Annotated in this window: 57 protein-coding genes (2 of these 57 cut by a window edge); 29 read left to right on the top strand and 28 right to left on the bottom strand. The window is 43.0% G+C overall.

The window, feature by feature from the left end; genetic code table 11:
• From EOD41_RS11755 to EOD41_RS11745, 3 genes are all read right to left on the bottom strand, one after another.
• Nucleotides 1-438 carry the start of an MBOAT family protein gene (locus EOD41_RS11755; RefSeq protein WP_127705056.1) on the bottom strand. 516 nt of this gene lie to the left of the window's left edge, so 438 of the gene's 954 nt are visible here — the first part of the coding sequence; the start codon lies at nucleotides 436-438; the stop codon falls past the left edge of the window.
• A complete protein-coding gene (locus tag EOD41_RS11750) occupies nucleotides 435-869 on the bottom strand; it encodes a hypothetical protein (protein WP_127705054.1) in 435 nt (144 codons plus the stop codon). Before EOD41_RS11750 ends, EOD41_RS11755 begins: the two co-directional genes overlap by 4 nt.
• A gap of 420 nt (nucleotides 870-1289) precedes the next feature.
• On the bottom strand, nucleotides 1290-2648 hold the full coding sequence (locus EOD41_RS11745) for a sigma-54-dependent transcriptional regulator (protein ID WP_240663363.1): 1359 nt from the start codon (nucleotides 2646-2648) through the stop codon (nucleotides 1290-1292).
• Nucleotides 2649-2801: 153 nt separating this feature from the next.
• Here EOD41_RS11745 and EOD41_RS11740 point away from each other — a divergent pair, with 153 nt between their 5' ends.
• The gene (locus EOD41_RS11740; protein WP_127705052.1) at nucleotides 2802-3791 is read left to right on the top strand and encodes an NHL repeat-containing protein; all 990 of its coding nucleotides are present in this window, start codon (nucleotides 2802-2804) and stop codon (nucleotides 3789-3791) included.
• Nucleotides 3792-3858: 67 nt separating this feature from the next.
• Here EOD41_RS11740 and EOD41_RS11735 read toward each other — a convergent pair whose 3' ends face one another.
• Nucleotides 3859-4743, bottom strand: a complete 885-nt coding sequence (locus EOD41_RS11735; protein ID WP_127705050.1) for an ATP-grasp fold amidoligase family protein — start codon at nucleotides 4741-4743, stop codon at nucleotides 3859-3861.
• Nucleotides 4744-4948: 205 nt separating this feature from the next.
• Between EOD41_RS11735 and epsC the strand changes: the two genes are divergently transcribed.
• From epsC to EOD41_RS11720, 3 genes are all read left to right on the top strand, one after another.
• Complete coding sequence (gene epsC / locus EOD41_RS11730; protein ID WP_127705048.1) at nucleotides 4949-5758, top strand: serine O-acetyltransferase EpsC; 810 nt, start codon at nucleotides 4949-4951, stop codon at nucleotides 5756-5758.
• 9 nt (nucleotides 5759-5767) lie between these two features.
• Nucleotides 5768-6643 (top strand): cysteine synthase CysM, encoded by an 876-nt coding sequence (gene cysM, locus EOD41_RS11725; RefSeq protein ID WP_127705046.1) that lies wholly within the window; start codon nucleotides 5768-5770, stop codon nucleotides 6641-6643.
• A 130-nt stretch (nucleotides 6644-6773) separates the two neighbouring features.
• Complete coding sequence (locus EOD41_RS11720; RefSeq protein WP_127705044.1) at nucleotides 6774-7823, top strand: glycoside hydrolase family 53 protein; 1050 nt, start codon at nucleotides 6774-6776, stop codon at nucleotides 7821-7823.
• 1 nt (nucleotide 7824) lies between these two features.
• Here EOD41_RS11720 and EOD41_RS11715 read toward each other — a convergent pair whose 3' ends face one another.
• Nucleotides 7825-8529, bottom strand: coding sequence for a hypothetical protein (locus EOD41_RS11715; RefSeq protein ID WP_127705042.1), 705 nt, complete (start codon nucleotides 8527-8529; stop codon nucleotides 7825-7827).
• Between the two features lie 38 nt (nucleotides 8530-8567).
• Nucleotides 8568-9224, bottom strand: coding sequence for a hypothetical protein (locus EOD41_RS11710; protein WP_127705040.1), 657 nt, complete (start codon nucleotides 9222-9224; stop codon nucleotides 8568-8570).
• Nucleotides 9225-9270: 46 nt separating this feature from the next.
• Here EOD41_RS11710 and EOD41_RS11705 point away from each other — a divergent pair, with 46 nt between their 5' ends.
• Nucleotides 9271-10290, top strand: a complete 1020-nt coding sequence (locus EOD41_RS11705; protein WP_127705038.1) for a threonine aldolase family protein — start codon at nucleotides 9271-9273, stop codon at nucleotides 10288-10290.
• Between the two features lie 94 nt (nucleotides 10291-10384).
• Here the strand turns inward: EOD41_RS11705 and EOD41_RS11700 are convergent, their stop codons facing one another.
• Complete coding sequence (locus EOD41_RS11700) at nucleotides 10385-11401, bottom strand: aldo/keto reductase (RefSeq protein ID WP_127705036.1); 1017 nt, start codon at nucleotides 11399-11401, stop codon at nucleotides 10385-10387.
• A gap of 116 nt (nucleotides 11402-11517) precedes the next feature.
• Between EOD41_RS11700 and EOD41_RS11695 the strand changes: the two genes are divergently transcribed.
• From EOD41_RS11695 to moeB, 11 genes are all read left to right on the top strand, one after another.
• Nucleotides 11518-12603: a DNA topoisomerase IB gene (locus EOD41_RS11695; protein ID WP_127705034.1), complete on the top strand. Its 1086-nt coding sequence runs from the start codon at nucleotides 11518-11520 to the stop codon at nucleotides 12601-12603.
• A 113-nt stretch (nucleotides 12604-12716) separates the two neighbouring features.
• Nucleotides 12717-13565 carry an SDR family oxidoreductase gene (locus EOD41_RS11690; RefSeq protein WP_127705025.1) on the top strand — a complete coding sequence of 283 codons (849 nt, stop codon included), beginning with the start codon at nucleotides 12717-12719 and terminating at the stop codon, nucleotides 13563-13565.
• Nucleotides 13566-13631: 66 nt separating this feature from the next.
• The gene (locus tag EOD41_RS11685) at nucleotides 13632-14069 is read left to right on the top strand and encodes a c-type cytochrome (RefSeq protein ID WP_127705023.1); all 438 of its coding nucleotides are present in this window, start codon (nucleotides 13632-13634) and stop codon (nucleotides 14067-14069) included.
• A gap of 93 nt (nucleotides 14070-14162) precedes the next feature.
• Nucleotides 14163-15200 carry a hypothetical protein gene (locus EOD41_RS11680; protein WP_127705021.1) on the top strand — a complete coding sequence of 346 codons (1038 nt, stop codon included), beginning with the start codon at nucleotides 14163-14165 and terminating at the stop codon, nucleotides 15198-15200.
• A 5-nt stretch (nucleotides 15201-15205) separates the two neighbouring features.
• On the top strand, nucleotides 15206-16075 hold the full coding sequence (locus tag EOD41_RS11675; RefSeq protein WP_127705018.1) for a TIGR01459 family HAD-type hydrolase: 870 nt from the start codon (nucleotides 15206-15208) through the stop codon (nucleotides 16073-16075).
• Between the two features lie 128 nt (nucleotides 16076-16203).
• Nucleotides 16204-17382 (top strand): aldose epimerase family protein, encoded by a 1179-nt coding sequence (locus tag EOD41_RS11670; protein WP_127705016.1) that lies wholly within the window; start codon nucleotides 16204-16206, stop codon nucleotides 17380-17382.
• Between the two features lie 49 nt (nucleotides 17383-17431).
• Complete coding sequence (gene moaA, locus EOD41_RS11665) at nucleotides 17432-18451, top strand: GTP 3',8-cyclase MoaA (protein ID WP_205780546.1); 1020 nt, start codon at nucleotides 17432-17434, stop codon at nucleotides 18449-18451.
• A 6-nt stretch (nucleotides 18452-18457) separates the two neighbouring features.
• On the top strand, nucleotides 18458-19672 hold the full coding sequence (locus EOD41_RS11660) for a molybdopterin molybdotransferase MoeA (RefSeq protein WP_127705014.1): 1215 nt from the start codon (nucleotides 18458-18460) through the stop codon (nucleotides 19670-19672).
• 100 nt (nucleotides 19673-19772) lie between these two features.
• Complete coding sequence (gene moaC, locus EOD41_RS11655) at nucleotides 19773-20243, top strand: cyclic pyranopterin monophosphate synthase MoaC (RefSeq protein WP_127705012.1); 471 nt, start codon at nucleotides 19773-19775, stop codon at nucleotides 20241-20243.
• Entirely contained in the window at nucleotides 20224-21393 is a 1170-nt protein-coding gene (locus EOD41_RS11650) for an NTP transferase domain-containing protein (RefSeq protein WP_127705010.1), read from the top strand. The genes moaC and EOD41_RS11650 overlap by 20 nt, the downstream gene beginning before the upstream one ends.
• A complete protein-coding gene (moeB, locus tag EOD41_RS11645; protein ID WP_127705008.1) occupies nucleotides 21390-22436 on the top strand; it encodes a HesA/MoeB/ThiF family protein in 1047 nt (348 codons plus the stop codon). Before EOD41_RS11650 ends, moeB begins: the two co-directional genes overlap by 4 nt.
• A 122-nt stretch (nucleotides 22437-22558) precedes the next feature.
• On the opposite strand, the gene EOD41_RS11640 is transcribed toward moeB, so the two are convergent.
• Both EOD41_RS11640 and EOD41_RS11635 read right to left on the bottom strand, forming a co-directional pair.
• Nucleotides 22559-22978 (bottom strand): molybdenum cofactor biosynthesis protein MoaE, encoded by a 420-nt coding sequence (locus EOD41_RS11640; RefSeq protein WP_127705006.1) that lies wholly within the window; start codon nucleotides 22976-22978, stop codon nucleotides 22559-22561.
• Between the two features lie 3 nt (nucleotides 22979-22981).
• Nucleotides 22982-23224 (bottom strand): MoaD/ThiS family protein, encoded by a 243-nt coding sequence (locus EOD41_RS11635; RefSeq protein WP_127705004.1) that lies wholly within the window; start codon nucleotides 23222-23224, stop codon nucleotides 22982-22984.
• A gap of 117 nt (nucleotides 23225-23341) precedes the next feature.
• Between EOD41_RS11635 and fdhD the strand changes: the two genes are divergently transcribed.
• The 6 genes from fdhD to EOD41_RS11605 all read left to right on the top strand — a co-directional run bounded on the left by fdhD (nucleotide 23342) and on the right by EOD41_RS11605 (nucleotide 29545).
• On the top strand, nucleotides 23342-24205 hold the full coding sequence (gene fdhD / locus EOD41_RS11630; protein WP_127705002.1) for a formate dehydrogenase accessory sulfurtransferase FdhD: 864 nt from the start codon (nucleotides 23342-23344) through the stop codon (nucleotides 24203-24205).
• Nucleotides 24189-24539 (top strand): DUF7009 family protein, encoded by a 351-nt coding sequence (locus EOD41_RS11625; RefSeq protein WP_127705001.1) that lies wholly within the window; start codon nucleotides 24189-24191, stop codon nucleotides 24537-24539. The genes fdhD and EOD41_RS11625 overlap by 17 nt, the downstream gene beginning before the upstream one ends.
• Before the next feature lies 1 nt (nucleotide 24540).
• Nucleotides 24541-26853, top strand: a complete 2313-nt coding sequence (locus EOD41_RS11620) for an FdhF/YdeP family oxidoreductase (RefSeq protein ID WP_127704999.1) — start codon at nucleotides 24541-24543, stop codon at nucleotides 26851-26853.
• A gap of 47 nt (nucleotides 26854-26900) precedes the next feature.
• Complete coding sequence (locus EOD41_RS11615) at nucleotides 26901-28349, top strand: phytoene desaturase family protein (RefSeq protein WP_127704997.1); 1449 nt, start codon at nucleotides 26901-26903, stop codon at nucleotides 28347-28349.
• A gap of 152 nt (nucleotides 28350-28501) precedes the next feature.
• Nucleotides 28502-28918 (top strand): hypothetical protein, encoded by a 417-nt coding sequence (locus tag EOD41_RS11610; RefSeq protein ID WP_240663362.1) that lies wholly within the window; start codon nucleotides 28502-28504, stop codon nucleotides 28916-28918.
• 96 nt (nucleotides 28919-29014) lie between these two features.
• Entirely contained in the window at nucleotides 29015-29545 is a 531-nt protein-coding gene (locus EOD41_RS11605) for a ferritin (protein ID WP_127704995.1), read from the top strand.
• 17 nt (nucleotides 29546-29562) lie between these two features.
• Here the strand turns inward: EOD41_RS11605 and EOD41_RS11600 are convergent, their stop codons facing one another.
• Nucleotides 29563-29829, bottom strand: coding sequence for a (2Fe-2S) ferredoxin domain-containing protein (locus EOD41_RS11600; protein ID WP_127704994.1), 267 nt, complete (start codon nucleotides 29827-29829; stop codon nucleotides 29563-29565).
• A 328-nt stretch (nucleotides 29830-30157) separates the two neighbouring features.
• On the opposite strand from EOD41_RS11600, the gene EOD41_RS11595 reads away from it, so the two are divergent.
• Nucleotides 30158-31369, top strand: a complete 1212-nt coding sequence (locus tag EOD41_RS11595) for a sterol desaturase family protein (protein WP_127704992.1) — start codon at nucleotides 30158-30160, stop codon at nucleotides 31367-31369.
• Nucleotides 31370-31442: 73 nt separating this feature from the next.
• On the opposite strand, the gene EOD41_RS11590 is transcribed toward EOD41_RS11595, so the two are convergent.
• Nucleotides 31443-31805, bottom strand: coding sequence for a chorismate mutase (locus EOD41_RS11590; RefSeq protein WP_127704990.1), 363 nt, complete (start codon nucleotides 31803-31805; stop codon nucleotides 31443-31445).
• Nucleotides 31806-31815: 10 nt separating this feature from the next.
• The gene (locus tag EOD41_RS11585) at nucleotides 31816-32238 is read right to left on the bottom strand and encodes a secondary thiamine-phosphate synthase enzyme YjbQ (protein ID WP_127704988.1); all 423 of its coding nucleotides are present in this window, start codon (nucleotides 32236-32238) and stop codon (nucleotides 31816-31818) included.
• 115 nt (nucleotides 32239-32353) lie between these two features.
• Here EOD41_RS11585 and EOD41_RS11580 point away from each other — a divergent pair, with 115 nt between their 5' ends.
• Complete coding sequence (locus EOD41_RS11580) at nucleotides 32354-33157, top strand: alpha/beta fold hydrolase (RefSeq protein ID WP_127704986.1); 804 nt, start codon at nucleotides 32354-32356, stop codon at nucleotides 33155-33157.
• Nucleotides 33158-33178: 21 nt separating this feature from the next.
• Here the strand turns inward: EOD41_RS11580 and EOD41_RS11575 are convergent, their stop codons facing one another.
• Nucleotides 33179-34294 (bottom strand): ABC transporter substrate-binding protein, encoded by a 1116-nt coding sequence (locus EOD41_RS11575; protein WP_262707668.1) that lies wholly within the window; start codon nucleotides 34292-34294, stop codon nucleotides 33179-33181.
• A gap of 250 nt (nucleotides 34295-34544) precedes the next feature.
• Complete coding sequence (locus EOD41_RS11570) at nucleotides 34545-34931, bottom strand: response regulator (protein ID WP_127704982.1); 387 nt, start codon at nucleotides 34929-34931, stop codon at nucleotides 34545-34547.
• A gap of 233 nt (nucleotides 34932-35164) precedes the next feature.
• Between EOD41_RS11570 and EOD41_RS11565 the strand changes: the two genes are divergently transcribed.
• On the top strand, nucleotides 35165-35884 hold the full coding sequence (locus EOD41_RS11565; RefSeq protein WP_127704980.1) for an RluA family pseudouridine synthase: 720 nt from the start codon (nucleotides 35165-35167) through the stop codon (nucleotides 35882-35884).
• Between the two features lie 16 nt (nucleotides 35885-35900).
• Here EOD41_RS11565 and EOD41_RS11560 read toward each other — a convergent pair whose 3' ends face one another.
• Nucleotides 35901-36986 (bottom strand): acyltransferase family protein, encoded by a 1086-nt coding sequence (locus EOD41_RS11560; protein ID WP_127704978.1) that lies wholly within the window; start codon nucleotides 36984-36986, stop codon nucleotides 35901-35903.
• Nucleotides 36987-37064: 78 nt separating this feature from the next.
• The gene (locus EOD41_RS11555; protein ID WP_127704976.1) at nucleotides 37065-38459 is read right to left on the bottom strand and encodes an arginine decarboxylase; all 1395 of its coding nucleotides are present in this window, start codon (nucleotides 38457-38459) and stop codon (nucleotides 37065-37067) included.
• 275 nt (nucleotides 38460-38734) lie between these two features.
• Here EOD41_RS11555 and EOD41_RS11550 point away from each other — a divergent pair, with 275 nt between their 5' ends.
• Nucleotides 38735-39154 (top strand): hypothetical protein, encoded by a 420-nt coding sequence (locus EOD41_RS11550; protein ID WP_127704974.1) that lies wholly within the window; start codon nucleotides 38735-38737, stop codon nucleotides 39152-39154.
• 64 nt (nucleotides 39155-39218) lie between these two features.
• On the opposite strand, the gene ctlX is transcribed toward EOD41_RS11550, so the two are convergent.
• Nucleotides 39219-40142 carry a citrulline utilization hydrolase CtlX gene (gene ctlX / locus EOD41_RS11545; protein ID WP_127704972.1) on the bottom strand — a complete coding sequence of 308 codons (924 nt, stop codon included), beginning with the start codon at nucleotides 40140-40142 and terminating at the stop codon, nucleotides 39219-39221.
• 84 nt (nucleotides 40143-40226) lie between these two features.
• On the bottom strand, nucleotides 40227-41660 hold the full coding sequence (locus EOD41_RS11540; RefSeq protein WP_127704970.1) for an arginine deiminase family protein: 1434 nt from the start codon (nucleotides 41658-41660) through the stop codon (nucleotides 40227-40229).
• 131 nt (nucleotides 41661-41791) lie between these two features.
• Here EOD41_RS11540 and argS point away from each other — a divergent pair, with 131 nt between their 5' ends.
• Nucleotides 41792-43558, top strand: coding sequence for an arginine--tRNA ligase (argS, locus tag EOD41_RS11535; protein ID WP_127704969.1), 1767 nt, complete (start codon nucleotides 41792-41794; stop codon nucleotides 43556-43558).
• Nucleotides 43559-43702: 144 nt separating this feature from the next.
• On the opposite strand, the gene EOD41_RS11530 is transcribed toward argS, so the two are convergent.
• From EOD41_RS11530 to EOD41_RS11510, 5 genes are all read right to left on the bottom strand, one after another.
• Nucleotides 43703-44602, bottom strand: a complete 900-nt coding sequence (locus EOD41_RS11530; RefSeq protein WP_127704968.1) for a 3-hydroxybutyryl-CoA dehydrogenase — start codon at nucleotides 44600-44602, stop codon at nucleotides 43703-43705.
• Between the two features lie 53 nt (nucleotides 44603-44655).
• The gene (gene bioD / locus EOD41_RS11525; protein ID WP_127704967.1) at nucleotides 44656-45270 is read right to left on the bottom strand and encodes a dethiobiotin synthase; all 615 of its coding nucleotides are present in this window, start codon (nucleotides 45268-45270) and stop codon (nucleotides 44656-44658) included.
• Between the two features lie 6 nt (nucleotides 45271-45276).
• Nucleotides 45277-46410 (bottom strand): aminotransferase class I/II-fold pyridoxal phosphate-dependent enzyme, encoded by a 1134-nt coding sequence (locus tag EOD41_RS11520; protein ID WP_127704966.1) that lies wholly within the window; start codon nucleotides 46408-46410, stop codon nucleotides 45277-45279.
• Nucleotides 46411-46467: 57 nt separating this feature from the next.
• On the bottom strand, nucleotides 46468-46842 hold the full coding sequence (locus EOD41_RS11515) for a Spy/CpxP family protein refolding chaperone (RefSeq protein WP_127704965.1): 375 nt from the start codon (nucleotides 46840-46842) through the stop codon (nucleotides 46468-46470).
• 67 nt (nucleotides 46843-46909) lie between these two features.
• Complete coding sequence (locus EOD41_RS11510; RefSeq protein ID WP_127704964.1) at nucleotides 46910-47686, bottom strand: XRE family transcriptional regulator; 777 nt, start codon at nucleotides 47684-47686, stop codon at nucleotides 46910-46912.
• Between the two features lie 83 nt (nucleotides 47687-47769).
• On the opposite strand from EOD41_RS11510, the gene EOD41_RS11505 reads away from it, so the two are divergent.
• A complete protein-coding gene (locus tag EOD41_RS11505) occupies nucleotides 47770-48126 on the top strand; it encodes a GIY-YIG nuclease family protein (RefSeq protein ID WP_127704963.1) in 357 nt (118 codons plus the stop codon).
• Nucleotides 48127-48288: 162 nt separating this feature from the next.
• Here the strand turns inward: EOD41_RS11505 and msrB are convergent, their stop codons facing one another.
• The 4 genes from msrB to EOD41_RS11485 are packed head-to-tail and all read right to left on the bottom strand — an operon-like array spanning nucleotide 48289 to nucleotide 55008.
• Nucleotides 48289-48777, bottom strand: coding sequence for a peptide-methionine (R)-S-oxide reductase MsrB (gene msrB, locus EOD41_RS11500; protein ID WP_127704962.1), 489 nt, complete (start codon nucleotides 48775-48777; stop codon nucleotides 48289-48291).
• A 52-nt stretch (nucleotides 48778-48829) separates the two neighbouring features.
• Nucleotides 48830-49390 carry a fasciclin domain-containing protein gene (locus EOD41_RS11495; protein WP_127704961.1) on the bottom strand — a complete coding sequence of 187 codons (561 nt, stop codon included), beginning with the start codon at nucleotides 49388-49390 and terminating at the stop codon, nucleotides 48830-48832.
• A 23-nt stretch (nucleotides 49391-49413) separates the two neighbouring features.
• Nucleotides 49414-52623: a DPP IV N-terminal domain-containing protein gene (locus EOD41_RS11490; RefSeq protein WP_127704960.1), complete on the bottom strand. Its 3210-nt coding sequence runs from the start codon at nucleotides 52621-52623 to the stop codon at nucleotides 49414-49416.
• Nucleotides 52624-52680: 57 nt separating this feature from the next.
• Nucleotides 52681-55008: a penicillin-binding protein 1A gene (locus tag EOD41_RS11485; protein WP_127704959.1), complete on the bottom strand. Its 2328-nt coding sequence runs from the start codon at nucleotides 55006-55008 to the stop codon at nucleotides 52681-52683.
• A gap of 305 nt (nucleotides 55009-55313) precedes the next feature.
• Between EOD41_RS11485 and EOD41_RS11480 the strand changes: the two genes are divergently transcribed.
• Nucleotides 55314-57329, top strand: coding sequence for a hypothetical protein (locus tag EOD41_RS11480; protein WP_127704958.1), 2016 nt, complete (start codon nucleotides 55314-55316; stop codon nucleotides 57327-57329).
• A gap of 60 nt (nucleotides 57330-57389) precedes the next feature.
• On the opposite strand, the gene EOD41_RS11475 is transcribed toward EOD41_RS11480, so the two are convergent.
• Nucleotides 57390-57671, bottom strand: the final stretch of a protein-coding gene (locus EOD41_RS11475) for a glycoside hydrolase domain-containing protein (RefSeq protein ID WP_127704957.1). It continues 2169 nt past the right edge of the window; 282 of the gene's 2451 nt are visible here — the last part of the coding sequence; the start codon falls outside the window, past its right edge — the gene reads right to left on this strand; its stop codon occupies nucleotides 57390-57392.

Genomic DNA, 57671 nt, shown 5'->3' with positions numbered 1-57671 from the left:
TTGTGTGAGCGGATAATTTTTAACCACAAAATGTGCGAATGCTAAAAGAATTCCGCCTGCTGCAATTCTGCTTAGCCCAAAACGTATCAGGTGCCAGGCATCCGTTAAAGGTGCTGAACCAAGTTTTTCAAAAGGTTGCGCACGCATGCCAGGCCAACCGGTAGCAAAAACAAACCATTGTTTAAATGTAAGTGCAACCGGCTTATTTTTGTATTCGGCTGTTGCAGCAATAACTTTCATGGCCGTAAAGGTGGTAGCAATAATGGCCAGCATGCGCATTACGGGATAGCTATCTGTACACAAAAAACTTACAGTGGCAATGCTTACTATCAGCATCACCCAGCTTAACCTGAATAATTGCTTTTTAAGTATAATATATCCTGAAGCAAGTACAACCAGGTTGATTAATGAAAAGCTGATAAATTGTACTGCTGTCATAATTGCAAAAGTTGATAGTTGAAGTAAAAAGCCCTGGCATATACAATACTCAAAAATACAAACAGGGTAACCAGCACAGCCTCGCCCAGTTTATGCCATTTCCCGGTAGGGAAGTGTAACCTGTTAAAATAAAAAAACTGTATGCCTACCCTTGATATCCAGTAAACAGCAATAAAACCGCAAACCATTGTTGCCAGTCGCGAACCATCAAGCATATCAGCAAAAGCAAAAATTGATAGCAGCGCGAAACACAAGTTTATAACCAATATGTATGCCGCATAGGTCCAAAACATTTGTTTTATTAACGGCTGCACTTTTATAAGTTCCAAATGCCACTTCAGGATTTTTGGAATTGCCAGGCTACCCAAAACCAGGGCCAGCTGTGCCAGGCCAGCCATCCATATCCAAAATTGAATATCTAAATAATACATAACAACAATCCAATAAACAAATGTAATATATTATTTGAATTTTCAAAAATTATTGAAAATATAATTTATTATTAAACGCTTGCTGCGACCTGCAAGTTAATACTACATTGAAGTGCCATCAGCCGGGGCATGTAGTATGTCAGTTAAGAAGCAGTTGCAGTGCTTATAGGTAATGATAGTCCCGTTTTTCACTCATACGCCCGCAGGCATTAGGCACAGGGCCAGTACCCGCTGCAACCGGGTTTAGGTGGGTGGTTGTCTGAACTGGAATTTTTGAGAATTTCGGAATTGCAGAATGTCTGTCTGCATTTACTGTCATTTCGAACGAAGTACGAGAGAGAAATCTTCTCTAAGAGATACGTGGCGTCAACTGCTTTAAGAAGCTTTCTCCCTTTCGGTCGAAATGACATGATGGATAGATTAAGTGTTTAAACCGTACTCTTCCAACTTCCTGTAAAGCGTGGTAAGGCCAATTCCCAGCAAGCGGGCTGTTTCAGTTTTGTTGCCGCTGGTGTGGTGTAACACTTTTTGTATATGGTGTTTTTCAACGGCTTCCAGGCTAAAACTATTATTGTCAGTTTGGGTATGGAACTCAAAGGGCAGAAGTGACGAAGTGATTATTTCGCTGTCGGCAAGTATGGCAACGCGTTCCATAATATTTTTTAGCTCACGGATATTGCCTTTCCAGCGATGCTTTTTAAGCAGATCTAAGAATTGATTATCTATTTTAAAAGACTGCTTGTTTACCTTCTTCGCAAACTGATCAAGATAATATTCTGCCAGTAGCGGTATATCCTCTTTTCGTTCAGCGAGTGACGGCAGGGTAATTGAAAATACTGACAGGCGGTAATACAGATCAAGCCGGAACTTACCTTCATCGGCCTGCTTTTGCAAGTCGCGGTTGGTGGCGGCAATAATGCGTACGTTTACTTTGCTGGTGCTGGTGTCGCCCACTTTTATAAATGTCTGATTTTCGAGTACACGGAGCAGCTTGGCTTGAAGGTCGAGGTTCATTTCACCTATCTCATCCAGGAATAAGGTACCACCACTGGCTTCCTCCAGTAACCCCTTTTTATCTTTATTTGCACCTGTAAAAGCGCCCGCACGATAACCGAACAATTCACTTTCAAGTAACTCGGCGGTAAAGCCGCTGCAATTAAGCGCTACAAAAGGGTTAGCCTTTCGCGGACTTTCGTAGTGAATGGCTTGTGCGAACACTTCCTTACCTGTACCGGTTTCTCCCAACAGCAACACAGTGGTATCAGTAACTGCAACGCGGCGGGCAAGGGCAATGGTGTCTTTTATGGCTTTTGATATACCAAGTATCGAATCAAAACTATACTGACCTGAGATCTTTTTCTCTAACTCGTAAACGCGGCGTTGTAGTTTTGCTTTGTCGGCAGCTTTGCTAAGCAAGGGGATTATTTTATCATTATCGTCGCCTTTCACCAGATAATCAAAGGCGCCGTTCTTAATAGCTGTTACGCCATCGGCAATATTGCCAAATGCTGTAAGATTTATAACCTCAGCATATGGTCTTACTTCTTTTACCTTTTTTACCAGCTCAATGCCATTTACATCAGGTAGTTTAACATCGCTGATAACAACTTCAATATCTTCGTTTAATAGTAGTTTCAACGCTTCTTTGCCTGTATAGGCCTGTAAAACAGTATAACCTTCCAAACCAATTATACGGGACAGCAAACCGTTAAGCTGCTTTTCGTCATCAATAATCAATACCGTTTGATTGGCCACTGTTTGAAAAAGGATTTGGGTCAAAGATAAATTAATTATCAAAGCACAGAAACATCAGCGTGAATGTGAAGCTCTCAATAACCTTTAGTTATCGTTATACATATTGTTATACATACAGTTCACCGGCAATATTAAATTGTTTAATAATAAGTTATTTAGATAGTAATTATGAAACCTATGAGAACACAATTTTATCTGACAATCATCATCATTTTCACTCTGTCGGCGTGTAAAAAGGAGCTATCAAAGCAGCCAATTTCTGCTGAAAAGGAAACAGAAGAAACCGAACTGCTCACTGCTGATGTACCCGCAGCGCCTTATACAGTGCGAACCATCGCAGGAATTTTTGAAAAAACAAGTTCAGAGCCCCACGTAGTGAACGGCCCCGGTCCGAAAGCTAAGTTCTATAAACCACACGGTATATCTGTTGACGGTGACGGCAGCCTTTACATTGCCGATTTTTTTAACGGACTTATCCGCAAGATCAGCATCTACAACAAAGTGAGTACAGTGGAGTTGCCGCCTGAATATTATCAAGGCGGTTTACTGCCCGAAGCCGCTGTTAAAGATCCGGGTGGAACTATCTACATTGTGTCAACAGGTTATGGTGTGCGCATATACAATAAAGCGCGCGGTATAAATATTGTAAGCAGGATAGGCAATGCCGACTCAAACCTCGACATTGAAAAGGACAGCCACAGTGTGATGTGGTTTGTAAACGATAACAGCCTGTGTAAAATTGTTAAAAGAGAAATATTCAGGAATGTTGTTAATTTTTCAGACTACTTAGATCCTAACGAAACCCTGCGTGGAATAGGTGTAGGACCAAAGGGTGTTAAATATGTTAGTACCGCGTCAAAGTTGTTCAAGGTAACATCTGATGGCAAAATCACACGCTTATTCCCGTCATATCGCTTTATATTCATCAGCGGGATTGCCGTTACCAAGGATGGCTCGACACTATACATAGCCGATGGTAATGCTATCAAAAAGATTTATCAAAACAACATAACTACCATTACCGGCCCGTTAGGCGCAGCCGACGGCCGCGATGGCGTGGGTATAAATGCCGACGTTGTGGCAGCCAACCTGGCCTTATCAAACAGCGAAAAGGCACTTTTTGTAACCGATACCCGCAATATTATCCGAAAAATTACCTTACCCTGATTTCAGGTACATCACAAACAAAAACGCCCCGGTTAACCGGGGCGTTTTTGTTTGTGAATATTTTAGCTTATATCATACCCTCGCAATACTCATCCCAATAAAATGTAAACAGGCGGTCGGCTTTATTGGTAAAGCCTATGCCAATACCCGGCGTAGGGGTAAACTCGCCGAATACAGCACCTTTGGCTGTAGCATAGAAGTCTATCCGTACATATATCTGGTAAGCTTTGCTTAGTGTTTTGGCCTGATTTATTATTTGGGGAAGGCATTTCGGCGGAGCTAAATCATCTCCGTTAACATATTTTTTGCCAATATTTTCTTTGGGTTCCCAATTGGTATCGAAAACATTTACAGTTCCTTTTCCGGGTCCGGTACGGTAAATTACCTCTATACGTGCTATTTCACCGTTAAAAGTATGTACCTTATAATCAGTTGGAATACGGTACTCTCCGCTTTCAGATGTAAGAAATTCCTGTATCAAAATTTCATTCAACGGATTACTTTCCATTATCTGCTTCATGTTTTCAGTCAGTTCATAATAGGTATAACGTTTTTTGTCCATGTGGTTATAACCATTGTCCATCAAAAAAACATTATTGCATGAGTGGCCGATGGTAGGCTTTATAACAAATTGAGGTGGCAGGGCACTAAAATTTATGCTCTCAACATTACGGCCCCGCCAATATATAAGCGGCGTTTTACAGCCATGCATAGCTGCAAAGTGCATGGCATTCGCTTTATTACTAAGCACGCGTTGCCAGTTTGGTTGTTGTTTAAGATTAGCCAGCGATCCGAATTTTTGTAAGGGGGTGTTCCTGAATTCTTCAGCATCCGGTGAGGTCCAGAATGTTTTATGCCGGCGTTTAATCCGCTTTGTAAATGGTGCGTTCTTGTAGTCGAGCCAGGGAAACAACTGGCTTGTATGGCTCATTTTGAGGTTGAAAGGCAGCATCGGCTTATTGGTTGGGTTATGCAGCAATATTATAAAACATTGTTTTTTTTAACCATCTTTCCCTATGCACATAAAGCGTACAAATGGTTGTGTAATAATGAGTAACACTGTTTATTTACCTTGTCATGAAGAAAAAGGTTAGCTGATAAAAAGCAAAAAGGTATTTTTGCCTTGCTGCTATAATTTAAGCGCACCGCGAATAAACATGAACGACGAGTTTTTCAATAAGATACTGTCAAGGCCAAGGCCGGCGCACGTTATACCACCTAACAAGGAAATTGCTGATTGGGCCTGGAAGGTGATCAGGGTGATGTTTCCGGAATGTGCCGATGGCATACCTTGCTCGGCAGCGGTACTTCGTGGGAAACTTGAACAACTCCAGGAAAAACTCGCGGGCATGGTAGGTGCCGATGACCGCTGCAGTAAGGATGAAAGTCATCAAACCGCGCAGGCATTTTTTAATGGCTTGCCCGCATTATATGAGTTATTGTGCACAGATATTCAAGCCATTTACGACGGCGACCCTGCCGCGCGTACCGAGTTTGAAGTGGTTCGTACATACCCGGGTTTTTACGCTATCAGCTTTTACCGTATAGCGCACCTGCTTACCGGTCTTGGCATCCCGCTTATTCCACGCATACTTACTGAGCATGCGCATTCGGTAACGGGTATTGATATTCATCCTGCGGCCGAGATAGGAGAGTATTTTCACATTGATCATGGTACCGGCATCGTTATCGGCGAAACATGTATCATAGGTAACCGTGTTAAACTTTATCAGGGTGTTACTCTGGGTGCGTTAAGCGTGCGTAAAGACCTTGCCGGGGTTAAGCGTCATCCAACTGTTGAGGATGGCGTGATTATTTATTCGGGGGCTACTATACTTGGCGGCGATACGGTAATCGGCCACGACAGCACAATCGGCGGTAACGTATGGCTTACAAAGAGCGTTGCGCCATACTCAACGGTGTACCATACACCAACCATTCATATTCAAAAAACAAACGGTAAATAAATTCAGGTTATGTCGGGTATTATTGATCTTATTGGCAACACGCCGCTTGTCGAGCTTAAAAAGCTGAACACAAACCCAAATGTGAAAGTATTTGCGAAGCTTGAAGGAAATAATCCGGGCGGTAGCGTAAAAGACCGCGCGGCGCTTAACATGATAAAAAGCGCAATTGACCGGGGAGAAATTAAACCTGGTACGCGACTTGTTGAAGCAACCAGCGGTAATACAGGGATTGCACTTGCCATGATAGCCCGTTTGTTTGATCTGGAAATAGAGCTGGTTATGCCATCAAACTCCACCCGCGAGCGTACACTCACCATGGAAGCTTTTGGCGCTAAAGTTACCCTGCTTGAAAGCATTGAGGCCTGCCGTGATTATGCCGAAGATAAAGGAGCCAATGGCGGTTATTTTTTGCTTAACCAGTTTGCCAACCCTGATAATTACGGGGGACATATTAAAACTACAGGCCCTGAAATATGGCGCGATACCAACGGCGGCATTACCCATTTTGTAAGCGCTATGGGTACTACAGGCACTATTATGGGTTGTTCAATGTATTTGAAAGAAAAAAATGCTGATATACAAATAGTAGGATGCCAACCTACCGAAGAATCTTCGATTCCCGGTATACGCCGCTGGCCTGAAGCATATCTACCTAAGATTTTTGACCCAAAACGTGTTGACAGGATAATGGATGTAAGCGAAACCGACGCTATCGCGATGACAAGGAAGCTTGCACAAGTTGAAGGCGTATTTGCTGGTATGAGCACCGGCGGCGCCTGCCACGCCGCGCTGCAACTGGCTGCCGCATTAACCCAAGGCGTTATTGTTTTTATTGCCTGTGACAGGGGCGACCGTTACTTAAGCAGCGGTTTGTTCGGCGAATAAGGCTGATCATCGGTTGTTATTTATCTACAAAAAAATAAAATTACCTATCATTTAAATTGTCATTTGGTGTATATTTAACACTTAGGGCATTAGCTCTCCGCATGCCTGTTACTACAACCAATTTTAAGATATGAGAAGGATAGGGATTTTTATTTGCGTTTTTTTTGCCTGTTTGGAGGTAAGCTGTTCAAAAGATAATTCAAAGGTTACACCTGATCCGCCTGAAGAGGAGATCAAGCAATTGAATACCGGTTTTGCAAAGGGCGCCGACGTAAGTTGGATAACCGAGATGGAAGCAAAAGGTGTAAAGTTTTATAACAATGTCGGTACCCAGCAGGATTTACTACAGATATTAAAAGATAAAGGCATTAACTCTATACGACTGCGGGTATGGGTGAATCCTACTGACGGCTGGAATAACACTGCGGATGTGGTTGCCAAGGCAACGCGCGCAAAAAACCTTGGTTTCCGTATCATGATAGACTTTCACTACAGCGATTTTTGGGCAGATCCGGGTAAACAAACTAAGCCGGCGGCATGGGCTTCACTGGATATGAATGGATTAAAGGATGCCGTATATGATCATACAGTAAGTGTACTTACCGCGCTTAAAAATGCCGGCATTACGCCTGAATGGGTGCAGGTTGGTAACGAAATTAATGATGGTATGCTTTGGGAAGATGGTCGTGCTTCAAAAAACATGAAGAACTATGCCGAACTGTTTAAGTCGGGATATGAGGCTGTAAAATTGGTAAGTGCAAGCAGTAAGGTAATTGTACATCTTTCAAACGGTTACGATAATAACTTGTACCGCTGGAACCTTGATGGACTTAAAGCCAATGGCGCGCAATGGGATATCATTGGCATGTCGTTATATCCGGAAGTGGCAAACTGGGCGGCGTTGAATGAACAATGCCTGGCCAACATGAAGGATATGGCTACCCGCTACGGCTCGGAAGTGATGGTAGTTGAAGTGGGTATGCCGGCTACAGCCGCCGCTGAGTCCAAAAAGTTCATCAGCGATATCATTTTAAAGAATAATAGTTTGCCCAACAAAAAAGGTTTAGGTGTATTTTATTGGGAGCCCGAAGCTTACAACAGCTGGCAGGGTTACAAACTGGGTGCCTTTGACGACAACGGCAAGCCTACTGCAGCAATGGATGCTTTCCTGATAGAGTAAATTACTGTTGAGTATTTTGGGCGGCGTTAGCCGCCTTTACTTTTTTAAAGAAATCAATCAGCGATTCAATGTTATGCAGGTTGAATTTGTTCTTGCGTATCTCGTTGGCAACAGCGGGTTCATCGCCCATAATATCCAGCATTATGTCGTTGAAATTTACAGCGCTCACTTCCATCATTTCGGCAGTATTGGCGCCAAAAAAGTAACCAACGTTAGCCTTTTCGCCATTCCTGTTACCGTTGCCACCCATTGAAACACCTAAACCGCCGCCTACGCCACCATAACCTCCGCTGCCCAGGCCAACTCCACCTGAAAAGCCGGGACGTATTTTAAAACCGCCACCGCCGCCGGCGCCTTTACCCTGATATAGCTTTATCTCTTCGTTGATAACAACCTTTACAAAGTCAAGTTCCTTACCATTCCAGCTGCCATTGCCCGGCGGGTGTGCCACCACAAAGCTATCCTTACCGGCAATAAATGAGCGCAGTTCACCCGCACTTAGCTTGATCGGGTTCATCTTCTCGTCGGTTTTAAACTCAATAAAAGCCTCATGCTTATTTGGCCCTTTGCCTGAAGGGTAAGGGTTTATAAAACCGGTTTCGCGGTTACCTTTAACATCATTAATGCTGCCGGGTAGCCATTTTTGAGCATAGGCGGCAGTGGCTGCCAACAAAAAAAATAATATGAAAGATAATGTTCGTAGCATTAACTTGATTTTATACAATTAACGGTAAAACATTTTTTTTATTCTGATGAACCGGCAGAAGATGTTTTATCTTCCTCGTTCCATTTGCCCGTTAAATAAAATCGGATAAGGTTTTCACGGTCGCTCCAGCCGTAAGTTTTATCCGTAATTTTAGCAACTATATCAGGCTTATCTGCAAAAAACTGACTTGCGGCTTCAACAAAATTCTTTTTGGTAAGCTTAGTTACATCATCAGGACCTGTGCCCCAGTAATAAGTTTCTCCAGACCAGCTTATACCTACACTAAAACCTGCACCTACGCCTCCAGGGGAAGCCGTATTCCATACTGAGGAGTACAATTTAACCGGGTTGTTGTTAATCTTTACAAGTAGAAATGGCGCATCAGATAATTTATTTGTAGTTGCCACAATAAAACTGTCTCGTAAGGTTGGTTGCTTTTTATCGGGTTTTACCACAAATGCTCTTACGTCTTTAGCTTTAATTTTTTTTGAGTCTTCGTCTTTATATTTGAACCTAAAGCTCGAACCGTACGCACCCGCTATACCTTTAGAAGCCACATAATCAGCTATAAATCCCAGATGCTTTCTGCCTCTTAAATCAATGTAATAGCCTTCTTTCCAATTGTAACCAAACAGTTGTGCGTTTGCAGAAAACGTACTGCCAATAAGCAGCAATAGAAGTAAGATTTTACGCATAAGATTTAGATATTTGAATTTTTAAAAATACTACTTCAATTACAATATGCAAACTACTGTTGATTTTCGCAGCGATACGATAACTAAACCTACACCGGGTATGCTTGAGGCCATGATGAGTGCAAAAGTGGGTGATGATGTTTTTGGCGAAGATGAAACAGTAAACGCCCTTGAAGAAAAAGCCGCGGCCATGTTTGGCATGGAGGCGGGCATCTTCTGCCCGTCGGGTACTATGACCAACCAGATAGCCATTAAATGCTTTACCCAGCCAATGGATGAATTGATTGCCGACCAAACAGCACACGTTTACCGCTACGAAGGTGGGGGCATAGCGTTCAATTCGGCAGTATCAACACGATTACTGAATGGCTATCGTGGTATAATTACCGCCGAAATGATAGAGCCTGAAATAAATGCCGAAAATATCCATTTTCCACGCACCAGTTTGGTAGTGCTTGAAAACACGGTTAACAAAGGCGGCGGCGCCTGTTATACGCTCGAGCAGATTAAACCCATAGCCGAACTTTGCCATCAGCATAATCTAAAGCTGCATCTTGACGGCGCACGCATCTTCAACGCGCTTACACATACAGGTGATGATGCAAAGGATTATGGGAAATACTTCAATGGAATATCAGTATGCTTATCAAAAGGATTGGGTGCACCCGTTGGCTCGGTTTTACTGGCTGATAAAGAAACTATAAAACAAGCACGAAGGATACGTAAAGTACTTGGCGGTGGTATGCGCCAGGCGGGTTTTCTGGCAGCGGCGGGCATTTATGCGCTCGATCATCATGTTGAAAGGCTTAAAATCGATCATGCCCACGCCCGCATACTGGCCGACGAGTTGGCTAAATGTAGTTGGGTAAGCGCGGTGCTTCCCGTCGAAACCAATATTGTTTTATTTGATACCGTTGAACCGGCCGATAAAGTGGTTGCCGATCTGGCTGCACAGGGCATTATCTGCATGAGCACAGCCAAAAACCGAATACGCTTTGTAACCCATCTGGATATTCATCCGGAAGGAGTGGAGTATGCGGTGAAGGTGTTTAAAAGCTTGTTTTAGTCGAATAGTCCGAAAGACGGAAAGTCCGGAAGTCGGAACGTCTGAAAAAAACAGACTTTTTCTTTCGGACTTTCCGTCTTTTGGACTAAAAAACTTAAACCGTCCTATCTGCCGATTGTCTTTCAACCATCCAGCCCGGATATTCGCGTGGTAGTGCACTTACCTCATTGATCTTTTGCAGATCATCGGCTGTAAGTTGTATTTCTGTCGATTTGATGTTGTCTTTCAGCTGATCGATATTTTTTGCGCCAATAATGGTACTGGTAACACCTTTTTGCTGGCGAACCCATGCCAGGGCAACCTGCGCTGCCGAAACGTTATGCTGCTTACCAATTTCGGCAATCACGTCAACAATATCATAACCGCGGTCTTTATTAACCGGAGGGAAATCAAACGCGTCGCGGCGTGCTCCGGCTTTTTCGCCGTCACGTGTATATTTTCCCGACAGGAAACCACCTGCCAGCGGGCTCCACGGCATAACAGCCAGGTTTTGGTCGGCAGCCAGCGGTAATATCTCACGCTCAATATCGCGGCCAACTAATGAAAAGTAGTATTGCAAACCAATAACCTTGCTCCAGCTATTTTTCTCGCTGATGCCAAGCGCTTTCATAACCATCCAGGCAGGCCAGTTGCAAATAGCAACATAACGCACCTTACCGGTAAGCACAATGTCGTTTAATGATCGCATAATCTCTTCAACAGGAGTAAGCAAATCAACACCATGAACATAAAGGATGTCGATATGATCCAGCTGCAGGCGTTTCAAACTTTCGTCAACCGATTGAAAAATATGGTAGCGCGATAGGCCTACATTGTTTTTGCCTTCGCTCATGCGGCCGCGCACTTTGGTAGCTATTATCAGTTCATTGCGGTTCAAACCAAGGTCGATAATCGACTGGCCCAAGAGTGTTTCCGACTGGCCGAACGAGTACACATTAGCCGTATCAATAAAGTTGATGCCGCTGTCAACCACCTCTTTCATCAACTGATTAACTTCATCCTGTTGTATTTTGCCTATGTTTTCCCAAAAGCCGCTTCCGCCGAAGGTCATGGTGCCGAAGCAAAGCTCGGATACAATAAGCCCTGTGTTTCCTAAAATGTTGTATTTCATAAGTAGTGAATATTTAGTTGCACTAAGGTAGGCAGACGAAAAACATAATGTTAGTAACCACGGTCAGCATAAAGTAAGATTAAAACTTAAACCTTTACTGCTTGTTATCTCCACAAATGAACCGCCTTGTAAAAAAACTTGAAAAAATAGGCCGCGACCCTAAGGTCACTGCCAAAGCCGTAGGCTTGCGCTACGTGTCTGACACAATGCCCGGCTTTACCCGCAAAAAGGCCGGCAAGGGATGGAGTTATTACGATGCCGAAGGTAACCTGGTGAAGGATAAAGATTTGATAATCCGTTTCAACAAACTGGTTATTCCGCCGGCATATACCAATGTTTGGATATCCCCACATGAGAACGGGCACCTACAGTTTACCGGGATAGATGCTGCAGGACGCAAGCAGTATCGCTATCATGCTGAATGGAACCAGATCCGCAATCAATCAAAATACTACCGCCTGCAAACTTTCGCTGCTCATATTCCGGCCATAAGGCAGCAGGTGGATACCGACCTTGCCCGCCGTAACCTTGATTACCGTAAGGTAGTCGCCTTGGTTGTAAGGCTAATGGAACTAACCAGCATCAGGGTAGGGAATGAGTCGTATAAAAAGCTGTATGGTTCGTTTGGGCTTACTACCTTACAGGATAAGCACGTAAAAATAGAAGGATCGAAATTGCGCTTTGCCTTTAAAGGCAAAAAAGGCGTTTACCAGGATATATCCCTTCAAAGCAAAAAACTGGCAAGGCTGGTAAAGCAATGCCGCGACATACCCGGTAAGGAGCTTTTTCAGTTTTATAATGACGATGGCGAACGTTGCACCATTGGTTCGGGTGACGTAAACGGTTATCTTAAAGAAATAACAGGAGAAGACTTCACCGCGAAAGATTTTCGTACCTGGGCAGGCAGCGTAAGCGCGCTGTTTGCCTTTAAACAAGCCGGCGGCTTCGAAAACGTTACCGAATGTAAAAAGAAGATTGTAAGCGTACTTGATGAAGTAGCGCTAAACCTGGGTAATACCCGTACGGTTTGCAAAAAGTATTATGTACATCCGGCAGTGATAAAAAATTATGAAGAAGGCACGTTGTTCAAGTACCTTGAAGGATTGGATGAGGATGCCGACATTAAAGCGTCAGAACTTACACTTGCCGAAAAAGCGCTTTTACAGATACTGGAAAATGAAAAACTGGCAAAGGCAAGTTAAAGGATTGTGAGTGGTTGATTAAGTAAATTAGTGAGTGGTTCAAACCCGTATATTTACTCAATTATTACAACAACTCACCCAATCAACTACTTATCCAATCAACTAATTAAACAATGGCTGCAATTACCACCATTATCACAGGGGCAACATCAGGTATTGGCAAAGAGACTGCTTTGGCGCTTGCCAAAAAAGGGCATGCCTTGTATCTGCTTGTGCGTGATGTAGTGAAGGGTGATGAACTTGTCCGCCAGTTAAAGCAGCAAACGGTCAATAAAGAGATATTCAGTGTAAAGTGTGATCTGTCCGATCTGCATAGCGTTTATACCGCTGCCGAAAAATTAAAGAGCCGGCTGTTTGCCATAAATGTGTTGATCAATAACGCGGGCGGCATGTATCCAATGCGAAAGCTTAGCCATGATGGATTTGAAATGACCTTTGCCGTAAATCACCTGGGGCACTTCGCACTTACTATGCACCTTATGCCTCTGCTCCAAAAAGGGCAGGCGCGTATTATTAACATAAGTTCTGAAGCGCATAAAATGGGTAAGCCCGACTTTGATGACCTTAACAGTGAGAAAAGTTATTCATCAATGCGGGTGTATGGCGCGGCCAAATTGTTCAATATCTATTTTACAAAATCACTTGCCGAAAAATACCGGGATAAGGGTATCACTGCTTTCGCGTTGCATCCAGGCGTGGTAAACACTGCTTTTGGTGCAGGCGCAGGCGGCATGACCGGCTTTTTCCTGACTATAGCCCGCCCGTTTATGATAACGCCTGAACAAGGCGCCCAAACAACCATTTATTTGGCTACAGAATCAGGGCTGCATACCAAAAGCGGTACTTATTTCAAAAAGAAGAAACTCGCTAAAGTATCTTCAGCGGCGGATGATGCTGCTGCAAGAGAAAGATTATGGCAGGTAAGTGAAGAAATACTAATGGCACACCCGGCAGGTTTATAAAAATATTGTTGCGTTTGGTAATATTATCTAACACATAATTATATTTACCTGACAAATCTCTGACAAATGTTCATCAACAAAAAAGCGTTTATCACAATAGGGCTGCTTTCAAGTGTAGTGCTAACCTCAATGGTTACTTTAAAACAAGAGAAACCCGCCGAAGAAAAATTATTTAAAAATTTAAAAGTCCTGCCTAAAAACATCACTAAAGATCAAATGCATGAGGTGATGGAAGAGTGGGAGCATGCTTTAGGTACTAAGTGTAGCTTTTGCCATGTGCGCGATACCGCTACCCGGAAAATGGATTGGGCAAGCGATGCCAAACCGGAGAAAGAGATGGCACGCAAGATGTACAAAATGACTGAGATGCTTAACAAAAAGTACTTCCACGCGAAGAAAAATGAGTTGGGTATGATGGCTGAAGAAGGGGTTAACTGTAATAGCTGTCACAGAGGAGTAGAGCACCCTGAGGTTACACCTGCCCATAAAGCTGAAGGAAAGTAATAACATACCAGCCTCCGGGGACATGCCGGGCGCTGCAAATTGCTTGTTATAATTGTGAAAACTTTGCGTTCTTTGTGTCCAATTATATTCTAAATGGACTATTCACTTATAATTCAAAAGGCATGGGAAGGGTACGACGCATCAAAGACCATCAAGACCATAGACGATATCAGCGCCCGGGTTTCAACCAACCATGTTTACCGCATAACTTTTGACGACGACGACATCATTATAGCCAAGCTTTCAAACTTTGGCAAATACGAGCATTTTAAGGAGGACCACCGCCTGATCCACAGCCTTTGCAATAACTTGCTCTACCCATTCGAAAACCTGCTTTCAAAATCGCTATTAAAAAATAATAGGGTATATACCTACCGTTACAAACAGGGCAAAACCGATGCATGGGTAGTGTTTTATAATCCAACAAGGGTTATGGAGCGCCTGCCGCGCCAACTGGAAGAACGTCACATAAAAAAGCTTGGTCAGCAGGTAGGTAAATTCCATAAAGCCTGTGCAAGACTCAAAAATGTTCTGCCTAAATCATCAAAAACACTGCGTACCGATATTAACATCCTGCTCGATCAGCTTAACAAAAATGAAAAGCAGTTTGGGAGCCGTATGCAGGCTGATTTTCTGAAATATCACTGCGACCAGTTTGTGAAAAACAGGCTGAAACACAATGTAAGTTCATTTGAGATCATCCCGGTATTTATCGACTGGAATATCGGCAACTTCTCGGTAACGCCCGATCTGGAGCTGTATTCCCGCTGGGATTACGACTGGTTCAGGATGAGCTACCGTGTGCTTGATTTTTACTTTTTCAGCAGGGTAGTATCTTCCGTAGGCGACCGCACGGTATTCAGTTATGTGATTGATACCATGATGGAAGACCGCTTTATACTTTTCCTTAAAGAATATCATAAAGTAAATCCGCTTAAAGCTGATGAGATACGCTTTTTGAAGGAAGTTTACCGCTTTTTTATACTGAATTATGTGATAAAGGATGGCAAACACTTTTTCCACGAGCAATATGCCAAAAAACTCCAGGCCGAAGCCTTTGACATTTACCTGCCCTCTGTAGATCGTGATTTTGATGCCGAAAAAATAATATCAGCCCTGAAACTGAAATAATACTAATGAAGCACATTGATAACTTTAAGTCGATTGTCGACCGCTACCAGATCGTGTTTTTTGATGCCTTTGGAGTATTAAAAAACTATAAAGGACTGGTACCGGGTATCGAAAAAACGTTTGCTTACCTTGAGCAGCAAGGTAAAGAATATTATATAGTTACCAATGATGCTTCGCGCAGTCCGGTGCAATTGGCCGAATCATACCACCGTCAGGGGCTTCATGCCATATCGCCCGACCGTATCGTATCATCAGGTATGCTGGCTAAAGAATACCTGGACCTGAAAGTGAAAGACGGTATTGTGGCGTTTTTGGGTACGCCCGAATCGGCACACTATATTGAAAATGAAGGCAGGCACACTTTGTCGGTTAACCAGGTGAACAGCACCAATATGGATAAGGTGAACGCCTTTGTGTTTATGGATGATGAAGGGTTCGACTGGTTTGAGGATATTAATAAAACAGTGAATATACTGCGCAAACGCACTATACCTGCCATTGTGGCCAATACTGATTATGCCTACCCCCTTTCGGCAAATGATGTATCTGTGGCTATTGGTGGTATAGCCAATATGGTTGAGAGCATTGTAGGCAAGGAGTTTATCCGCTTCGGCAAGCCTGATTCACAGATGTTCATGTTCGCTTATGATTTGATACGTGAGCGCCGCCAGATCAGCAAAAAAGATATTGTGATGGTTGGCGATACGCTTTATACCGATATCATTGGCGGCAATAAATTCGGGTTAGATACGGTGTTGGTTCTATCAGGAAATACGTTACCTGAAGATGCTGAAGCGGCTATTCATTCTACCGGCATTGTGCCGACATATATATGTGAAAGCGCCGTTGTGCACGGTGGCGAGCTGGATTTGTAACATGTTGCAAGGAAAAATCAGTTAATCATTGCAAACTTGCAAATAATTGTATATTTGACAGATTTCAAAACCAATTAAGAGAATCTGCTCTATCTGTTACGAAACCCTTAACAATAAATAAAGGACCTATGATACGAGAATTTGTAAAACCCGCATTAGCAATTTTACCGGCTTGCGCCCTATATTTGGCCGCCTGCAATCAGCCGGCATCAAAATCAACTGAAACCATGAGCACAGACACTACGCACACCGCAGCATTGGCGCCCGCTTCGGCGTTCGACACTACAATCGACGGTAAGGCCGTTCATCTTTTTACTTTAAAAAATAAGAACGGGGTAGAAGCATCAATAACCAATTACGGCGGACGTATAGTTAACCTGTTACTGCCTGATAAAGACGGTAAAATGGTTGACGTAATTGTTGGTCCGGAAAGTGCTGAGGGATATTTAAAATCTACCGAAGTTTATTACGGTGCAACCATCGGTCGCTATGGCAACCGTATAGCTAAAGGTAAATTTAAAATTGACGGCAAAGAATACAGTTCTTCATTAAACAACGGTGCTAACATGCTGCACGGTGGTAAAAAAGGCTTTCAAAGTGTGATATGGGATGGTAAACAAGTTGATTCGAACACTGTCGAACTGACTTATTTGTCAAAAGACGGTGAGGAAGGTTTTCCCGGCAACCTGAATGTAAAAGTAACGTTTCATTTAACTGATGACAACGCGCTTGATATCAGCTACGAGGCTAAAACCGATAAAAAGACTGTAGTAAACTTAACTAACCATGCTTTTTATAATCTGAATGGTTCGGGCAGCGGTGATATCCTGAAACATACTTTATGGATAAACGCTGATAATTATTTACCTGTCGACAGCGGTCTTATTCCGCTTGGTCCGTTGGAGAAAGTTGCCGGTACACCGTTTGATTTTACAAAACCAACAGAAATAGGTGCACGTATTGAAACCGACAACCAACAGTTGAAAAACGGCAAAGGTTACGATCATAACTTTGTGCTGAACAAAACAGATATCAGCAAACCTGTAGCTACTATTACTGGTGACAAAACAGGTATTACGCTGGATATTTACACACCGGAGCCTGGTTTACAGTTTTACAGTGGCAACTTTATGCAGGCTAAAAACGTGCTGAAATATGGTATTAAGGACGAATTCAGAACATCATTTGCATTGGAAACTCAGCATTTCCCTGATTCGCCAAACCGTCCCGAATATCCGTCGACAGAACTTAATCCAGGGCAGACTTATAAAACACATTCGATTTATAAGTTTTCTGTAAAGAAGTAATATACTTGCCATTTAATGGCTTTAATAATCCCATCTTGAGAATATCAGGATGGGATATTTTTTTATCCTTAACTTTACCATGTTGAACGCGCTGACAGACAATCACGGACGGATAGTAAACTACCTGCGCCTTGCGGTGACAGACAGGTGCAACCTACGCTGTTTCTACTGCATGCCCGAGCATGGGCTCAACTGGCTTTCGCGAAGCGAACTGATGAGTTATGAAGAAATGCTGCGCATGTGCCGTGTTATGGCTGGAATGGGTATCGAAAAAGTACGCATTACAGGCGGCGAACCCTTTGTGCGTCGGGGAATAATGCAGTTTCTTACTTCGCTGTCAAAAATTAAAGGTATAAACGAACTGACGTTAACCACCAATGGCGTATTGACTGCCCCGTTTGTGCCGCAGTTGAAAGACATCGGTATAAAATCAGTAAACCTGAGTTTAGATACGCTTGACGCTAATCGCTTTTTTGCTATAACCCGCCGGGATGAGTTTACTAATGTGATGCACACGCTTGAGGCATTGTTAAAACACAATATCAATGTTAAAATAAACGCGGTTGTGATGGATGGCCGGAACACACAGGACATTGCACCACTTGTTGAACTGACAAAAGACCTTCCTGTAAGCGTACGTTTTATTGAGGAAATGCCTTTCAATGGGGATAGTCATCAGTTTAATACGCTACAATGGGATTATCTGCGGATACTGGAAGAGATACAGCTGCATTATCCTTCAATACAAAAGATTGCTGACCCGGCATATTCAACATCGTATAATTATCATGTACCTGGTCACCAGGGTAATGTGGGCATTATCGCAGCCTACTCGCGTACGTTTTGTGGTAGTTGCAACCGCATACGCGTAACACCTCAAGGTATGCTGCGTACCTGTTTATATGATGATGGTGTGCTGAATATAAAAGATGCTTTGCGCAAAGGGGATAGTGACGATGAAATAAAAATGCTGCTGCGCGATGCCTTGGGCAACAAGGCAAAGGATGGCCGTCAGGCTGAACTGCAGCGGCATGATATACATGAATCAATGGCCGAAATAGGCGGCTGATACCTTATGAGAACAGTTGAAGAAGCTGAACGGATAATACTTGAAAATAAAGCCGATCTGGGCAACGAGATTGTGCTGTTTACCGAAGCTACAGGCCGTGTACTGGCTGAAAATATAAAAGCCGACAGGGATATGCCGCCTTTCAACCGTGTTGCTATGGATGGCATCGCGGTTAAGTACGAAGCGATAGAAAAGGGTAATACGGTGTTCCGGAAAATTGCTGTACAGGCCGCCGGTGACGCTCCCGCGGAAATCAAAGCACTGGACGAGTGTATTGAGATCATGACAGGCGCAATGCTGCCCGAATCAGTCGATACAGTGATACCTTATGAACAGATTGATCTCAACGAAGAAGGCGCGGTGGTGCTGTCAAGTATAGTTGCTAAAGGACAAAATATCCATACCCAGGGACGCGATAGGAAACAAGGCGATATTTTAGCAGTACCGGGGCAGGTGATAACTCCAGCGGTTCTAAGTTTGATAACTTCAGTAGGCGAAGAAGAAATAAGAGTTAAAAAGCTGCCGCGGGTGGTGGTTGTTTCTACCGGCGACGAAGTTATCGATGTGCGTGAAACACCAAAACCACACCAGATACGCCGTTCGAACAATTACACTGTGCAATCTATCCTAAAAGACAACGGCATACATGCAGATATACTGCACCTGCCCGACGAAGCCGATATCATGGAACGCCAACTGGCACACTGCCTGCAGTATTACGACGCCATTATTCTGACTGGCGGAGTATCTGCCGGAAAGTTTGACTTGTTGCCTGAAGTGCTCGAAAGGTTATTTGTTAAACAGATTTTTCATAAAGTAGCCCAGCGTCCGGGTAAACCATTCTGGTTTGGCAAGCATGAAAACGGAGTATTGGTGTTCGCCTTTCCGGGCAATCCTGTGGCTGCATTTATGTGTACGCACAGATACTTTCTGCCATGGCTGCGTGCTACGCTGGGCATGATTGAAAAACCGGCCATGTATGCGGTTCTGGATAACGATGTAACATTTAAGCCGGAACTTGTTTATTTTATGCAGGTAAAGCTGTTAATGAATAACAAGGCGCAGCTTATCGCCGAACCTGTTACAGGCAACGGCTCAGGAGATTTCGCTAATTTAGCTGATGCCGACGCCTTTATGGAACTTCCGGCTGATAAAAGTGAGTTTAAAAAAGGGGAAGTTTATAGGATAATAATGATTCACCGATTTAGATTTCACCGATAAGTAGAAAAGGTCGTTAGGATATACAAATGACGATGTTAACGAGTTCTCAAAATCGGTGTAATCAAATTCGTAAATCAGTGTAATCACAAAACTACAAACAATGATAACACACCTCGACGATAGCAACAATCCAAATATGGTTGATGTAGGCGAAAAGCAGCCAACAAAACGCAGGGCTGTAGCACGCAGCGTGGTTTACCTGCCGCCTGAAGTGCTTGAGCTTTTGGAAGGTGATGAAATTCAAAGCAAAAAAGGGCCGGTGTTTCAAACAGCTATCATAGCCGGAATAATGGCTGCTAAGAAAACGGGTGAACTAATACCACTTTGCCATCCGTTAGGTATGGATAACTGCCATATTACTATTAACTTTAATGAACAAAAGGAAGTGGTGATTGAATGTGAGGCCAGCATAACCGCTAAAACCGGTATTGAGATGGAGGCGCTGACAGGTGCTTCCATAGCCGCTTTAACTATATACGATATGTGCAAGGCCATGAGCCATAACATTGTGATAAAAGAAACTATGCTTATAGAAAAAACAGGGGGTAAGCATGACTTCAAACGGACATAAAAAACATGCGGAGCTTACGCGTCCGGCGATGGGTAACTTTTCGCGGAATGAGTGGGCCATTGTAGGCGCACCTTGTACCGTGATAAAACTACTGGCCGATGAGATAATAAAGGCACTGTCGCCTGCTTATAAATGTGCCTACGCTGATACTTCGCATAATGATGATGTAATGCTGTTGTCGGGTAGGTTAGCTTCAGGAGCTTCGATAGAATATACCGATCAGATCAATTATAACCAGTTAAATTTTACCGGCAACTTGTCTTCATTTAACCAGAGACAACTTTTTGCTGAAGCCGATATCGTATTGGTGAATGGCAATCATCAGCAAGCTAAAGCGCAGGTTGTTATTATCGACGAAAATAAAAAAACTTCACTGCAAAATCGTGCTGAGCAATTGACGAATGTTGAACTTATACTACTAAGCACAACTGCTACAGAAGTATTTGACTTTATAAAAAAAACTGTTTCGAATTGGGAAAGCATTCCGGTTTACCGACTGGATGAAACGGATAAGATAATCGAATTTTTTAACTCGAAATTGGAACAAGCTAAGTCAAAAATAAATGGACTTGTACTTGCCGGCGGTAAAAGCGTGCGCATGGGTTTTGATAAGGGTGCCATAAACTGGCATGGCAAAGAGCAGCGTTATTATTTGGCTGATGTGCTAAAAAACTTTTGTGCGGAGGTGTTTATTTCCTGCCGGGAAGAGCAAAGCGGGGAAATTGCAAAAGGATATGAGACTTTAACGGATACTTTTTTAAATCTTGGTCCGATGGGGGCTATGCTGTCGGCATTCAGGGCCCAGCCTGATAACACCTGGCTGGTAGTGGCTGCCGACTTGCCTTTGCTTGATGAAGCGACAATACAGTACCTTATAGATAATCGCAATACGGCCTCTATCGCGACAGCATACAAAAGCGTTCATGACGATTTTCCTGAACCGCTTATTACCATCTGGGAGCCAAAAAGCTATCCGGTGTTGTTGTCGTTTTTGGCTCAGGGGTATTCTTGTCCGCGAAAAGTGCTTATCAATAGTGATACTACTTTGCTAAACGCACCTTATCCTTCAGCGCTAACCAATGTAAATACGCCTGAAGAACTTGAACGAGTAAAACGTCTGTTGCAGCAACAAACAACCACTCAGCCATGAACCGGGAACTACTGCGATACAGTTGTCAAATAGCTTTGCCGGGTTTCGGAGAAGAGGCGCAGCAGCGTTTGCAGCAGTCGAAAGTATTGATAGTAGGCGCTGGGGGACTTGGTTGTCCGGCAGCGCAGTATCTTGCGGCGGCAGGTATAGGTACTTTAGGCATAGCCGATTTTGATGCGGTATCGGTGAGTAACCTTCATAGGCAGGTGTTGTACGGAACTGAGGAGGTTGGAAAACCAAAAGCAAGAATAGCTTGCGAAAAATTACAAATGCAGAATCCAGGTATCATACTGGTTCCTCATCAGGAAAGGATCACTCATGAGAATGTGATGGATATTACAGCTACTTATGATATTATCATTGATTGCAGTGATAATTTTGAAACCCGCTACCTGCTTAATGATGCTGCCGTTTTAAGCCGAAAACCCTTGGTTTACGGTGCAATATATCAATACGAAGGTCAGGTTGCCGTTTGGAATATATCGGTTAAAGACGGAATTTCACCCAACTACCGCGACCTGTTCCCCAACGTTAATGCCTCGCAAATACCTGATTGTGCCACCGGTGGAGTTATACCCACACTTGCAGGTATAATAGGCTGCATGCAGGCTAATGAAGCTATAAAATACATTACGCAAACCGGTGAAGTGCTTGCAGGTAAAGTGCTGCTTTTTGACGCGCAAACCATGCAAAGCCGCGTTGTTAGGATAGGCCCGGTAACTAAGACAAATATCACTTCGCTGCCGACAGCCATCACCGAAATAAACGTTATTTCTGCGGAAGAATTAAAAGAACAATTGCAAAGAGGCGATGTTCAGTTGATTGATGTCCGCACACAACAGGAGCGCGATGCATATCATATCGGTGGTGAGCATATACCGCTGCAGGAACTGGAAAGATACTTGTCTGATCTCGATCCCCAAAAAATAACAGTATTCTACTGTGCATCAGGTAAGCGTAGCGCACAGGCGGCAAGGATGTTTAAAGGAACATATCCAAATGCCGAAGTGTTTTCGTTGGAAGGTGGAGCGCAGGCATTCTAAATTCACAAGCCACAGGCACTTTACAAACCTCATCCAAACTTGTTTCCAGATATCTAAGGCTAAATTTTCTTTAACATGAGAGATGCTGAAGCATGTTCAGCATGACTTTTTTATAAATCCATCTACGGATGTGCCGCTACCCAAACCTCGCCATCTTCAAAAATCTCTTTCTTCCATATGGGTACTGTTTGCTTTAGCGTGTCGATGATATACCGGCAGGCGTCAAAAGCGGCATCACGATGCGCGGCAGATACAGCAATTACAACAGGTACTTCGCCAACGGACAAAATGCCTATCCGGTGATGTACCAATACTCTTATCAATGGCCATTTGGCAAAGGACTGCTGTGTTATCTTTTCGAGTTCCTTTATGGCCATAGGTTCATAAGCTTCAAATTCAAGCCGTACAACCGGTTTGCCTTTTGTTGCATTGCGTACGGTGCCAACAAACACATCAATTCCCCCAGCATCAGGCGACATTACCCAATCAATGCATCCGGCAACATCAAGCGGGGTATCTAAGATTTTTATCTCTGTATTCATTATTTATCCGCCGCTTACAGGTGGGATTACAGCCACTTCATCATGATGGTGAATTGTATCTTCAGGCAAGGCATACTCATTGTTTACAGCTATCATGTATGATGATAGCTGTTTTAGCCGTGGGTAACGCTGCTCAAGCAAGTATTTGATGTTTGATACCGTTGCATTATTGGTTAGCTCAAGTTCAATTACAGGGCTCCCAAAAATATCCTTAGCAATACCAAAGGCCAAAATATTTATGTTCATACATATAATTTTTTACATTTGGGCATATGCAAATATGCAATAACCAATGGCACATTTGTACAACCTGCGGCGCTTTTTTCAAATAAACAATCGCAATAACCAATTGTAGTTAACACTATGTCGAAGTCAGTTGCCAGTATGCCCGTTACCAAAGTGCACAATGATAGTGCTGACGGCACTTTTGACGCGCTGGCCATTGAGGAACCCCTTGAGATACGCCTTGAACACGGCCCGGCTGAGAGCCGCATAGTACAAAACATCTCCGTTACCATGCGCACCCCCGGTAATGACACCGAACTTGCAATAGGTTTTTTGTTCACCGAAGGGATTATTAAAGATAAGGAAGATATTTTGTCGGCTAATCACTGCTTTATTGCCTGTACCGAAAATAAGGAGAATGTGATACAGGTAAGCCTTAGAGAAGATGTGACGCCGCATCTTCAAAATACCGAACGCAACTTTTACACCACATCAAGTTGCGGCGTTTGTGGAAAAGGGTCGATCAACGCTATATATACCGTAACACAGGATCATCAAACAGATGATAACAACGCTATCCATTCAAACTCACTATACGGCCTACCCGATATCTTAAGGCAGCACCAGGCGGTTTTTGCTGATACCGGCGGATTGCATGCCTCGGCTTTATTTGATGCCGAAGGTAAACTGCTATTGCTTCGCGAGGATGTTGGGCGACATAACGCGCTTGATAAACTGATTGGCGCCTCGTTGCAAAATGGCTGGCTGCCCTTAACTAATAAAATATTGTTACTCAGCGGCCGCGCCAGTTTTGAACTGGTGCAAAAGGCTGTTATGGCAGGTATTAATATCATTGCGGCTGTTGGGGCGCCTTCAAGTCTGGCAGTACAACTTGCCCAAGAGTTTAACATCACCCTGATAGGTTTTTTACGCGATAAGCGTTTTAATATATATAGCGCGGCACACCGCGTACTAATTACTGATTATGAAACTGCGCATTAAAGGGAACGCTATACGCTACAGGCTTTCTAAAACCGATGTTGAGCGCTTTGCTGCCGAAGGCAGGGTGGAAGAAACCATCAATTTTGCGGGGCAGCCGCTTAAATATATTCTGCAGCAAAACAATGACGATGCTTTATCAGCCACTTATAAAGATAACGTGATCACGATGTATATGCCTGTCGATATGAAAAACGAGTGGGTGGATACAGAAAAAGTGGGTTTTAACAATACCTGCGGCGATCTGCAACTGCTTATCGAGAAAGATTTTATGTGCCTTGATGACGTGGCTGAAGATCAAAGCGATAATTTCCCCAACCCTTTAGCTAAGAAATAATATGCGCGAACAGGTAAAACACCCGGCCGAAGAAAATCCTGAAGAACTGCATGATCTGCGTGTTACAGAACCTAAAACATGGGCGGCAGGCATGCGCGCGGTCACCGCCGCTATGGACGATGTGCTGCATGAGACCGGACCCATACGCGGACTGAAAGCCTTGTTCAAAATGAACCAAAAGGGCGGTTTTGACTGTTCAAGCTGTGCCTGGCCCGACCCGGATGACGACCGCTCACCTATAGCCGAATACTGCGAGAACGGCGCCAAGGCGCTGGCTGAGGAAGCAACCACAAAGAAGCTTACTGCCGAGTTCTTTGCGGCAAATTCGGTAGCTGATCTTGCTAAGCTGAACGATTACGAAATAGGCAAAAAAGGACGCATTGCACAGCCGGTTTATCTGCCAAAAGGCGGTACGCATTATCGGCCTATTACCTGGGGCGATGCGTTTAAAAAAATCGCCGGTCATTTAAATGCTTTAGCTTCGCCGGATGAAGCGGCATTTTACACTTCGGGTCGTACCAGCAACGAAGCCTCGTTTATGTACCAGTTGTTTGTGCGCGAGTATGGCACGAATAACATGCCCGATTGCTCGAACATGTGCCACGAGTCTTCGGGCGTAGCCCTTGGCGATACTATCGGTATTGGTAAAGGTACTGTAACCCTGAATGATTTTTACGATACGGATGTGATCATTATCATGGGGCAAAACCCGGGCACCAATCACCCCCGTATGCTAACCGCCCTTGAAAAAGCAAAGCATAAAGGCAGCAAGATTATTGCCATAAACCCCTTGCACGAGGCCGGACTGATGGGTTTCAAAAATCCGCAGAATGTAAAAGGCGTTCTGGGCATAACAACCCAACTGGCCGACCTGTACCTGCAGGTAAAAATAAACGGTGATATCGCCTTGTTAAAAGCTCTTGAATTGCTTTTGTATAATGCCGAACAACAAGAACCGGGCAAGGTGTTCGATCATGCTTTTATTGCTGATAAAACAACCGGCTACAATCAATTTATTAACGATATCCGGCAATATGATGTGAATGATCTTGCACTGGAAGCAGGCATACCCATGGGCCAGATAGAGCAGGCGGCAAACATGCTGAAGCATACCCGTAAGATCATCATTTGCTGGGCCATGGGCATTACGCAGCATGTTAATGGGGTGGATACTATAAAAGAAATAGTAAATCTAGCTTTGCTAAAAGGGGCTATCGGCATACCCGGCGCAGGCTTGTGCCCGGTTAGGGGGCATAGCAATGTGCAGGGTAACCGCACCATGTTGATCTACGACAAACCTTTCCCCAAACAGCTTGATAAATTGCAGGAAGTGTTTGGTTTTAACCCACCCCACGAACATGGTTATGATACTGTAGAAACCATTACCGCCATGCACGAAGGTAAGGTGAAAGTGATGTTTTCAATGGGTGGCAACTTCCTGTCGGCTACGCCGGATACTGCTTACACGGCTGATGCCTTACGCAAAACAAAACTTACCGTAAACGTATCAACCAAGCTTAACAGGGCGCATTTGGTAGTGGGTGAGGAGTCAATTATTTTGCCTACGCTGTCGCGAAGCGACAAAGATGTGGTTAACGGCGAGGAGCAGTTTATAAGCTGCGAAAACTCAATGGGGGTGGTACAAATATCAAAAGGCGTGTTGGAGCCGATATCAAAAGAATTACTTAACGAAACTCAAATAGTTTGTGAACTGGCAAAGGCTACTTTAGGTAACCGTACCGTTGTCAACTGGGATAAATACGCCAATAGTTATGACGAAGTGCGCAATGTCATCGAAAAAGTAATTCCAGGTTTTGAGGACTACAATGTACGTGTGCGTAAACCCGCCGGTTTCTATTTGCCCAACGCCCCGCGCGAAGGACGCTTTGAAAACGAAAAAACACGTAACAAAGCGCCGTTCAGCGTAACTAAACTTCCTGAAAATAAACTGGCTGCCGATGAGTATGTGTTGATGTCAATCCGCAGTCACGACCAGTTTAATACCACTATTTATGGTATGGAAGATCGCTATCGTGGCATACATAACGAGCGCCGTGTGATTTTTATGAACGTGAACGACATGGCGCAAGCCGGTTTAGAAGCCGGTGATAAGGTTGATCTGTTTAATTATCATGGAGGTGTTGAGCGGGTTGCGCGATTGTTTCTGGTAGTTCCATATAACATCCCGGAAAAAAATACTGCAGCTTATTACCCTGAAGCCAATGTGCTGGTGCCGATAAACAGTGTTGCTGAAAGAAGCAATACGCCTACGTCAAAATATGTGGTGATAAAGATCAGGAAACACATTGGATAATCACATTCCTTCAAAAACCAAAATCTACTTTTATAGCTTTGCTATTAATGAAGCTTGACAAACGTGATTACGATGCCGTAATAATAGGTGCAGGGCCAAACGGACTTGCAGCAGGTATACTAATGCAGCAGCATGGCCTGCAAGTGCTGATAGTAGAAGGCAAAGACACCATTGGCGGCGGTTCGCGTACGTCTGAACTTACATTACCGGGTTTTAAGCATGATATCTGTTCGGCGGTACACCCGTTAGGGGTTGGTTCGCCATTCTTTAGAACATTACCGCTTAAACAGTACGGATTGGAATATCTTTTTTCGGATATAGAAGCTGCACATCCGCTTGACGATGGTTCGGCAGGTGTATTAAAGCGTTCAGTTGAAGAAACAGCGCGCTTACTTGGCCACGATGAACAGGCTTATCTCAGCCTGATGAAACCGCTTGTACAAAACTGGCCGGGCCTGGCGGCTGATGTGCTTGGTCCGCTGCATTTTCCAAAAAAGCCGTTTGCACTTGCTGCATTCGGACTGGCGGCTATACCACCTGCCACAGTGCTTGCTAAGAGGTTCAAAACAGAAAAAGCCAGGGCGTTGTTCGCGGGCATGGCGGCACACTCTATACAGCCGTTAAGTAATCTTACCACATCGGCCATTGCGTTGGTATTGATGGCCAATGGGCATTTGGGTGGCTGGCCTGTTGCCAAAGGAGGTTCCCAAAATCTGGCTAACGCGTTGGCTGCATACTTTACTTCATTAGGCGGAAAAATAGAAACCAAAACATACGTCACTTCGTTACAACAGCTGCCGTCGGCACATGCGGTGTTGTTCGATGTTACCCCAAAACAGTTACTTCAAATAGCCGGACATAAGTTTTCGTCGCTATATAAATGGCAACTTAAACGCTTTCGGTATGGTGATGGGGTATTTAAGATTGACTGGGCGCTTGATGCCCCGGTGCCGTTTAAAAATGAAGATTGCCGCAAAGCCGCCACTGTCCATTTGGGCGGTACACTGGATGAGATCGCTGCATCTGAAGCAGCATCAGGTAACGGCAAGCATACCGATAAACCTTACGTATTGCTGGCTCAACCCAGCATTGCCGATCCCACACGCGCTCCTGAAGGCAAACACACTGCCTGGGCATATTGCCATGTGCCCAATGGTTCGGTAAAAAACATGACAGGCGTTATCGAAAACCAGGTGGAACGGTTTGCGCCGGGATTTAAGGAGCGGATACTTGCACGCCATACGTTTAACACCGAGCAAATGCAGAAGCATAATCCCAACTATATCGGCGGCGATATAAATGGTGGTATTATTGATATCGCTCAGCTTTTTACACGCCCGGTACTGCGGTGGTCGCCATATAAAACATCTGATAAGGGCTTATACATCTGCTCATCATCAACGCCTCCGGGCGGGGGAGTGCATGGCATGTGCGGATATTGGTCGGCTAAAAAAGCGTTGAATGACGTTTTTGGCATTGAGGTGAAGCGGCTGTAAGATATGTATAACTAAGTGCACGTCAGGCTGAACTTGTTTGAGCATCTCATTTGCTAAGTAAATTCCATCCTGAGAGATCCCGAAACAAGTTCGGGATGACGTAAAGCGAATAATTCAAGCAAATAAAACTTTCTTTAGAATAATTCTCAATAGTGTTTGGATTTAATCTAAATAGTGCTATTTTTGTTGCCACACGTCAGCAAGAGATGCAGGTTAAAGAAGCAGTAGTTAATCCAAAGTTTATTGAAGTTTTTACCACTAAGCAAGGCGCTATCTATCAGTGTGATAGCGAGAACTGCTGGTATATTGACTTTGCCGGTAAACTTGCCCGTTTTGATTACCGTTGCCTGCTTCGTTTAAATAAAGCCATCAACAGCGTTGATATCGAAAAACGCCTGATGGATGCCAAGTCGCCGGATATGGAGATCATCTTTATTTGCGCATGCGACGACACCTACGTACTTACCCTTCCGCAAATCATCGCTTTTAAAGAGCTTTTACAAGGTACTTTTGTTATGTTGGAGCTTAATCACATCATTTACAATCGCCTTTATCGTACAGCCGTTTAACTGTACTTAGATTGTTTCCATATTGTTAATATTTAGTGGTCTAAACATTTATAGCACTATTTTTGTAATGTTATAAATGATTAAACTTATCAGATCATGAAAGATATTATCCGAGTAAAAAGTCTTTTATCAACCGAGATAGAGGCAATTTTAAATCAGCAGATCAGAAAAGAAGCACAGTCTTCAGCTATATATTTGGCCATGGCTTCATGGTGCGACCGTAATGGTTATGACAACTCAGCCGACTACTTTTTCAAACAAGCCGAAGAAGAGCGTGAGCATCAACTCAAATTTTTTAAATATGTGTTAGACATGGGGGGGACCGCTATTTCGCCTGACGTGAACAACATCAAAATTGAATATAATTCGTTCCGTGAGGTGTTTGAAGATGCTTTAGAGCAGGAGATCGCCGTAACCGAGTCAATCAAAGCTATTGCATCACGCTGCTACAAAGAGCAGGATTTCGTAACTCTTGAGTTCCTTAACTGGTTCTTTAAAGAACAACGTGAAGAAGAATACAAAGCCCGCCGCGCTGTCGAACTGTTTGACGTTATTGGTACTGAAGGTACCGGCGCATGGGAAATTGACCGCCACGTTAGCAAAATTAATTACGATAACGAAGCGTAATAACCGCTTAAAAAATCTTACAAATCAAGTGCTGATTCCAAAAGTTTCAGCACTTCTTTTTTGCCGTATTCTTTTAGCCAGATGTTATCAGGCTGCAGGTTACATACAGGTGCCCAATCGCAACGATCAGTACATTCAATGCGTATCACCTCAAGTTCAACATCAGTTTTGGTGTGTTTCGTCAGGCTTTTCACCAACTTGTAAGTATCCTTCCCGCCGCGTTTGCTGCATTTACTGCCGGTGCACACATACAGCACCTTATCAGGCACTTCAAACTTTCCCATAGATAACAAAGGTAGGAAATTAGTTGATTAGGTGAATAGTTGATTGGCGAGTCAGTTGTTAATGACTTTGAGTAAGTAAATAGCTTTCCGGAAATTCATAAATTTGGCCTCTTTACAACTTAATTAACCATTCACTTATCAACACAATCAACCACTCATCAACTTCTGTAACAAAAATGATTCTGCACACATTATCAATACTATAGTGCGTTCAGCTTCGTTCAGTTTAAACAAATGCTATATTTGTCAAACCAATAAGCTTATTTTTGGTTAATTTTGGTTATAAATCTGTATAAAAACGGTTTTTTAAGCCCCTTAAAAACAACGTATGGAATTTAACTACCTTGCATTTGCGGTTCCGCTTTTTGTAGTTCTTATGCTGCTTGAATATTACGTGGCACGCAAAAAGAAAATGGAACTTTTTGATTTGCACCGTTCCATTGCCAACGTAAGTATAGGCATACTTGAGCGCCTTACCGATGTATTGGTAGCTGGTGTTTTTTACTTCTTCTATCACTATATTCAAACGAATTTTGGTCTGTTTGAAATTAAGCCAACGGCTGCGATGTGGATTCTGCTTTTTTTAGGTACAGATTTTATTTGGTATTGGTACCACCGCCTGGCGCACGAAATGAATGTACTTTGGGCTGTGCATGTGGTTCATCATCAAAGTGAAGATTTTAATTATACCGTATCGGCACGTATAACTTTGTTTCAGGCTATAGTGCGTACAGGTTTTTGGAGCGTTCTACCCTTGCTGGGCTTCCCGGCCGAAATGATATTTGTGATGTTGCTGATACACGGTTTGTACCCATTTTTTGTACATACGCAGGTAATAGGAAAGCTTGGTATTATTGAATATTTTATGGTTACCCCTTCGCATCATAGGGTGCACCATGCCTGTAACGATAAGTATCTTGACAAGAACTATGGTGATGTGCTGATTATTTGGGATAAGTTATTCGGAACCTTCCAGAAAGAAGATGAAAAGCCGGTTTATGGCTTAACTCATCAGCTTAATACTTATAGCTTTTTATGGCAGCACTTTCATTTTTATATCGAATTGTGGCTGATGGTAAAAAAGCAGAAAACGCTTAAAGACAAGTTCAAAATGATATTTGGCAGCCCAACGCTTATCGATCCGGACATGCGTGAGCGTGCCGAAAAAATATTTGGTATTAAACAACAGGAAGAACCGCTGCAGCATCGCCTTAACAATTATGTGATATGGCAGGTAATTGTTATGCTGGTTTTGCTTTTTGTATTTATATTATTTGAGTTTGAAATGGGGGCCAGCGAAAAATTCCTGTTTACCTCGTTCACTATACTTACCCTGATAAATTGCGGTGCCATAATGGAACAAAAAAAATGGGTATTTGCAGTTGAATTTCTACGGATGCTGGTAATAGGTAGCGCATTGTGGCTTTATAATGCCGATTATCAAATAGTTACTTTCTTTATTTTATCGGTAATTGCACTATTAGTGCTGTTTTATCGTACCGTGGAAGAACGTTATTTGTCAGTAGTATACCCCGACTAAAAGTTATCTTGTAAAAATATTAAAGCCGTTTGCTGACTTCATGCAAACGGCTTTTTCGTTTTGTGGAATTTTATTAATGTTTGGTTGTGGTATCACCCTCAATCCGCAGGCTTTCATCATGTATTGCATTCATAAGCTGCGTTATAAATTCAGCAGATAAGCCTTCTTGTTGTCCTGCCAAAATGGCTCTGTCAACCACCTGTTTAAAGCGGGCAGGCTGCAACGGTGGTACATTATATTTCTTCTTATAAACGCCAACTTCTCTAACAATTTGCTGCCGCTGGGCAATAATGTGTATCATTAACTTGTCTAACGAGTCAATTTGTTTCCGGTGTACAGCAAGATCGGCATTTATTTCATCCTGGGTTTTTGTTTGTGCCGATGCAGTAATACCTAAGCCTATGAAGCATGACAATAGTAAAATGTACTTTTTCATATAAGAGTAATTAAATGCCCCATGCCGAAACGATCAGTTCCCGGTTTCCACCATGGTCACGGTGCTCACAAAGGTAAATTCCCTGCCAAGTGCCTAAAGCCAGTCGGCCGTTGCTTACAGGTATTAGTACCGAACTGCCCAGCATTGCTGCTTTTAAGTGCGCCGGCATATCGTCAGATCCTTCATAATCATGCATATAATCCGGGTCGTTCTCGGGTACGGTTTTATTGAAATACATTTCGAAGTCGACGCGTACGGTTGGGTCGGCGTTTTCATTAATAGTTAACGATGCCGATGTATGCTTGATGAACACTTGGCACATGCCGGTTTTTATTTCGGCCAGTTGCGGTATGGCTTGCAGCACTTCTGCGGTAATTAAATGGAAACCCCGTTTACGTTCGCGCAGGCGCAGCAATTGCTGAAACATCTTCATAAATTAAATATAGGATAAAATCAGATTAGTCGGGAAAGGCACCTGTATTTGTCAGTTACAACCCGCATAAGCAATCATAAATAGTGATAGATTTGTAGTATTAAATCAATCACTTATGGAAACCTTATCATCCGCCCTAAACGGACAGTACGCTGTGGTTAATGGTCTTAATATGTATTACGAAGTGCATGGCAGCGGTAAACCGCTTGTGCTGATACACGGAGGCGGATCAACCATACAAACTACGTTTGGATTGATATTGCCTTATCTTGCTGAAAGCAGGAAGGTAATAGCTGTTGAGCTACAGGCACACGGGCACACACCCGATCGTGGTACGCCAACTTCATTTGAGCAGGACGCTGATGATGTAGCCGAACTCATAAGATATTTTAAAATTGAAAAAGCAGATATACTGGGTTTCAGCAACGGTGGGCAAACCGCTTTGCAGGTAGCCATTCGCCATCCGGAACTGGTAGCTAAGCTTATAATCGCGTCAGCATTTTATAAACGGGACGGCTTACCCGCACAGTTTTGGGAGTTTATGAACAATGCCAGTATTGACTACATGCCGCAGGGATTAAAAGACGCTTACCTTGAAATAACTAACAGCCCCGAAAGGCTTCAAATAATGCATGATCGTGATGCGCTACGTATGCAAACTTTTGAGGACTGGAGCGACAATGATATACAAGGCATTAAAGCACCGACTTTGGTTATTTCAGCTGATCGGGATGTGGTTAAACCCGAGCATGCGGTACAAATGTTCAAATTATTACCTAACGCGAAGCTAATAATACTACCTGGCCAGCACGGAGAATACCTGGGAGAACTTATATTTAAAAAACCCGGCAGCAACATACATGTAGTTACCGCAGGGCTTATTAATGACTTTTTAGAAACAAACTTTGCCGTTGAATAGCAGCAAAGCGTTTACACTGTATTAGTTGGTACTGCTTGATGTGCCGGAAACATACCATTTGTAAGTATTGCCATCTTTCTTAATAGCCCAGTAATCAAATATCCCGCTTTGGCGGTCGCCGGCATCGTCAAGGGTAATATCACCGGTGATACCTTCATGGGCATGCGCCTGCTCAACAAATTTTGTTCTTAGCGTTTCCATATTGCTTACATCGCCGTTGGTAGCCTCAAGTGTGTATGCTATTGTCCACATTATATCATATACTGCAAGGGCAAATGCATCAGGATCAACATTGCTTAATCTTTTTATTCGCGCTGCTACAGGTGCCCATTTAGTATTCAAACTTTGAGGTAAGCCAAAAGTAGGCGCATAAAAACTGGTGGCAATAGCAAAATCGGCAGCCTGGGTATCAGCTAACAGCGCCGCACTTAGTACTATGCCGTCGCCACCAAACCACTTTACAGTTTTTAAAACAGGTTCGTTGGCAGCGGCTTTAAACAAAGCAACTGCCTCATCAAAAGATGCAAGGTAAACGCCAACCTTATCATCACCATAAGTGGTTTTAGCTGCTTCAACCTTGCTTTTAAGTGTTGCAACTATTGATGTGAAATTAGTTACCGAGGTTCCGTAAGGCGTCATCGCGTCTATGTGACCGCCAAGCGCTGTAAATGCTGTTCCGGTAGCAGTTTGCAGGCCTGTGTTACCATCATCGTTACGGGCAACAGTAACCAATGCTTTTATACCATTGTTGTAAATTGTATTTGCAATGGCATTGCCCTCAATATGGTCGGGAGGGCAAAAACGAAATACGCCATCACCTTCAATGGCGAGACTGCCCGCAGTACTGCTTTGACTAATTAATAATGCTTTTGAACCCACAAGCGGCATAACAGCACTCAGTTCAGCGCTTGATTGCGGGCCAATTAGAAACTTAATTCCGCCTTTTACAGCAGCGTCGAAAGACTTTTTTGCCTCATTGGGGTTTAATTGTGTATTAGCAACTGCCGATTGAATACGGAAAGGTGCGTTTTTAAAAGCCAAATAAGTATTAATGTCATCTTGTGCCACTTGCATAGCATAAACTGAATTTTCACCAAGCGTAGTCCAGTTTTCGGTTAGAGAAAATATGCCTCCTATGGGTATGGTAGGTATAGGGTCTTCTTTTTTTGATGACTTGCATGATTGTAAGTTTACTCCAATTACAATAGCAGTAAAAAAAAATAAGTAATGTTCTTTTCATATATGAGTATAATTTATTTCAATAAATTTATGCAAAGTACTTAAAAGTCATGAAACTATTAACACACAATGTATTAACATACTCGAAATACTCCCTGAATTGGATGGGAATAATATTACGAAAAGAAAAAAATTATATACCGGCAAACTATGAAACGCTTAATGCCGCACGACCGGTATCAAGCCATTTGTATGCTATATGCTCAAGATCCGTGATATCAAAAGGTTTACGCAGTACGTCATCGGCGCAGCAGTCAATAGCAATTTTGTCTAAGCCGGTTGCTGCCGAAACTAATACAACAGGTATGTGCCTGGTAACGATGTTGTTTTTCAAACTAAGGCAAATGTCATGTCCTGATAATTCTCCGCTCAGAAAACAATCCAGCAATATCAAACCGGGTTTTAACTTAAAGACAGCCTGAACATGATCGCGCGGGTTAACATGCTGTACGGTATAACCCGCTTCGGTAAGCACATAATCCATGATCTCTGCCACGGCGCGATCGTTCTCGATAATAATGATTGTCTTTTTCATAAGCCTGATCCGTAAGTGTAACAATGAGATACAAGACAGGCAAATAAAAGGGATAGGAGATTAAATGTCTGAATTATATTAGTGGTTCCTACTAATAATAGTATAAAGGTAGCACTTTAATTGAATATTCCAAATATTTAATTAATAAGAAAAACTCTAATTTGGAGTAAGGGGACTGCACAGTAATACGACCTGCTGAGAGTAAATAAAAAACAGTAATTTTGCACCCTGTTATGAAGATACCCCGATTTACCGACCTGATTTTATTTGAAAATGATGACGTTATAGTGGTTAACAAACCACCTTTTGTAGCTTCGCTTGATGAACGTGAGGGCGGCGAGATCAACATGCTGCGATTGGCTAAGGCTTATACTGATGACGCGCAGGTATGCCACCGTCTTGACAAGGAGACATCAGGAGCGCTTATCATAGCAAAAAATCCTGAAGCCTACCGCTCGGTATCTATGCAGTTTGAACGCCGTCAAGTAAAAAAGGTATACCACGCGGTTATAGATGGCACACATGTTTTTGAAGACTTGTTTGTTGATCTGCCCATACTTAACGTGGGCAAAAGCAGTGTATCAATAAGCAGGCAGGACGGTAAGCGTGCCGAAACATGGTTCAACTCGTTAAAATATTATAAGCACTATACATTGGTTGAATGTCGCCCGGTAACAGGCCGCATGCACCAGATACGCATCCACCTGGCCACGCAGCGCGCGTCAATAGCAGGCGATGAGATGTACAAAGGCCAGCCGGTGTTCCTGTCGAAGCTAAAACGCAAATATCATCTGGGTAAAGAGCAGGAAGAACAGCCCATCATGAAGCGCTTCGCATTACACGCATACGAGGTTAGCTTTAAATTGCTTAACGGCGAAGAAATAACCATCCACGCGCCGTATCCAAAGGACTTTGAGACGTTATTGAAACTGTTAGATAAGTTTGATAGTTAAGCGAGGAGTAAAGAGTTTACCCTCGTCTTCTTACTAAATTATTTAAACGCTTACGTACGGGCTCGTCCAGGTATTTCATCACTGCATACGCCAGCACAATCAACAGCAATGTTCCTATCGCGGTAATACCGGCCATTTCGTTAAGTGATGGCTTTTTTGCTTCCACATAACTCATAAAAAGCCATATAAACGGGTAGTGAACCATGTAAAGCGGATAGGAAATGTCTCCTGAAAACTTACAGATTTTAGTTGAAGAAGCGGACAACTGCGCACCCGCGCCAAGCGCTATCAAAAAAGGAAAATAGAAGATCACAACAATTGGCTCTACTATGGGGTTCAGTTCATTTCTAAACGGAATAAAAAATGTTACCAGCAGCATTAAGCCTATTGCAATAAAACCAAGGCGGGAATTGATAACCCATTTTAAACGGTAAACAAGCATACCGGCCAGGAAAGAGTAAAACATCCTGATACCGCCACCCATAATATTGTCGCCGCTCCAGCCAACACTTAAATTGGTTGACCGGTGTGCTTCATAAACAAGTAATGCAGCTGCAATTATAACCAGCAACCAAAGCATTTTTTTATTTATCCTCACCAAAACCAATGCATATACAATGTTGGCAATATACTCCCAGAACAACGACCAGGTGGGCGGATTTAAGTGGAAGTTGTTAAAATACCGTTCGCGCACAAGCGCGTAAGGTATCATCAGGCATGAGGTGATGAACATTAGCAGCAGGTTGCCGGTATATTTTTGATACAGATTGCTGAACGGGTCGAATACAAAGGCCAGTATACCGATCACCGAACCGATAATTACCAGTGGATGCAGGCGTATCAGTCTTAGTTTGATGAAGGTCCAGATGCCAATATCAGCCAGCTTGGTATCATAAGCGTAAGCGATAACAAATCCTGAAAGACAAAAAAAGAAATCAACCGCCAGGTAGGCATGGGCAATAAAGCTTTTAGTGTAATCAGGTACAGCTATCTCCATAAAATGAAAAACAACTACAGCTATCGCTGCCAGGCCGCGCAAACCATCAAGCATTTTAAAGTGCTGTTTGGTTTGTATCTTTAATTGAGTTCCCGTATCAGTCATGTATAGCCGGTTTGCTGTTAAAGTAAATAAAAAAGCGGGCCTGTAATCCCGCTAATCTTAATTCTATCTAAGTGCTACTTATGTAGTATATCCCAGTATCTTCAACACTTGCTTGCTGTTTTGCTCTTCACCAAACACTTCAAAATTGAATGTCTCGTCGCGGTTGCGACGGATGATCACATGCTTTGGTGATGGCAGCAGGCAGTGGTGTATGCCACCATAACCGCTCAACACTTCCTGATAAGCGCCGGTGTTGAAGAAGCCCAGGTACTGCACCTTACGGGTTTTTGGCATATACACACTGTTCATGTGCGCTTCCTGGTTGTAATAATCCTGCCCGTCGCAGGTAATGCCGCCAAGGTTTACACGGTCGTACTCGCTGTCCCAGTTATTTATCGGCAGCAAAATGTATTTTTGATTCAATGCCCACACGTCAGGCAGGTTAGTGATAAATGATCCGTCGAGCATCAACCATTTCTCACGATCGTTCTGCTGTTTACGGCCAATTACTTTGTATAAAATACCCGAAGCTTCGGCAACGGTATATTTACCAAACTCGGTAATGATATCCGGCTCAATAGTATCGTTAAGGGCGCAAATCTCTTTTATCCGGCTAACAATCTCGTTGATCATATACTCATAATCAAAATCGAACACCAGCGAATCCTTAAACGGCATACCTCCGCCAATATCAAGCGTGTCCAAATCAGGGTTTACCTTCTTAAACTTACAGTACAGCGTAACGTACTTTTCAAGCTCATTCCAGTAATAAGGCGTATCAGATATACCCGAGTTGATGAAGAAATGCAGCAGTTTAACCCTAAAATTTGGGTTCTTTTCAATTTTGCTGTGATAAAAATCGATCACATCTTCAGAGCGTATGCCAAGGCGCGAAGTATAAAACTGGGAGTTAGGCTGCTCTTCAGATGCTATACGGATGCCCAGGTTACAAGGCTCGTCAAGCTCAACCTCATCATCATATATATTAAACTCTTCCTTGTTATCAAGCACAGGGATTATATTCCTGAACCCATCATGCAGCATATCAATAATATATTGCTTATACTGGAAGGTTTTAAACCCATTGCATATAACCGTTATATCCTTGGTAACAGTGCCTTTTTTCTCAAGCGCCTCAATCATGGGCATATCAAACGCCGATGATGTTTCAAGGTGGATCTCGTTTTTCAGTGCCTCTTCAACCACATGCTTAAAGTGCGAACTTTTGGTGCAATAACAGTATTTGTAACTGCCGCGGTAGTTATTTTTTATGATAGCCTGCTGAAACAACAGCTTGGCCTGCTGAACTTTTTTAGAAATAATGGGCAGGTAGGTGAAGCGCAGGGGGGTGCCGTACGTTTCAATCATTTCCATCAAATTCAGGTCGTGAAAGTATAATTCGTCGTCAATTATCTCGAATCCTTCCTGGGGGAAACCAACACTGAGGTCGAGAAATTCCTGGTAACTCTGCATTTATAAAAATTTTGGCAAAAATGTAACTTTTTAACGGTATTTAACAGCATATGTTACTACAATTTTTATCGCTGTATTGTAATTTATTTAGTGGAGCTGGGTACAAGGCGGATGATGGTTGGCATGGAAACGAAATCTGATTTTTTCTCCACAAAGTGTAACTATTACACTCTTAATACGTCTACTGCTAAGCTAATGTGATTAAATACCCGAGAAAAAGGGTGTTTTAACCCGCTCCGGCTATTTTTTCTGATTTGTATATTTGCAGCGTAGTTATGAAAAACCCTATTTTAATACTATTGATGCTTGTTAGCGCAGCCGCTGTTACGGGCTGCAAAAAAAGCCATGAGTTTATTTATGCGCCTTCAACGCCCATTGAAAAGGATACCGTTTTGGTTAAACTATTAAGGGTTGAAACCACTAAAGGTACTGATCGTGATGGCGATTACTATACCGATAGGTTTTACCTTGAAACTAAAAAGGATTTAAAATTTATTAAAGCCGGACACCAGGCAGTACCTGCTGCCGAATTATCAAAAAATATTGTGTTTGAAGATTCGGTAGATGGACCTATACTCACGTTGATGCGTCGCGAGAAGAACGCCAGTTATGAACTTGAAACGGTATGGAGCGTTCCCGAAACTCGGGATAACTATATTTTTAAGTGCCAGTTTAAAGCGGTAAATGAACAGTAACAGCCCATTACAGTCAAAACTTTGACAGTTTGATGAATGTTACGCTGTTGATGTCAACACCTTATCAAACCTCGCCGATAAAAGGCAAATGCACTTCGGCCATCATGCATCTTGCGCTGCCTCCACCAATAGTCTCAATAGTGTTGATATCAGCATAAACCGGTTTGCTGTAGCTCGAAAGCACCTCTTTCTGCTCATCAGTTAATGATTCCCACGCGCTTTTTGACATTACCAGCAGGCTTTTACCATTGTTGTTCTGCACTTCCAGCATGTTGCCGGCAAAGTGGTTCATCTGCTCAAAAGTAATGGATACTACCTCTTTTCCGATTGAAGAAAATGAGTCGAGTACCTGTTCCAATTCTTCATCATTCGCTATAGCATCAAGGCATATCACCGCATATTTACTTCCAACGGCCATCAGCACGTTGGTGTGGTAAATGGCCTTGCCATTTTCATCAACAGCATGAAAAAGTACAGGGTTATAACCCGTGTGATCGCAAAATACCCTCAGTACTTCCTCGTCTGTACGTGGCGAAAGGCATGCATAAGCGATCTTGTTTTCCCTGTCGAGCACCATACTACCGGTGCCTTCCAGAAACTTGTTTTGAATCTCAAAACGGCTCAGATCGATGATATGCCCAACTTTGAACTGCTCTTCCAGTTTCCTGATAATATCTTCCCTGCGTTCCATACGGCGATTTTCGGCTTGCATGGGGTATAAAAAGATATCTCCGTTATCATGAAAACTCACCCAGTTATTCGGGAATATAGAATCGGGTGTATGCGGCGAAGGCGTATCATCAACTACAGTTACTCTTACACCGTTTTGGCGGAGAATATCAACAAAACCATTAAACTCCTGCAGGGCTTTCTGCTGAACATCGTCCTTTACACCTTCACGATTTTGGAAAGCGTTGCTCTCGGCCGTTTGCTCGTTAAAGCCGAAGTTAACCGGCCGTATCATTAGTATGTTGGGTGTGGCTTGCATATTAGTTGATAGTCCATAGACCATAGTCCATGGTGTTTAATAAATTATATAAACTGTTGTTTTCTATGGTCTATAGGCCATAAACTAAATCACATCTCTTCTCAATGGCATACTCATACAATGAAAACCGCCGCGGGCACGGGAAAGTTCTGAAGAAGGTATTAGTATCAAAGTATCTTCCATTTTCTGCGGATCCAGTTCGTTGGCTTCAAATTTCTCAAGCAGTTCGTGTGCCTTAACTACATTAAAACCATTATGCCTGAAAGCTTCTACGGTTTTGTCGTTACGGTCGTAGCCAAGAACAACGCCTTCTTTTACCGCCAAAAGGTTGCACGAGTCAGTCCACTGCTCACGCGCGTCGAAAGGAAAGGTGTTGTTTCCTGAGTAAATAAACTTAACATCTTCTTTGCAGCCAAGGTCTTTCTGGCTGATGTCAGTAAGCAATTCTTCAAGCGAAGAAAACTTTTTTGGCTTTTTGCCTTGACGGAACTGCACAATCTCCGGCTTATCTTTAGATTTCTTATCCGCAAACCAGGCAATCGGCTCGTCGTCGCGTATAGGGCTTTCAGCTACCGACAGGGTATGCAACAACACCCATACGTTACGTTTCACCTGCGTAAAAATGGTATCAATGTGCATATAATCCCGCTTGTGCGGTATTTTGATAACCGTGATCTTTTTTACCACATTGTGTTGAAACAGCAACTTTACCGCTTCATTAGCTCCGCTGGTTGAGGTACGTTCGCTGCAGCCAATGATCAAATGGTCGGGACTAACAACCATTACATCGCCACCTTCAAGCGTGGTTTTTTCCTCATGGTCTTCACCGGGCCGCAAAAAGTGCTGCACGGTTTCGGGTATCTCTAAAATATTATCACGTATTCCGGCAAAAAGCGGGTGGTTGAAAAATATGTAGCGCATCAGCAATGCCTCTCGCATCCTTGCTTTTTTTGCGGGGCGGTTCAGCAGCATAAAATTGTTGATGGCAATACCGATATCCCTTGAAAAGATCAGGTTGGGAATGGGAGCGAAGATCATTTGTTCGTCGTTAAGCGCGCCCGAAATAAATATCTTGGCAAGCTCAACAGGAGGCGTATCAATCAACCGCAACTGTAGTCGGTAATTGCAACCCTCAATAGCACAAACCGAAGCCACCAGTTTTTTGCGGATGTCGTTCTCTTCCAGAATATCGCTTAGCAGCGTTTGCAGCTCAACTACTTTAGTCGACGCGTAAAAATCTTTGTTGTCAGGCTTAAAGAAAGAGCGGTCGTTGTCAAGTTGATCAAGTTTGCCTTTGATCTTGTCAGGATCTAAAAAATAAAGCAGCAGCTTCACATAGTAATCGTATTCTTTCCGGCGTAATGTATCAAGGTGTACAATGTCCTCAAACAGCCAGTCTTGCGCCTTTGAAGGTACTACTTTACCCAGGCCACTGTCGGGACTGTGGATCAATACCGCGCGCAGGGTGCCAATTTCCGAAGTTACATCTATTTTAAAGTCTTTATCGTTAAGGATCATATAGGTGTATAAACAACAAATTTAAATATTAGATGTCAGATATAAGATATGAGAATTGAGACATGAGTTGTATGAATGCTTCTGGGAAAGTTTTATTCTGAACTCACGCCAAATTACTTAATTTTGCCCCGATGAATTTTATTGCTGAGGCCGCTGCAAAGGCCATTAAGGAACTATACAATACTGATGTTGCTGCGGCGGATATCAATCTGCAGGAAACCCGAAAAGAATTTCAAGGACAAATAACCATTGTTACTTTTCCGTTTACACGTGTTTCACGGAAATCGCCTGAGCAAACCGGTGCCGACATTGGCGAGTATCTGAAGGCCAATGTTTCGCAAGTAGAGGCGTTTAATGTAATAAAAGGATTTTTGAACATTTCTATTGCCGACAGCCACTGGCTGGAAAGACTTTATACTGATATTGTACCCGATACTTTTGCCGCGCCACAATACAACGGCCAAAAGGTAATGGTAGAGTATTCGTCGCCTAATACAAATAAGCCGCTGCATTTAGGGCATATTCGTAACAACCTTTTAGGCTATTCGGTTGCTCAGATACTGGAAGCAGCCGGTTACGAAGTAGTGAAAGCCAACCTGGTTAACGACCGCGGCATACACATTTGCAAAAGCATGCTGGCGTGGCAACACTGGGGTAACGGCGAAACCCCCGAATCATCAGGCTTAAAAGGCGATCATCTGGTAGGCAAGTACTATGTAATATTTGACAAAGAATATAAAAAACAGATTGACGCGCTAAAAGCCGAAGGCCAAACCGAGGAAGAAGCTAAAAAGAATGCGCCGCTTATAAAGGATGCCCAACTGATGCTGTTGCAATGGGAGCAGGGCGATGAAGAAGTACTTAGCTTATGGCGCACCATGAACAGCTGGGTATATGCCGGTTTCGAGCAAACATACAAGCAGCTTGGTGTTGATTTTGACAAATACTATTACGAATCAAACACGTACCTGCTGGGTAAGGATATTATTGAAGAAGGGCTTGCAAAGGGCGTTTTCTTCAGGAAGGAAGATGGCTCTATTTGGATTGACCTTACTGAGGACGGCCTTGACCAGAAGCTTGTGCTTCGTGCTGATGGAACCTCGGTTTACATTACACAAGATTTGGGTACCGCGCAGCTGAAGTATAATGATTTTGGCATGGATAAGTCTATCTATGTGGTGGGTAACGAGCAGGATTATCACTTCAAGGTACTGTTTCTAATCCTGCAGAAACTGGGTAAAGCTGGTGCCGATGGTTTGTTCCACCTATCGTACGGTATGGTTGATCTTCCTTCTGGTAAAATGAAATCACGCGAGGGCACGGTGGTTGACGCCGACGACCTAATGGCCGAAATGGAAACTACCGCCAAAGAACATACCGAAGCACTTGGCAAGGTTGAATCATTCGGCGAAGAAGAGAAAAGCTCGCTGTACCACACCATTGGTATGGGGGCTTTAAAATATTTCCTGCTTAAAGTCGATCCAAAAAAACGCCTGTTGTTTGATCCGAACGAATCTGTTGATTTTCAGGGACACACAGGTCCGTTTATACAATATACTCACGCCCGTATAAAATCGGTACTGAGCAGGGCAAGGGGATATACAGAAGACAAGATACCAGTAACTACACTGGCTAGTGAAGAACGTGACCTCATAGTTTTACTCAACCGGTTTCCCGACACAATACAAGAGGCTGCAGTAGGTTATAGTCCAGCGATTATTGCCAACTATGTTTACGAACTGGCGAAGTTATACAACAAATTTTATCACGAACACTCAATACTTCAGGCAGAAGATGAACAGTTAAAGCATTTCAGGTTGCAATTATCTGCTGCTTCGGCTAAAGTGATAAAAAAGGGTATGGCGTTGTTGGGCATTGAAGTGCCTGAAAGGATGTAAGCCCCCTAACCCCCCTGAGGGGGAAATAAGAGTTTTAAATATCGAATACTGAATTTTAAATTTATGAACACCGAAGTTTGTAATTCAAAATTCAGTGTTCGATATTATTTTTTCAATAAGATTAGTTTACAACTTGCTCCCCATTCAGGACGCCGGGAGGCTGAATTTTGTTGCCACGACAAGCTCTTTGCTATCGGCGGTATATTTATAAAAACCACTACCTGATTTCGCACCCAGGTGCCCGGCGGCTACCATATTGACCAGCAACGGACAGGGCGCATATTTAGGATTACCAAATCCGTTATACAATACATTTAATATAGCCAGGCACACATCTAATCCAATAAAATCGGCCAGTTGCAGCGGACCCATAGGATGAGCCATGCCCAGCCTCATTACGGTATCAATCTCATTAACACCCGCAACGCCTTCGTATAAAGTATAGACGGCCTCGTTTATCATCGGCATTAAAATGCGGTTGGCCACAAAACCCGGGTAATCATTTACTTCAACAGGAACTTTTTCCAGTTTTTTTGATAGCTCCATTATAGTTTGGGTAACCTCATTGGTAGTACCGTAGCCACGTATAACCTCAACGAGTTTCATTACCGGTACGGGGTTCATAAAATGCATGCCTATTACGTTGCCCGGATTTTTTGTTACTGACGCAATTTGGGTGATTGATATGGATGAAGTGTTTGATGACAGTATGGTACTGTCGCTGCAAATTTCGCTCAGCTGTTTAAAAAGATTTAATTTTATATCACGATTTTCAGTAGCGGCCTCAACCACCAGATCGGCATTGGCGGCACCCTCTTTTAAATCAGTATAGGTAATAATATTTTGCAGTGTAGAAGCTTTCTCCTGTTCGTTGATGATCCCCTTGCTTACCTGTCTGTCGAGGTTTTTAGCAATGGTTTGCAGCGCTTTTTCAAGAGCCTGGACGTTTATATCTACTAAAGATACTTTAAAACCATATTGCGCGAAGGTGTGCGCAATACCATTGCCCATTGTACCCGAACCTATAACTGTGATATTTTTCATAGCATGTATTTAGCTGATGCTAATGTCTGCCAAAAAAGCCAAGCGACAAAATTTTATATATCGATTAGATTTCCGGCTTCAGCGACAATGCTTTTATTAATCACAGGGTAGTCAGGAACACGGCCTAAAAGCTTCGCACCGGTATATTTAAAAATATACTTCTCTGAGTAGACATCATTTGCGCCATTAAAAATTATTCCTTCCAGCGGAATATCGTATTGCTTAAGCACGGCTACAGACAGCAGCGTGTGGTTGATACTGCCCAGGTAGTTTTGTGATACCAGCACTACGCGCGCGCTAAGCCGCTTTATCAGGTCGATCATTAAAAAGCTGTCATTCAATGGCACCATCAAACCTCCCGCGCCTTCAATAAGCAATTGATTGGTAGTTTGCGGTAATCGAAATTTGTCAGGGTCAATGGTTATCCCATCTATATCAGCCGATTTATGCGGGGAATAGGGCTGTGTAAGCTTATAAGTTTCAGAGTGAAATACCGAAATTGGATTACTTACCAATGCCTTTACTTTCAGTGTATCACTGTCGTCCAAATCACCCGATTGTACGGGCTTCCAATAATCGGCCTTCAATTTTTCAACCAGTACTGCCGAAACAATGGTCTTTCCTATGCCGGTGCCTATACCGGTTATAAATATCGGCTTGTTAGTCATTGGTAATTAGTCATTGGTGTGTGTCAGTCGATTAAGAACATTTGTAAGCCGGGTAATCTCCTGTTCGGTATTATAATTGTGCAGGCATATTCGTAAACGTTCGCTGCCTTGTGGTACTGTTGGGCTTAGTATCGGCCGCACATCAAATCCGGCTTGTTGTAATAATGTTGCCGCCTGTTTTGCCTTTTCATTGCTTTTTAGTACAAGGCATTGAATAGCACTTTCGCTTGGCAGCAGAGGATAGGTAGTGCTGTTGTCAACTTTGCTTTTAAACAGATCAATATTTTGTTTAAGCTGATCAATGGCTTGAGTTTCTTCTGTCAGCATTGCATAAGCGCATCTAATAGCTGCAAGTTGATGAAAAGAAGCTGCCGTAGTATAAATGAATGATCGGGCAAAATTAACAAGATAGTCGCGAAGCAAATTACTTCCTAAAACTATTGCGCCATGGCAGCCCAGTCCTTTACCAAAAGTAACTACACGGGCAAACACACGGCTTTGTAAACCGAGTTGCGGCACCAACCCCTTTTTATAAAGGCCGATAGCATGCGCTTCGTCAACAAATACATGCGCGCCGTATTTTTCTGATATATCCAGTATGTTCGCAATAGGCGGCGTATCCCCATCCATTGAGTACACGCTTTCTATACCTATATACACATTGCCTTTAGCAGCCTTCAGTTTCTCTTCAAGGCTTTTTATATCATTATGCTTGAATGTATATCGATTAGCATAACTTAGCCTTGCACCATCAATTATCGATGCATGTGCCAGTTCATCTAAAATAATAGTATCACCGCGCTGCGGAAGTGAAGAGAATAGCCCAACATTTGCATCGTACCCCGAGTTAAATAGTAATCCCGCTTCGCTATAGTGCCATACGGCTATTTGTTTCTCCAGTTGTTCGGTATAAATAAGGTTGCCAGCCAGCAGGCGTGAACCAGCCGAACCATTTTTATAATCTGGATATTTCCTTATCTCGGTATTAATTTTGGCTTTTAATGCTGATGAGCCCGCATAACCCAGATAATCGTTCGAGCAGAAATCTATCAATCCGCTTCCGGTTTTAAGGCTTCGGTAAATGCCTGCTTGTTGCCGTTCGGTCAGTTTTTGCTTTATAAATTCTTCTGCTTTGCTCAACACAAATAAATTTCTGCTAAAATAAAAAAAGCGGCCGATAGCCGCTTTCAATGTCAATTATTTCTGTGGCCCGCCACCGCCGCCTTGTATCATGCGGTCCATTCTTTCTTTCTGAATTTTTTCAAATTCGGTAACTTGTTCAGGCGTTAATACAGCTTTCACTTTGGCGTTAGTGGCTGTCATTAACGGCATCATGGCACCACGCATAGCTTCCCTGTCGCCGTTAGCCGCGTTACGTACGCTGTCAATTTTGGTACGCTGCTCTTTGTAAATAGCAGTAATTTTAGCCGTTTGGTCGTCAGTTAATTTCAACTGGCCTTGTAACTCTTTTGCACGGTCTTCGGCGCTCATACGGTTACGGCCGCCACCTTGTGCATAGCTTACTGCTGTTATTCCTAAGAACAGGCAGCACATTAACAAAAATTTTTTCATTCTTTTAAGTGTTTAACAGATGCTTTGATAAATGTAAACCTTAATGGTTTAAGTGCATCCGTGTAACTTAATTGTTGCCTTGCAGCTTTGATATTGAACGCTGCATTTGTGCCATCATGCTGGTGAGGCTTTCCATAGTAGGCTCAGGCGTTGGCTCAGGCAAGTGCATAGATATATAGCCTTTAGCTTTCCAAAGTTCCAGCACATCCTCACCATTTATTTCATATGGCTCGTAAGCAGGATTATCAGATATTAGCTTCAGTTTTTTATTATCTCCCCTGAATTTGTTGCCGATACGCTTGTACACTACGCCATCATTCTTTGATATTACGATGTAAGTGTCACCGGGTTTTACATCGGCCCAGTTTTCAACATATTGTCCTATTATAATACTGCCTGATTGCAATGGCAGCATCGAATCGCCTTTTATCTCGAACGCGCGGTAAGTACCCTGTTTAAACATAGGCAGGTAGAACTTTGGCAGTGCTGATACATATTCTGGATCGGCATAACCGTTAAGATAGCCTGCACTGGCTTTTAGCGGTACCATTTCTATGTTCTCGTTTTCATCCTTATCAACCGATACGGTTAGCACGCGCAGGTTGGCCGGATTGCCTTTTGGTTTGGGCGCCCACTTCTCGTCAATGGTTTCATTAATGAAATCATCAATGCTAATTTCAAAAAAAGCTGCTATTGTTTTTAGCAATTCATACTTCGGCTCGGCCCGTTGCTCTTCATAAGCACCAACCAGCGACCGTTTTATACCAACCTGATCTGCAAACTGTTGCTGGGTTAAACCTTTCTTTTTCCGAAGAAATTTAATATTTGATGAAATAATTGACATAAAAATTTGGATTTGCTAAAATAGTTAGTATTTTTATGCTCATAAAATTAGTAATTATTTTTCAAACAGCAAATTTATTTATCATGAAACGCTTTATTTATATCATAACCGACCGTAACCGTAACAATTTGCACGTAGGCTTATGCTCTGATTTGCTAAAAACACTGGATTTTTACAAGCAGATGCCAACCCTGTTTTTTGACAGTGCGCAGCAGTTGAACCGCCTGGTTTACTTTGAAGAAATAAACAACGAGGATATGGCAATGGAGCGTTTCAAATACGTAAGCACCTTTACCCGCCCGCAAAAAGAAAAGCTGATACGCTCGGTTAATAAGGAGTGGATAGACCTTACTTTAGGGTTGAACCTGGAAAGTGGATTACGCCAACGCCCTGTGATGCGTCCATCTGTTGCTACAACTCGCAGAGCGGTTACTTTTTAATGCAGAAAATATTTGCTGTTTTAGCCGATACAATAGTTTTAAACTTTTTCATACCGGCGGTTCATACACTGCCCGTACCCTATAGTAGTTTATAGTTTATTATATATCATCTATGAGAAAGCCTCTTTGCGTTAAAGAGGCTTTCATTATTTAATATCCTTTCTACTTTCTTATAAACTTTAGCGCGCCCGAGTTGAGGCAATATCGTTTGCCGCCGCGATCTTCCGGTCCATCATCAAATACATGGCCAAGGTGCAGACCGGTACTTTTTTCTACCACTTCAAGGCGGGTAATGCCAAGGCTGTTATCTTCAACAATAGCTATCTTATCCATACTAACCGGTTTTACAAAACTCGGCCAGCCCGTGCCGCTATCGTATTTATCAGCCGATGAAAACAAAACATCACCTGTAGCCGCGCTTACATATACGCCTTTATCGTGGTTGTCGTAATACTCATTGCGAAATGCATACTCGGTACCTTTTTCAACCATTATATGGTATTGCGTTTTAGTAAGCTTTTCTTTCCACATCGCCCTTTCGGCAGCGGTTATCTCTTTTACTTTATTTCTTTCTGCTTGTCCGTTGCTATTTTTGTAACTAAATACGGTTATAGCACTCACGAGCATCATTGCACCTACCAGCTTTCTCATACTTAAAGTTACGAAAATGAAAAGGAAGCGGTTTGTCAGCCAAAGGTTAGTTTTATAATACAGCAGGCATCAATACCGAGGTAACAGTATGTACTATACCGTTGCTTTGCACAGCATTAAAGCGGCTGATGACACTTTGATTGCCCGAGCCATCAGTTAATACAATATTGCGGTTGGTGTCGATAACAGCAGTCAGCGAAGTTCCGGCTAATGTTATTAACCGGGCGCTGCCATTCCCGTTCTTTATGCGTTGTGCAATGTCTGCCGAAGTGATCTTTCCGGCAAGAAGGTGCCCGTTAACAAGAATGGCCAACTTTGTCTTATTTTCAGGTTTGAACAACGTATCAAGCAACCCGACAGGTAGCTTGGCAAAAGCTTTGTTATTAGCCGCCAAAACCGTCACCGGCGTCTGGCTTGATAAAGTGCCTGACAATCCGGCAGTGTTTATAGCATTGATGAATACAGAAAAATTTGGGTTAGCCGACAGATTATCAAAAGCAGTTTTTGTTGGCTGCATTACCACACCATCAATGCTCTTACCTGCACTTTGAGCATAGCCTGTACTTAGCCATGCTGCAAATAGTATTATTCCAAATATAACTTTCAAACTCATACTTATTTCTCTTTAACCTTTAACTACCATCCCGGTGTAAATGCCAGGCCGAATACCGGTTTCTTTACGTCGTTGCGGTTAAAGGGAATAGCAAAGTATGGTTCCAAAATTAACGCTCCAAACAAATTAACCCTTAGAGATATACCTGCGCTGTAAACAGGTACACGCTGATTTTGGTCGTATGCAGGAGTTTTAATTTCGTTTCCGTTTTCGTCAAGTATTGGTTCTTTTGTAACAGGATCAATCAATGATTGGTAACCAAGAAAATCGGGCTCTTTTTGAAATTTAATTTTATTGCCTTTATCCCATGCAAGGCCGGCATCAAAAAATAGGTTCAAATCAGTAAATAAAAAACCTGATTTTATTTGAGCCAATTTTTCAGGACCTGTAAACGGCAACCGTACCTCGAAGTTAAAAACAGTCATACGGTTACCTTGTAATTGTTGAATGCCAAGTGGGCCGGCAGTAGTTGAATTATTATAAAAGCTTTGTGCCTCATAACCCCTTATCAGGAAAGGATAACCAAGGAACAATGGATAAAGTTGACCGGTATCACCAAAACGGCCAATACCATATAAACGGGTTGCAAATGTAACCGGGGCTACACGCCAGTATTTTCTGAAATCAATAGTAGGCGCAAAAAAGTTATAAGTTCCAAATACGTATTCTGTTTCAAAATGATACCTGAAACCATTGAGAGGAGCAGCAACACCGAAAAATGAGTTATCGCCAATAAAAGCGACACTTCCCCGAAGCAAAGAATAAGAACTTAAATTAAAGCCTAATACTTGTTCCGCCTCATTTGAGGATATTTTACTACGATCGGCATCATAAAATTGTAGTCCATAAACCGGATCAATTATATAGGAATTTCGATATCTATCTATACGGTAAGAATTATATGATGCGCCGAAAGCAAATTGAAGCCTGTTTATACGTGAAATTGGGTAAGAGGTAAATACACTGGCAGCATCTTCAAAGTTGCGTATTATATAACTGTCCTCATTGTATATATCATAATTGGTGCCATCAATATTTCGTGTCTCCCGGCTTGGGAAATAATATCCAAATTGATAAGGTATGTGCGACAAACTTATACCTTTATCCCATCTGCTTTTTTGGTTGATGTATGCTACCTGCGCGCCAAAATCATAGATCTGCCCATTAACGGCAGCGCCTGCATATATTTTTTGCTGACCAAGTATATCACTAAAAGCACCCTGAATGCCGCTTGCCAAACCCGCGCCATAATAACTGTTTACACCTACACCAACACCACTGCTTGCAAGGTAATCAAGCTGAAACATCGGTTTATAAGGCACCTGGCGAATAGAGTCGGTTGATATGCGAGGGTATGCCAGGAAGTTGTTCAGGTTAGAATTAATAAGGTCGACACCTACAGCTTTTGGTGGCGGTAATAAACCTGCTGTAAATTCAGGATTAGCTGCAGGCGATACTACTTCAGCCTTAAAGTCTGAAGCCTTGGCATTATACAGCGTGTATTTCTGTTTGCGGTAATATGAGTAAACTACATCATCGTTTTTCGATATACTCAACGCAGGTGAAAATTCTGTAATACCGCTTATACCGGTAAAGTAGTCTGTTAATTTTTCGGTTTTGCCTGATGCCAATTCATAACGGAAAAGATTGCGGAAACCTTCGTAGTTCGACAGAAAGTATACATACCTGCCATCGGCAGAGTAAACCGGGTTAAGGTTGTTTGAGCCATTGAAAACAGTAATGTCTTTAACGGTTCCGGTAGCTATATCAAGTTCGGCAAGGTTGAAGGTAATATCCTGCGACAAACTACGGTCGTAAGTTGTACGGTCACTCGAAAAGATGATCTTCTTTCCATCAGGCGAATAGCTGGGCTGGTAATCTGAATACTTATCGTTGGTTAACTGGGTGACTTTTTTTGTATCGAAGTTATATGAATACAAATCGCCCTGGCCTTCAGACATTCCCTGGAAAGCGATGTTCTTACCGTCAGGCGACCATGTAAGGTTGCTCAGCTGCTCGGCTTTTCCCATCGAAATATTGTGCTTTACGCGTCCGCTCGGTACATCAACAACCAGTATCTTATTACGACCCTGATTAAATACGCTAAAAGCGAACTGCTTACTATCCGGCGACCATGTGCCTCCCGATTCAATAAAGTTGAATTCATCAATATGCGAGTTTGATACCTTGCTGGTGAGCTGTTTAATAATGCGCCCGGACTTAGCATCAGCGAGATACAGGTCAATAGTAAACAAGCTTTTTGATGATAGAAAGGTGATGTACTTACCATCCGGACTAACCGATGGCGCCACGTTCATATCGCTGCCGTTTTTATCATCAACTATTTTGAAACCTACCGGCGATTGTAAAGTGTCTTTAAGTAAGGGTTTGTATGTCGATTCAATTGAATTCTTCCACAGTGTTGAAAGCGTTTTATCATCATACCCAAATGTACGGCGTATGCCATATTGTAAACCGAAACGTGCTGTGTTTTTAAAAAACGGAACAATTATGGTATCGCCATAAGTAGACCCGATGAAAGACCAGAATGCTTCACCATAACGGTAGGGGAAGTATTTGTTGCTTTCAGTAAGGGCGCGCACGGTAGGAATGTCTTTATTCAAATAAGCGTCGCGCATCCACATGGCGGTGTATGCGTCTTTTTTCCCTATTGAAAGATATTCGGCCATACCTTCAATCATCCATAGCGGAATGTTGCCCAAATTCTCATAACTCGCCGAATCGCGCCCCAGCAAAATATGATATTGAAATGCGTGCACCAACTCATGGCCCAGTACGTGGCGGGTGGTATGGTTGGTTTCCATTATGGGCATTACCACGCGGTTTTTCAATCCTTCAGTAACACCGCCTGTACCAACACCTATATCACCTTCAATAACAGTTGTTTGCTGAAAATCAGGATGGTTATTATAAAGTATGATAGGGTTGGCCCTGCTAAACGTATCACGGAAAACCTGTTGGTGCAGTGTGTACCAAAGTTCGTTCTCCTGAGCAAAGCGTTTGATCAGGCTGTCGTTCTTCATGTAATAATAGATGTCAAAATGCGGGGTTTTGTACACCTTGAAGTCCAGTTTTTTGTAACGAACCTTGTTTTGCCCAAAGTACTGCGCCTTTGCGGTTGGTGCTGCAAACAAGCAAGCCGCGATAGTAAACGCGGCAAGTATATATTTTACAGTTTGTTTAACAGGATGATAGGTAAAATCTCTGCTCATATATCAGGGTAATAAACTGTGCTAAGTTACTGATTTATATATACGATATAAGTTAAATTATTGCGTTGGCGGAACTTGTTCGGTACTTTCCGGTTCGGCCGGCGTAGTAATATCAGGGATAGTGAGCGTGGTATCAGCACCGATCTCTAAACTATCGGTAGCGGCGGTGTCGATACGGATACGCGGCGACGGGCACATATACTCTTTGGTGATCTTTACCCATGGTTTAGGGAAAGGCCCTTCAGTATAACCTGATTTCGGGTCTTCATAAACCTTCTCCATAAACCTGCCGAATATAGGCAGCGCTGTACGCGAACCTTCGCCTGTCTCTGACGTTTTAAAATGCACGCTGCGGTCGTCGGCGCCAACCCAAACACCGGTAACAAGGTCTTTTGTGATGCCCATATACCAGCCGTCAACATAGTCTGATGAGGTGCCGGTTTTACCACCAATCTGGTTGTTTTTCTTCCAAAGTTCATACTCCCACAACGCCTGCGACGTACCGCCCGGCTCTTCCATTCCACCTCTGAACATGTACAGCATAAGCCAGGCCACTTCTTCACTGATCACCCTTTCTTTTTTCAGGCTAAACTCCTGTATCACGTTGCCCCGATGATCGGTGATTTTAGTTACCAGCAAAGGCTCAACACGTTCGCCTTTGTTCAGGAAGGTGCTATATGCCCGCACCATTTCGTAAACCGAAACATCATTTGATCCCAGCGATACCGATGGCACCGATTTTAGCGGGCTTTCTATACCGCACTTGTGGGCATATTCTACAATCTTATCCCAGCCTACCTGTTCGGTAAGCTGCGCTGTGATAGAGTTTACCGAGCGGCCCATAGCCCAGCGCAGCGACATCTCACGGTATGAGAAATTAAAATCCGCATTATTAGGCGACCATTCCTCGTCCTTGCCATTATCTTTATACTTAATGGTTACCGGTCGGTCGGTAAATTTATCACAGGGAGTAAAGCCATTGTCAAGGGCTGTGAGGTAAGCAAAAGGCTTAAAGGTTGACCCTGCCTGGCGCTTGGCCTGCTTTACGTGGTCGTAATTAAAGTATTTGTAATCGATGCCGCCAACCCAAACCTTGATTTTACCGGTTGATGGCTCAAGTGTCATCATGCCGGTGTTAAGCAGGCGGGCATAGTATTTTATCGAATCGATACTTGAAAAAGTCGTATCCTGCTCACCTTTCCAGGTAAACACTTTCATGCGTTTTTTGGTATTGAAGTATTCCTGTATCTGCGTGGTATCGCCTTTGTATTTCTTTTTCAGCAGATCATAAATCGGCAAACGCTGCTCGGCTTTCAGCACGAAGTCCTTGATCTCTTCACCCTTTGAATCACGCCAAGGGTTTTGCTTACCCCAAACATTATTAAAGCGGCGCTGCAGCGATTTCATTTTTTCGGCAACGGCTTCCTCAGCATACTCCTGCAGGCGCGAATCAATTGTTGTGTATATCTTCAAACCATCCTCATACAAATTATAGTCATTCTCTTCACACCATTTGTCGAGCCATTTCTCAACAGCCCGGCGCAGGTATGAGTCGCCGTGTGAGCTTTGATCAACATAACTCAAATCAAGTCTTAGGGGCTGCTTACTGTAACGCGCTTCTTCTTTAGCGGTAAGATAGTTGTATTTCACCATTTGACCTAAAACTACGTTTCGGCGTTCAACCGCGCGTTCAGGATTGCGGATAGGGTTATAGGTAGAAGTCGCTTTAAGCATACCGATAAGTGTGGCAGCCTGAGCAGGGTTAACTTTATCAGGATTTTTATTAAAGTACTTAAGTGTAGCCGTTTTTATACCGAATGAATTATTACCAAATGGTACAGTGTTGAAATACATGGTAAGTATCTGATTTTTGCTGTACACATGCTCAATTTTAAAGGCAGTAAGCCACTCTTTAAACTTATACACCACCGTACGTACCAGCGGTATACGACTAACCAGCCCTTGCGATTTACGCTTACGTGTATTAAATAAATTTTTCGCAAGCTGTTGTGTTATGGTGCTGCCACCTCGTTTATCGCCCTGAGCGGTTGATACCATGCTGCTGAAAAAGGATACAATATCAACGCCGTTATGATTATAAAAACGAGCGTCTTCAGTAGCTATTAAAGCGTGAATAAGGTTAGGGGAGATCTTATTAAACTCTACCGGTGAGCGGTTTTCTTTATAGTACTGGCCTATCAGTTTGCCGTCGGCAGTGTACACTTCCGAGCCTACCGAAAGTACCGGACTTTTAATGTCCTGCATATCCGGCGAGTAGCCGAAAAGCCACAAAAAGTTTAGCTCGATAGCACAGAAAAATATTATCAGAAAGTATATAAAAATAACAAAATAGCGCAGGAATTGGTTCTTGATCCGTCTGAACATTTGGTAAAGATGTAAAATAATGCAGCTAAATCATAACGGCATAACAAAATTTAACAACGCAAATATCCCGCTTAAATTTTATGTGTTGACAGTAATAGTTTATCAAACCTCACCACTGCGAAATTTATATAATTAAAAGTCATATAAATGCGCTTTTAAATTATCTTCTACCTCGCTGTTTTTTACGTATTTAAGTATAACTTTTTATTTCATAAAATTTAACTTGTATATACAAATTGTTTGTATATTTTTACTGCGAAAATTTCTCAGTCCAATTTGTAAACCTTTAAAAATTAAACTATTGTATGAATAAATTTACTTATTCAGTTGCTCTTGCTTTGTTGTTTTTTGGGCTAACCGGATGTAAAAAGGATATTACGGCGCCATCGTCGGCAGTTGTAGCTCAACGTAATTTGATAACCCTTGAAGCTGATGCCAGCAACCTCATTTTTGAACCTTTTGAATTAAACACAGGTATACTAAATGGTCAGGTTGGCTGGACACGTATTGGCGGCACGGCAGGCCAAACACAGGTTGTGGCCGGTAATTTAACCTATCCCAATTACCTTCCCGGAGAAACTGGCAACAAAGTAGAATTACTGCCTGCTAATACAGAAGATCTTAATCTTGATTTCGGTCAGCGCTCAGGAGCGGGTACCAGGGTGTATGCCTCAATGCTGATCAATGTTACCGCGGCTTCATCGGCAGGCGACTACTTCGCGCACTTTTTCGGCAACCTGTTTAAAGACAGGGTAATGATCCGGGCAGCCGGAGATGGCTTCAACATTGGTATGGATGGCGGATCGGGTACCGCAACGTATCTGCCTGATACCTATACTTTCGGTCAGACCTATCTGGTGGTTATCAGCTACCAGTTTGTTGAAGGATCGGGTAATGACATAGCTTCACTATGGGTTAACCCTGACCTTTCGGGTGCCGAGCCTGCACCTTCGCTTACCAATGTAGCTATCGGTAATGACGACAGTAACCTTAACGGTTTTAGGCTTAGACAAAATACCGCCGCAACCAGCCCGACACTTACTGTAGACGGTATAAAGGTTGGGCTTACCTGGGCCGGCAGCGTACTGGCCACCCAAAAAGGCACTATACCATCACAATTTGTTGATTCAGCAGGTGTTGATTTTGGTTACAACTGGCGTGCTATCAACCACGTTGCCGCCGGCTTTCTGCATGGCTTTACCAATGATGGTATTTACCCGGTTGACAGCCTGATACTGCCACTAAAACTGCACATGGTGCGCAGCATACCGCCCGCGGCGCTTGCGCAGGGCACGCGCATGAAACAACTGGGTATTAAACAGCAGGTGGTTTTGTCGGATAACTGGTATTTTGGTTATGAATCTACTTTTTATCCGGGTGATAATGGCGACTGGTCAATCTGGGAAACGTTTGTAGATAACCAGATAAAAGACATCATTAACAAAGGAATACAGGATAATGTGGAGATTGATATATGGAATGAGCCCGACCACTCATATTTCTGGCGACGCTCGCAATGGCAGGCATTGGCAACGTATTATAAAGCATATTATCGCATCCGTGCCAAGTTGCCAAACGCTGTAATTGTAGGGCCAAGTATATCATCAAATACTGGTGGTAAAATAAAAGAGTTTTTACGCTGGGCTAAAGAATCTGGTGTTGTACCTGATGTAATTTCATGGCATTTCCCTTCAAATATTGTTGCTGATGTACAGGACGTACGTAATTATCTCCGCGATAACGGTATGGCCAATGTAAAGATCAACATTAACGAATATACTTTAGGTAACGAGCAGTATGCAGGTAAGCATGCCTGGCTGCTGGCTCAATTGGAAAGGGCACAGGTTGATGGCGCAATCCATGCTATTTGGAGTGACCAGGCTACCGGTACACTTGACGACATCCTGACGCCAACATTTGAACGGAAAGCATCATGGTGGGTGTATAAAGCTTATGCTGATGTAACCGGCACGACTGTTGGCAGTAAGGGCGGTCAAAACGTAGAACTGTTTGCAGGTAAAGATGCGGCAACAAAAACCATACATATGCTGCTTGGCGCCAAACCAACTTTACTCCCGGGTGATGTAAAGATCATATTCAGGCAATTGAGTCATGCGTTCCCAGGTTTTACACCGCCGTCAGGTAAGTTCCGCGTACGTTTAGAGCGTATTCCTGAAAACTCAGGACTTGCGGTTAATGCTCCCGAATTGGTATTTGAAAACGATATGCCGCTTGTTGACAGCTTTAACGTCACCATACCGTGGACAAGCGCGCAGGATGCTTATGTGATACACATCAGTGCTTCACCCGAGCATCCATAATAATAGTTAAGTATGGTTTTAGTGTGTAGTGTGGCCGCTTCTGTTTTGCAGGGCGGCTTTTTATTTTCCAATAGTGGCCTGTTCAACCAAACTTGTTGTGCCATTTTTTACAGCTATTGCTTTTACAACTGTGTTTGCAGAAACTGCAAAAGGCTTGCTGTAAATCTTTGATGTTGTGGCAGGCGCGCTACCATCGGTAGTATAATAAATTGTTGTTCCCTGCTCGGCACAGCCTATCTCTACCGACTGTTTTGTGGTCAATATATAAGGTTTAGGCACAATCAAATCGTCAGTTATTTTAAGTGGAAGCTTTTCAAGGTCCTGCATAAAAAGCTTGTTGGG

The organism is Mucilaginibacter limnophilus (genome assembly GCF_004005815.1).
GTDB classification, from domain to species: Bacteria; Bacteroidota; Bacteroidia; order Sphingobacteriales; family Sphingobacteriaceae; genus Mucilaginibacter; species Mucilaginibacter limnophilus.
The sequence above is the reverse complement of the archived record's forward strand: the minus strand, read 5'-3'. Positions and strand labels throughout refer to the sequence as shown.

What these genes read in the sequence shown, in the direction of transcription:
- EOD41_RS11625 (WP_127705001.1), top strand. Translation starts at nt 24,189, where the DNA reads ATGAAACTGCGCATTAAAGGGAACGCTATACGCTACAGGCTTTCTAAA.
- EOD41_RS11705 (WP_127705038.1), top strand. Translation starts at nt 9,271, where the DNA reads ATGCAAACTACTGTTGATTTTCGCAGCGATACGATAACTAAACCTACA.
- EOD41_RS11560 (WP_127704978.1), bottom strand. Translation starts at nt 36,986, where the DNA reads ATGACTGATACGGGAACTCAATTAAAGATACAAACCAAACAGCACTTT.
- EOD41_RS11710 (WP_127705040.1), bottom strand. Translation starts at nt 9,224, where the DNA reads ATGCGTAAAATCTTACTTCTATTGCTGCTTATTGGCAGTACGTTTTCT.
- epsC (WP_127705048.1), top strand. Translation starts at nt 4,949, where the DNA reads ATGAACGACGAGTTTTTCAATAAGATACTGTCAAGGCCAAGGCCGGCG.
- EOD41_RS11510 (WP_127704964.1), bottom strand. Translation starts at nt 47,686, where the DNA reads ATGTCAATTATTTCATCAAATATTAAATTTCTTCGGAAAAAGAAAGGT.
- EOD41_RS11675 (WP_127705018.1), top strand. Translation starts at nt 15,206, where the DNA reads ATGAAGCACATTGATAACTTTAAGTCGATTGTCGACCGCTACCAGATC.
- EOD41_RS11720 (WP_127705044.1), top strand. Translation starts at nt 6,774, where the DNA reads ATGAGAAGGATAGGGATTTTTATTTGCGTTTTTTTTGCCTGTTTGGAG.
- EOD41_RS11490 (WP_127704960.1), bottom strand. Translation starts at nt 52,623, where the DNA reads ATGAGCAGAGATTTTACCTATCATCCTGTTAAACAAACTGTAAAATAT.
- EOD41_RS11750 (WP_127705054.1), bottom strand. Translation starts at nt 869, where the DNA reads ATGTATTATTTAGATATTCAATTTTGGATATGGATGGCTGGCCTGGCA.
- EOD41_RS11650 (WP_127705010.1), top strand. Translation starts at nt 20,224, where the DNA reads ATGACTTCAAACGGACATAAAAAACATGCGGAGCTTACGCGTCCGGCG.
- EOD41_RS11740 (WP_127705052.1), top strand. Translation starts at nt 2,802, where the DNA reads ATGAGAACACAATTTTATCTGACAATCATCATCATTTTCACTCTGTCG.
- EOD41_RS11700 (WP_127705036.1), bottom strand. Translation starts at nt 11,401, where the DNA reads ATGAAATACAACATTTTAGGAAACACAGGGCTTATTGTATCCGAGCTT.
- EOD41_RS11685 (WP_127705023.1), top strand. Translation starts at nt 13,632, where the DNA reads ATGTTCATCAACAAAAAAGCGTTTATCACAATAGGGCTGCTTTCAAGT.
- EOD41_RS11695 (WP_127705034.1), top strand. Translation starts at nt 11,518, where the DNA reads ATGAACCGCCTTGTAAAAAAACTTGAAAAAATAGGCCGCGACCCTAAG.
- EOD41_RS11690 (WP_127705025.1), top strand. Translation starts at nt 12,717, where the DNA reads ATGGCTGCAATTACCACCATTATCACAGGGGCAACATCAGGTATTGGC.
- EOD41_RS11515 (WP_127704965.1), bottom strand. Translation starts at nt 46,842, where the DNA reads ATGAAAAAATTTTTGTTAATGTGCTGCCTGTTCTTAGGAATAACAGCA.
- bioD (WP_127704967.1), bottom strand. Translation starts at nt 45,270, where the DNA reads ATGACTAACAAGCCGATATTTATAACCGGTATAGGCACCGGCATAGGA.
- argS (WP_127704969.1), top strand. Translation starts at nt 41,792, where the DNA reads ATGAATTTTATTGCTGAGGCCGCTGCAAAGGCCATTAAGGAACTATAC.
- msrB (WP_127704962.1), bottom strand. Translation starts at nt 48,777, where the DNA reads ATGAGAAAGCTGGTAGGTGCAATGATGCTCGTGAGTGCTATAACCGTA.
- EOD41_RS11595 (WP_127704992.1), top strand. Translation starts at nt 30,158, where the DNA reads ATGGAATTTAACTACCTTGCATTTGCGGTTCCGCTTTTTGTAGTTCTT.
- EOD41_RS11640 (WP_127705006.1), bottom strand. Translation starts at nt 22,978, where the DNA reads ATGAATACAGAGATAAAAATCTTAGATACCCCGCTTGATGTTGCCGGA.
- EOD41_RS11605 (WP_127704995.1), top strand. Translation starts at nt 29,015, where the DNA reads ATGAAAGATATTATCCGAGTAAAAAGTCTTTTATCAACCGAGATAGAG.
- moeB (WP_127705008.1), top strand. Translation starts at nt 21,390, where the DNA reads ATGAACCGGGAACTACTGCGATACAGTTGTCAAATAGCTTTGCCGGGT.
- moaC (WP_127705012.1), top strand. Translation starts at nt 19,773, where the DNA reads ATGATAACACACCTCGACGATAGCAACAATCCAAATATGGTTGATGTA.
- EOD41_RS11615 (WP_127704997.1), top strand. Translation starts at nt 26,901, where the DNA reads ATGAAGCTTGACAAACGTGATTACGATGCCGTAATAATAGGTGCAGGG.
- cysM (WP_127705046.1), top strand. Translation starts at nt 5,768, where the DNA reads ATGTCGGGTATTATTGATCTTATTGGCAACACGCCGCTTGTCGAGCTT.
- EOD41_RS11585 (WP_127704988.1), bottom strand. Translation starts at nt 32,238, where the DNA reads ATGAAGATGTTTCAGCAATTGCTGCGCCTGCGCGAACGTAAACGGGGT.
- EOD41_RS11570 (WP_127704982.1), bottom strand. Translation starts at nt 34,931, where the DNA reads ATGAAAAAGACAATCATTATTATCGAGAACGATCGCGCCGTGGCAGAG.
- EOD41_RS11620 (WP_127704999.1), top strand. Translation starts at nt 24,541, where the DNA reads ATGCGCGAACAGGTAAAACACCCGGCCGAAGAAAATCCTGAAGAACTG.
- EOD41_RS11670 (WP_127705016.1), top strand. Translation starts at nt 16,204, where the DNA reads ATGATACGAGAATTTGTAAAACCCGCATTAGCAATTTTACCGGCTTGC.
- EOD41_RS11495 (WP_127704961.1), bottom strand. Translation starts at nt 49,390, where the DNA reads ATGAGTTTGAAAGTTATATTTGGAATAATACTATTTGCAGCATGGCTA.
- EOD41_RS11485 (WP_127704959.1), bottom strand. Translation starts at nt 55,008, where the DNA reads ATGTTCAGACGGATCAAGAACCAATTCCTGCGCTATTTTGTTATTTTT.
- EOD41_RS11530 (WP_127704968.1), bottom strand. Translation starts at nt 44,602, where the DNA reads ATGAAAAATATCACAGTTATAGGTTCGGGTACAATGGGCAATGGTATT.
- fdhD (WP_127705002.1), top strand. Translation starts at nt 23,342, where the DNA reads ATGTCGAAGTCAGTTGCCAGTATGCCCGTTACCAAAGTGCACAATGAT.
- moaA (WP_205780546.1), top strand. Translation starts at nt 17,432, where the DNA reads ATGGGATATTTTTTTATCCTTAACTTTACCATGTTGAACGCGCTGACA.
- EOD41_RS11600 (WP_127704994.1), bottom strand. Translation starts at nt 29,829, where the DNA reads ATGGGAAAGTTTGAAGTGCCTGATAAGGTGCTGTATGTGTGCACCGGC.
- EOD41_RS11580 (WP_127704986.1), top strand. Translation starts at nt 32,354, where the DNA reads ATGGAAACCTTATCATCCGCCCTAAACGGACAGTACGCTGTGGTTAAT.
- EOD41_RS11635 (WP_127705004.1), bottom strand. Translation starts at nt 23,224, where the DNA reads ATGAACATAAATATTTTGGCCTTTGGTATTGCTAAGGATATTTTTGGG.
- EOD41_RS11555 (WP_127704976.1), bottom strand. Translation starts at nt 38,459, where the DNA reads ATGCAGAGTTACCAGGAATTTCTCGACCTCAGTGTTGGTTTCCCCCAG.
- EOD41_RS11505 (WP_127704963.1), top strand. Translation starts at nt 47,770, where the DNA reads ATGAAACGCTTTATTTATATCATAACCGACCGTAACCGTAACAATTTG.
- EOD41_RS11565 (WP_127704980.1), top strand. Translation starts at nt 35,165, where the DNA reads ATGAAGATACCCCGATTTACCGACCTGATTTTATTTGAAAATGATGAC.
- EOD41_RS11680 (WP_127705021.1), top strand. Translation starts at nt 14,163, where the DNA reads ATGGACTATTCACTTATAATTCAAAAGGCATGGGAAGGGTACGACGCA.
- EOD41_RS11480 (WP_127704958.1), top strand. Translation starts at nt 55,314, where the DNA reads ATGAATAAATTTACTTATTCAGTTGCTCTTGCTTTGTTGTTTTTTGGG.
- EOD41_RS11540 (WP_127704970.1), bottom strand. Translation starts at nt 41,660, where the DNA reads ATGATCCTTAACGATAAAGACTTTAAAATAGATGTAACTTCGGAAATT.
- EOD41_RS11735 (WP_127705050.1), bottom strand. Translation starts at nt 4,743, where the DNA reads ATGCTGCCTTTCAACCTCAAAATGAGCCATACAAGCCAGTTGTTTCCC.
- EOD41_RS11550 (WP_127704974.1), top strand. Translation starts at nt 38,735, where the DNA reads ATGAAAAACCCTATTTTAATACTATTGATGCTTGTTAGCGCAGCCGCT.
- EOD41_RS11660 (WP_127705014.1), top strand. Translation starts at nt 18,458, where the DNA reads ATGAGAACAGTTGAAGAAGCTGAACGGATAATACTTGAAAATAAAGCC.
- EOD41_RS11715 (WP_127705042.1), bottom strand. Translation starts at nt 8,529, where the DNA reads ATGCTACGAACATTATCTTTCATATTATTTTTTTTGTTGGCAGCCACT.
- EOD41_RS11590 (WP_127704990.1), bottom strand. Translation starts at nt 31,805, where the DNA reads ATGAAAAAGTACATTTTACTATTGTCATGCTTCATAGGCTTAGGTATT.
- ctlX (WP_127704972.1), bottom strand. Translation starts at nt 40,142, where the DNA reads ATGCAAGCCACACCCAACATACTAATGATACGGCCGGTTAACTTCGGC.